The organism is Eubacterium sp. 3_1_31 (assembly GCF_964249515.1).
Taxonomy (GTDB): Bacteria; Bacillota_I; Bacilli_A; order Erysipelotrichales; family Erysipelotrichaceae; genus Longicatena; species Longicatena caecimuris.
In genome coordinates, this window is sequence record NZ_CAXUBY010000011.1 from 1 (window position 1) to 57,671 (window position 57,671).

The following is a 57,671-nucleotide window of genomic DNA, read 5'->3' on the forward strand; positions in this document are numbered from 1 at the left end:
TTTAACTTTAGGGGTCTTAAATTCTTTGTTTGTTTCCTTCATCCCACTGAAGTTGCCCCCTAAATTTCTGGCGAAAAACCCTAAAAAATTTGATTACCCAATGAAAACACACCTAAGGAAGAAAAGCTCAGGTGTGTTTTTTATGTCAATCTTTACTATTCATTTTCTTTCTAACGTTTATAATTAAACGAAGAAAAATCCAATTTCATCAACCTCCCTTATTTATTATTCCATAAGGTAACTTTCTAAAACTCCTGCTTCCTGTGCAAAAGCTGATGCTGCTGATTAATAAGCATATACACCTTTTTATTAATGAGGATACCATATGCTGTAAATGAATCATTAAATGCTTCATAGGCTAATTTTTTTCATATTGTCAGCCTCCCAGAAAATGCTTAATTGTTATTTCAAGTCTTTATGTAATCTTATTTCATTTTTAATTTTCTTTTCTTAACAAAAATTAAGGACATGGCAATTATGGATGTAGAAACAAATACCAAATATAGTGAAACATTTGTAAAATCTCCTGTTTGTGGTGCCTTATTATTAGATGGAGTATACTCATCTTTTGGTTTTGTTGGCTCATCTGGTTTTTCAGGAGTGATTGGAGATTCTGGCACATGAGTATTTGTAATTATGAAATCACCATTCTTATCAATCTCGGTTTTACTTGTATAACCATCAGAAATTGTTACTTCTTTAATAGAATAATTTATTTCTTTTCCTGATTCAAACTTTGGAAGATCTTTCCAAGAAGCACTCCAATTATTTTTTTCATTCAGTGTGAGCACTTCCCCGAAGGCCTTTCCATTAGCTAAAAGTTGTACCTTTACTTCATTTGGTCGTATTCCATCTTGGTTATTACTATCATTCCAAATCTTCGCTACAGTTTTATGAATAAGTTTGACAGTATGTGTATTTGTTAAAATAAAGTTTCCATCCTTATCACTTTCTATCTTACTTTCATATCCAGAAATTGTATCTAGTTCTTTTATAGTATATTCAATTTCTTTTCCTGATTCATACTTTGGAAGATCTTTCCAAGAAGAACTCCAATTATTTTTTTCAATCAGTGTGAGCACTTCCCCGAAGGCCTTTCCATTAGCTAAAAGTTGTACCTTTACTTCATTTGGTCGTATTCCATCTTGGTTATTACTATCATTCCAAATCTTCGCTACAGTTTTATTAATAAGTTCGACAGCATGTGTATTTGTTAAAATAAAGTTTCCATCCTTATCAATCTCGGTTTTACTTGTATAACCATCAGAAATTGTTACTTCTTTTATAGAATAATTTATATCTTTTCCTGATTCAAACTTTGGAAGATCTTTCCAAGAAGCACTCCAATTACTTTTTTCATTCAGTGTGAGCACTTCCCCGAAGGCCTTTCCATTAGCTAAAAGTTGTACCTTTACTTCATTTGGTCGTATTCCATCTTGATTGTTACTATCATTCCAAATCTTCGCTACAGTTTTATTGATAAGTTCGACAGCATGTGTATTTGTTAAAATAAAGTTTCCATCCTTATCACTTTCTATCTTACTTTCATATCCAGAAATTGTATCTAGTTCTTTTATAGTATATTCAATTTCTTTTCCTGATTCATATTTTGGAAGATCTTTCCAAGTAGCACTCCAATTACTTTTTTCATTCATTGTGAGCACTTCACCAAAGGCCTTTCCGTTAGCTAAAAGTTGTACCTTTACTTCATTTGGTCGTATTCCATCTTGGTTATTACTATCATTCCAGACTTTTGTTACTTTTTTTTCGATGGTACTCTGTGTATTCTTAATAATTATAGATATTTCATTTTCGCTCACAACTTTCTCATATGTTGCTCTATATCCTTCCATTGCATGTTCTCCAACATCATAAGTATATTGCAACGGTAAATGGTTAAATGTTACCTTCCAATTATTCGTTTCATTTAATTCTACTGTATCAAGAATTGTTCTATTCCCATTTTGATCAATACGAATTAGGTCTACTTTTACTGTCGGTGTTTTTCCATCTATAGTTGCCCATTGTTTCTCTACATGAATGGTTTGATTATTCTCTTCTTCTCCAATAACGACACTTCCATTTGTTCCTATTCCACCACCTCTTACAGAAGTATTTCCTGAAATAATTAGCTTGGCTGCATCCTTTGCTATTTCTTTTGCATTCTGTGTCGTATCAACTTTCAAAGCATATGTTTCTTTACTATTACTAATATTTTTTATTGGTTCCCCAGGATTTGCAGGATCAAATCGAGAGACGGATGGATCTGGTTTTCCTAATACTCCTAATTCTAAAACCTTTCCATCTTCATAATATGTAACACTGCCTCCCCCTAGCATTCTCTCAGCAAGTGTTGTAATATACTTATCACTTCTTGGAACAGACACATAATCATCTCCTGCTGCATTTGTCAAGGCATTATTATCAAACAATGCCCCTCCATTATTCACATGAATTTGTACACTACCAGTAGGACAAGACCATATCCCTCCTCCTAATAAAGTTGCATCATTATCTGTAATCAAGGTATTATACATATGAAGTTCATAAGGAATACTTCCAACATATACACCACCACCTTGATCTTCTGCCTTATTATTAGTTATTTTGCCAGCATTCAATGTCACTTTATTCGAAGCGACATAAACACCACCACCTGTACCTTGTGTAGCATCTGCTTGAATGGCGTCATTTGTGCTATTCCCGGATATCACACCACCATTCATAGTGAATGCAGCAGGACAATTATACTTAGTGCCCCAATCATTTATATCAAAACCAGCATCACCTGCCCCCATCGCAACAAAAGCATCAAATGCTGAGACTCCGCCTCCCATAGGAGCTTGATTATTTATGATTTCCCCATTATTCATCTCAAATTCACCATTACATAAAATAAAAACTCCTCCACCACTGAATCTAGAAGTATTATTGGATATTTTACCACCATTCATTTGAAAGTTAGCAACTGTTATATAATCAGGATCTAACCAAGTACCAACAGTTACTCCTCCAGCTGTTCTATTACTATAATTATTGGAAATTTCTCCCCCATTCATAACGAAACTTGCAGCATCTTCATCTCGATTACTTCGACCACCACTAACATTAACAATTCCACTCATTAATCCATCGCATATATTATTTGTGATGTATCCATTATTTAATATAAACTTACTTCCATTTAATAAATAAATTCCATTTTCTTCCATATCTGACCAATTATCAAAGGAGTTTTTTGTGATTTCTCCCCCATCCATTATAAAGGTAGCATGATCTTCTATTAATAAACCAGAAGAAGCTTCGTTCTCAGTAATAATGCCTCCTTGCATATGAAATTCAGCATTTTTTCCCTGCATATGAATCACATAGCAGGTGTGTCGAGTAATTGTTCCAGATACTAATGTAAGTTTTCCTGATATTTCTATTGCAGTGGCAACTCTTTTCATGTTCATAAATCGATCACCAACATTATTACCATCAATAGTAATACCCTCTATATACACATTTCCTCCTTCTTCTATATTTATCATATGCAATGATTTATCAAGCTTTTCAGAACGGACCAGCCTGCCGACACCAGTAAAATGCACCGTTCTTCCATTCTGTATAAGGATTTCATCTTCTATTTCAATATCCTTTGTTATTTCTATAAAAATATTATCTTTATTTAGTAGTGCTGTCTCTAACTCTGCCCATGTAGAAACCTGTACTGAATCTTCAATTTTTGTTTCTTTTAACACATTTTCCTTATTTAACTTTTCTTGAGCAACTTTTTCTTGAGCAACTTTTTCTTGATCAACTTTACTCTTTTCAATATTTTCAGATGATTCTTTCTCTATTAATTTTTCAATATCATCCACATCTACTGTAATATCCACTGTCAAAATTTCATTTGTTTGATTTTTATCATTAATGACCTCAGAACTAGTGCCCTCTGTTTTTGTATAATACACAGTAAATACATATGTACCATTTTCTAACGCACGATAAGTGATGCTTGAATTTACTAAAGAAACTTCACTTTTATCCGGTAAAGTTACCTTCTGTATATTGATATTCTCTTTTGCTTCTATTTTAATATCAATTGCAACTGCTTGTTTATCTGATTCCATCGTTGTATGAACCACATAATTTGAAGCTTCATTCTCACCAAAAGCAATGTTGTCATTATTTGCAAACACTTTATTTTGGGGTATTGCAAACGTTATTAAACTAACTAAAAGTAATAATATTGGCATGACTCTAAATATTTTCTTCATAATTGCATCTCTCTTTCTCTCCTTATATAAAACATTGTTCTTTATTTTATGTGTTTTTTCTAATATATTCGTGATTCAGAATAAATAATGAACGGCATCAAAAAGATATTAGATTCTTTCTTAATTCTTTATTCATAAAGTACCCAATCTTCGAATTGGAAAAGCCCTTTTTCTCTTCTACTTTTTTCAAAATTCTCTAACTCTTCAACTTCCCGCATCTTGATTTCTTTTAGATTACTTAAAACACGAAATGCGTTTTTCCCAACTTTCTTCACCAACAGTAAGTCGACAACCTCTAGCACATTGGCTCTATAAAACTCTAATTCCTCTACCTCTTGTACATATGGTATTGTAATAGTTTTTAAAAAATTACCGTCTAAAACATTTTATTTCCTACTTTTAAAAGGGAAGGCATATTAACTATTTCAATTGGGGTTTCCATAAAGGTATTAGTTCCTAATCGGCTTTTTCAACCACTGTTACTTTGGGTAATGAAACTTCTTACAATTTACTAAACACATAAAACATTTGAACAGGTAAAGAAGTAATGTTTTCTAAATCTAAGGTATGAAAACGATTCTTAAAAAACATAAAATCATCTCTTGATTTGATTTCGTTACGTTTGGAAAGATTCTTTTCACTCTAGCCTAATCTCAGTTACCTGAAGGTCGATTTGAAAATGTATTCACATTAGTCATTATTACTGTTTCATATCCAGTTACAGCCAAATGTTCTACTTGTGTAATTAAATAGGTTATGCTACCATATGTCACACTATCTATTTACAATATTTTGGGATTACTAGATTGTGAAACAAATTTATCTATATCAGAGATACTAACTTTTCCTTCTTCTAATACTTCATAACGTACATCTGCTTCCCAGAACTGTGTATTAATTGGTAACGAAACTTTAATATCGCCATTCAATGATCCTTTTGTTTTCAGCTCTTTTTCTTCTAACCCTAACACAATAATTTCTAATTCTGACTCAGTCTCTCGCCATGTTTCTATTACAATTTCATCATTAATTATTCATATTTCCTCCATTCCCTCACTACATGTAAGCAAAAGTATTGTATGAAAATTGTTTCAAGTCTATTAAATTGCTATATTTTTGATTTTCTTTCACACTTATTCTCTCCTTATTTACATATAATGAACCATTTCAAATTATCTGTTTTTGTTTTCCTGATTGTATGCCAAAATGGCTTAGCAACACAAACACTAAATTTAGTTACTTCCTATTCATTAATAGCATTCACTTCTTTAATGTCAATGAATACTTCATACAGCACATCGTTTCCAAATTCAGATAGTGTTATCCCACCTGACAGAGCTATAGGCATAATTTCTTTTTTCAATTTCCTTTCAATTATTCTTTTCCATACCTTCAAGAAATGGCTTAAAATATTTCTCTTCGCCTTTTTTCTTGCTTTTTCTGCTTCATCAATTGTTGCATATGTTCCAAGAAAATATCACTTTCCCTGAAATGTGATTTAGCAATCCATTTACCATTTCGAGTAGGGGACATTCCTCTTACACCACTTGTATTACTTTTCGAGAGTTTTCAACTCGGATTAGACATAAATTCGTACCCTCAATCAGATTCGGATTTTCTCTTGTATAACCACAGCTTTTTGTCCCACCACTTTAGAAGATTACTAGTGAAAATTTCTTTTTGCTTTCCACACTTGCATTGACAAATACATTTCCAATATCCCTTTTTATTTCGATAAGAAGAAAGGACTATTAAAATTCCAAATTGTCTCCCATGGTAACAATCTGTCTGTATTTCCATTTTTCTATATAACAACCTCCTTTCCCTTTTTTTCACTAATATATTTCTAGCGATAAATTACTATTTAGACATATTAGGAATTTTACTGAAAACTTTTTTAAGTAAAATTATAAGTATCGAATTTGTAGATGGTAAAGAAAGCACACTTTTCGTTTCAAGGATGATAAAATGGAAATATGACATAAGGATGGGAATTTTAGGAATTATTAGTTATAAAAAAAGATGGAACTAAATGTGTAATTTTTATTCCAAAAAATCTAAAATTTAACTATTTAGGGTTTGTCACGAAAAGTGTGCACCATAAAAAAATAATTAAACATCTATTAGGCTTGTCGATAACAATGTGTAAAATTTAAAATTAAGGAAGGTAGCAGGTTTGTCAAGAAAAGTGTGTAAGTAAAATATAATCACTTTAGATATTTCTCAATGCGAGAGCTAAACTTGTCATTGATCATGAGTTGATTTAATACTTGTGACCAACTGCGGATGGTACCATTCTCCCATTTATTTTCAAGTTCTGTACAACGTAAATATAGTAATTTGTATAAGGCGTTCTCGTTTGGAAAGGCGCCTTTTATCGTCACTTTGCGGAAACTGGAATTGATTGCCTCGATCGCATTCGTCGTATACATTACTTTTCTTACGGCACTCCCATAATCGAACAGTTGTTTCATAACTAAAATTACGCCGCCATACGTCCACTGCTCCTGGATATTGTGATCATGCATGTTGGAATTTTTCAAACTCTGCTTGACAAGTTTTAAGGCTTGGCACTCCATATACTTTCTTAAGATGGGAAGTATATGTTTTAAAATCTTTACTTGGTACATACTTTATTGAGTTTCGTATCAAGTGGACGATGCTCGCTGTACGATCACATCCGAAGTTGGCTTTTGCGCCATCCTTAAGTACACTAACCCCATCCATCTACATAAAGAAAACATCTTCTAATCCTCGTGCTTTCATTCATCAAATATCTGCATCCAATAATTCTTACTCTTACTTTCACTAAGCCATAATCCAAGGATATCTTTATATCCATTCAAATCGTAGCCTAATATCGTGTATACAACGCATTCTTTCGCCTCATAGCCATTACGCAATGTTACATACATACCATCTATAAACAAGAAGGCATAGCACTTCTTCAAGGGTCTATTTCGCCTTTCTTCTAGTTCTGGTAGTATGACATCTGTAATATCGGATACCATTTCATGAGAAATTGAAAATCCATAGATATCTTCTATTGTTTTTGATATATCACGTTGACTCATTCCTCATGTACAACGCCAATACTTTATCTTTTATTCCTGAAACATCTCTTTATCGTTTTGATATCATCTGTGCTTCAAAAGAGCCATCACGATCTCTTGGTGTAACGATCGTGATATCTCCCTTTGTAGTATGATCAGTTTTTTGACTATATCCATCTCTGCGATTCTGCCTTTGTTTATAATCTTTATCATCATTTTCGTATCCTAAATGATGATTCATTTCACCTTGGAACAATGATTCAAATATAGGATCAAAAAGTTCCTTGAGTGCTTCATCTGCATCCTCTATGGATTGTAAAAAACTGCGTATCATTAAGTCATACGATCTTATTTTACACTCTCACTATTTATTAAGTTTTTCTACTCGTTTCACCCAGCGACCGAATGTAACATGATTGGTATTAAGCAATCTTCCCGCTTCACGTTGACTTATCTGCTTGGCTTTCCATAAATTATATACTTCTGTAAATCTTTCCGGTAAATCATTTGCAGGTCTCCCAAATTGAATACCTTTTATTTTGGCTTCCTTGATACCTTCCATCTGACGTTGACGAATGTTTTCACGTTCAATCTGTGCCACATAAGAAAGAATTTGTAATACTAAATCTGCAATAAATTTCCCTGTAACGCCGTTGACCTGATTTCTTGTATCTAAAAGAGGGAAATCCAATACAATAATATCCACATCCTTTATTTTTGTCAGAAAACGCCATTGTTCAATGATTTCATCGTAGTCCCTACCTAATCGATCAATAGATTTGATATAAAGTTCATCACCCATTGTAAGCCGATTTACTAATTGCTTATATTTGGGGCGATTAAAATCTTTACCTGATAATTTATCAATAAATATTTTCTTTTTATCAATTCCTATTTCTAGCATAGCAGACATCTGTCTATCGATATTTTGATCTCTTGTAGAGACTCTTACATAACCATATTTTTTCATTAAATAATTCCTCCTATTCTGGTAATTCAATTTTTAATTATCTCACATCTTCATTATAGAGTCAGTGTTAATTATTTCCATATTTGAATTAGCTGAACTAAAAAAGCTACTACCCAAAATAGATAACAGTATGGTGTTTATAGAATAAATTTAAGCAGAATATTACAGATCAGAAATTATATGAGTTTTCTTAAACTATGTAGAATGAGCGAAAAAGTCTTCATTCATTTTTGATAGCTTCGTATCCATAAATAATTCTGCTATTAATTTTATAATTACTCATAGATGAAATTGCCTTTAATCGTATAAATAGTATTATTATCAACACGTTCCACGATTCCAACATGATCACTAACACCAGCATTTTCCCAATCGAAAAAGATGATATCACCTGGCAGAGGAATACTACCTCTTGGTTTCCTTTGTTGATGTTTCCAGAACGAGGCATAGAAAAAAGAGGTGTAATCTCATAGACTTGTCAATTCAGTCTATTTCGTTACAGCCTCTTTTCCCTATGTTTAATACGTTGTTACTTCGAGTAGTATTCTACTCGACACCAATTATAAACGAATATACCGGCTGCATGCCATTGTTGAGTTCTACCTCAACATCGTATTTATCTTCAATATAACTAGCAATCTCATTTGCTTCTTCTTCGTTGACATCCTCGCCATAAACAAGCGTCACGATTTCACTTTCTCCATCAATCATCATATCCAGTAACTGTCGTGTTACTTCCATTTTATCTGGTAATGATACAACAATGTCTTTTTCTTTTAAGCCCATGTAATCGCCAGCTTTGATATCTAATCCTTCAAATGTCGTATCCTTGATGGCATACGTAACTTGACCGGTTTTTACCATACTGATGGCATCATTCATTTCAGCCAGGTTCATATCGAAATCCACATCAGGATTAAACATGATACATGCACTTAATCCTTGAGGAATGGATTTTGATGGAATGACTTCCACATTCAGATCCTCACAGACACTTGCGGCCTGTTGTGCTGCTAAAATAATATTGCTGTTATTTGGCAATAAGAAGATATTTTCTGCGTTCACTTGATGAATGGCTTGTACAAAATCTTCGGTAGAAGGATTCATCGTCTGCCCACCACTGATAACATAATCAGCACGCAGTTCTTTAAACATATCTTTCAAACCATCCCCTGCTGCAACCGTAATAATTGCATACTTCTGTTTTGGTTTTTCTTCTTTTGGTTTCTCTTCTACCGTTGCATTCATCATGATATTTTCATGCTGCTCCTGCATGTTTTCTACCTTAAGTTTTGCAAATTCACCATAACGCTGTCCCATATTTAAGGCATCTCCAGGAGTCAAGGTATGTACATGTACTTTAACGATATCATCATCACGCACGCATACAATAGAATTACCAATTCGTGCAAGTGAATCACGTAATGCTTCTTCTTGGAAATTTCTAGCGCCATGCTCTGATAAACGAATGATGAATTCTGTACAGTAGCCGAATTCTTCGCTCTCCATACCAGCACCGGCAACTTCTTTACTTTCCTGTGCTTCTTGGCGTTCAATAACTTCACCTTTCAGTGCAGAAACAAACCCTTCAAAAATCGTAACAAGTCCAGCACCGCCACTATCAACGACACCAACTTCTTTTAATACCGGCAAAAGATCAGGCGTTCTCTCTAAAGACTCCTTCGCCTCCTCCAGCATTTTTTCCATAACTTGTAAGCAAGTCACATCTTGCGTTGAGGTTGCATATGCATATGTGTAATCAGCAGCTTCACGTACTACAGTTAAAATAGTTCCTTCTACAGGTCGCATGACCGCTTTATAGGCAACACGAGAACCCATAACCAGCGCATTTGCTAATTGGAAACCGTTGATTTCCTTCATGCCATCTACACCCTGATATAAACCGCGGAAAATCTGCGAAGTAATAACTCCGGAATTTCCTCTTGCTCCCATTAATAACCCTTTTGATAATACTTTTGCAATATCGCACACATCATCGCTAGTGCATGCTAAAGCATCCTTTACGCCCGCATTAAACGTCAGCGACATGTTCGTTCCTGTATCACCATCAGGCACAGGGAACACATTTAATGCATCGATTTCCGTAAACTTATTTGACAAATTATTGGCACCGCTTGCCAACATGTCTTTCAACAATTTTCCATTGATCATTTCCATAGTTCTCTACCTACTTTATAACCTTGACATCTTGCACATAGACATTAACTTTCTTAAAGTCTAATTCCAGATTTTTTTCCAACATGTATTTCACACGCATCTGCACCTCATGAACGATTTCACTAATCTTCACGCCGTAAGATACGATGATATATAAATCCAATTCCAAGTCATTGTTATCCAGCTGACGAACAACAACACCTTTGGCATAATTATCCTTCTTTAGTAATTCTGCGATTCCATCCTTCACAAATTTTTGGGATGCCATACCGACTACGCCATAGCATTCGGTTACAACACCACCGGCAAGTGAGGCGATTGCGTCGATGGAAACATTGATATTTCCGTACTGTGTACTTTTAGAGATTGACATAAAATTCCTCCTTATATCCTCATTATTATATCAAAATCCCCTTGGAAATCCAAGAAAGATTCTCAAATACCTTAAAATTCTTACTTAAAGGCTTTACAGTCTTCCGTTATGTAGGTTTCCGTATTCGCATCCATGACAAAGCAGACATGATCTTTTTTCAAATTTTTTAAAGTCTGTTTATAAGAATTAAGGATAAATACGGAATCATAGGAGGTATAGATCGTATTGCCATCCTGCATCACGATTTTCACCATATGCTTATCGTAACTTTCAGCATGCGGTGTAATCTCAGAAATCATAGATACGATATCCTGACTAACCTCTTTTTTATTTTTAGCAAATGCAGCAGCTAAGTTTTTCCTTTCTTTGTTGGAAAAACCATCAATCAATGGGTAGTTGACTATGGTGTCAAGGTTTTCACTGGTTATTTCCTTCTGTGAGCCATCTTTCAATAAAACATAATTCTTTTCACCTTCGACAAAGTAACCAATGACCAGTTTTTCTTTGATTTCAATAGCAATCACGCCATCCATGCTTTTCTCAATTTCCACATCTTCAATGAAATCGTCTTTTTTCAATTTCCAAGAAAGGTAGCATTTCGGTGTGATCATATATCGTGTTTCATAGGAAAGATGCGCTTTTTTCAAGACATCTTCTTTCGTATAAAAGCGATTACCTTTTACTTCTAATGATTTCACCTTAGAAATATCACTCATAAAATACAAGGATGCCACTAAAAGTATAGCACCAGCAATCACAAGTCGCCGTTTTCTGCGCCGCTTTTTACGTTTTTTCTTTTTATTTTGCAGAGCCAGGTATTTCGCTTCGACATCATCGTAAAGCAGCTCATCTAATTGTTCCAATTGAATTTCTCTACTTCCGTAATTAAATCAATGTCGAAACGTTCCTTGACTTCTTTTTGAATTTCTTCTACCAATGCCGCCACATCATTGGCTTTGGCATTATCTTCATTCACGATAAAGTTTGCGTGTTTTTCAGAAACCATAGCTCCACCGATGCGTTTTCCTCGCATGCCGATACTCTCAATCAACTGCCAAGCCTGATGGCTTTCAGGATTACGGAACACACTGCCAGCACATGGCTTATTTAAAGGTTGTGAATCCATACGACGTTTTCGCCGTGAATCCATAACATCACGAATCTCCTTTTGATCGCCTTCCTGTAATTGCAAACGGCATCCTAAGATCAACCAGTCTCGATGCTGTTGAAAAATAGAATGACGATAGGCATAGTCTAATTCATCCTTACGCATAATGCAGATCGTATGTTCTTTCAGTACATAAACCTCTTGGACAATGCCTGCCATATCACTCTTATAAGCACCGGCATTCATAAACAAAGCGCCGCCAATCGTTCCGGGGATGCCACTGGCAAATTCCAAACCGCTTAAAGAACGCTTCATAGCCTCATGTGCCAACAAGATGATGCTCGTACCTGCTTGCACCAAACAACTGCCATCCTCTTCAAAATAAAAATCCGTAAAATAGCGATCCAGACAGAGAATCACGCCATCATAGTCATCATCGCTGCATAAAATATTGCTACCTTTGCCAAAAATCTTTATCGGCATTTCTTCATCCTTTAAGATGTCCATAACTCTTAACAGGCAAAGCTCATTTTTGGGGTATATAAAATAACTGCAGTTCCCACCAATGCGAAAGGTTGTACGTGTTTTTAAAGACACATTGACTTCCACATCCGCATAGGGCTGTAATTTTTCTTTCAATGTCATGTTATATTTCACCTTTTCATTTCATCGCACCAGTCTAAAATATCACTGCTGGCATTGGGCTTACCGAGCGCCAACGCATGCTGATGCATCTCTTCCTTTATTGCCGGATGATCCATAATCAATTTGATTTTTTCATCCAATACTGTTGCATTCAAATCTTTTTCTTCTATCATATATGCTGCTTTTTTTTCAACCAGCACACTGGCATTATAAAATTGGTGATTGTGTGCTACGTAAGGGCTTGGAATTAATATGCTTGGTGTTCCCAATGCTGTGATTTCAGCAGCCGTCGTTGCTCCAGCACGACATATGATCAGATCCACCTTAGCAATGATATCCAATTGTTTTACATAGTCTACAACCTTAATGTTATCCTGTGGAAAAACGCTCTTCATTTCTTCATAATTGTTTTTTCCGCTGACAAACAAGATTTGATATTTGTTGTCGATCTTAGGTAAGACATCTTTCATAATGGCATTGATGGAAGAAGAACCTAAAGATCCCATAACCACCAAAATCAGCGGCTTATCCATTGACAGACCTAAAGAACGATAATATGCCTCATCAAATTTAACCTGGACAGCATTGGTTGCCCGTGGATTTCCTAACAATCTTGTTTTTTCTCTGCCAAATTCTTCAAAGCATTTTTCATAACAGATTACGATGGCATCCATATAATTTGCCACCATTTTATTCGATACACCAACAATGGAATTTTGCTCATGTATCATCGTTTTTACATGCTTTTTATGTGCAGCCAGCATTACCGGTGCACTTACATAACCACCAAAACCAATGGCAATGTCAGGTTTAAAATCTTCTATGATACGGAGTGCCTTGCGATAGGCCTTTGCCATCAGCAATAATGCCTTCATCTTATTGACAATACCACCTGTTAAACCGCTTGCATGCAGACCTTTAAATTGATAGCCGTGTGCAGGTACTTCTTTCGCCTCCATACGATCATCATTTCCAACAAACAAAATGTCAATATCGTCATAGCGTTTTTTTGCCGCATCTGCCAGCGCAATGGCCGGATATATGTGACCTCCCGTTCCACCGGTTGCTATCAGTAATCTCATGTCATCACTCCCTGTGATTTATTATACCATGTTCATACCGTATTTTTAAATAAAATTCGCTTTTTTCAACTTTCCTTTGCGATACTCATAAGCAGTCCCATACTCCCCATCATAACCATTAAAGAACTGCCTCCATAGGAGATAAAAGGAAGCGTAATCCCAGTTACTGGAAACAACCCGACAACTACACCAAGATTGATCATGACCTGAATAGCAAACAGGGAGGTAAGACCAATAGCAATATAGCATAAATATGGATCTGTACAATTTTTAGCAATTTTAACTCCCTGATAAATAACAGCTATAAATAAGCCAATTAGTAAGACGCTGCCGATAAAGCCAAATTCTTCCGCATAGATAGCAAAGATGAAATCTGTTTGCGGTTCGGGCAAATAAAAATGCTTCTGCATGCTATTATCAAAACCAACACCTAAAATCCCCCCAGGTGCAATAGCGAAAAGGGATTGTATAATCTGAAAACCAGCTCCTAAAGGATCTTTCCAAGGATCAATAAACGATGTAATTCGTGCCAATCGATAAGGTGCGCTTAAAATCAAGCCACCCAAACCTCCGGCGCCTAAAATACCTACGCGTACGAAATAAGATAAAGGAGAATCGGCCGCTAACACCATGATAACAATTGAGCAGACCATAACCAAGCCACTGCCAAAATCAGGTTGCAATAAGATCAAGCCAAAACCAATCATTACCAGAAAAGCGGGAAAAAACAAGTCTTTACGAAAGCTTTTGATACGATAGCGCTTTGCCAGATAATCTGCTACATAAATGATAATGGCAATCTTAAAAAACTCTGAAGGCTGGATAAGAAAAGAACCAACACCGAACCAACTACGACTACCATTACGCAAGACACCCACACCTGGAATCAATACCAATATTAATGCGACAACACATAAAAGAAATAAGCGTTTGGCATAGCGGCGCACATGCACTAATGATATGCGGCTGGCAACATACATCACAAATAGACCAAGCAAGGCAAATACCGCCTGACGACTCATGAAATATGTTGCGTCCTGGAACTTCGCGGCTGCCCAAACTCTCGAACTGCTGCCAACCATAACAATGCCTATGATAAGTAAGACCATGATTTCCAAAGTCAATAGTCTGCATTTTTTAGAAAACATAGCGCCACCACCTTCCCTTCATTGTATGCACAAAGGAAAAGAAAAAGTAGCAACGCTACTTTTTGCTTATCATTTTCTAATTATCATCTATGTAAAAACAGCTTCATTACTTTTTAATCTCTTTTTGCTATTTGATGAAGCAGTTAGCATCTACTTCCCTTTTTTCACCTTATAGCTGCCATCCCATTTAACCAGTTTAGCATGAAGAAGATAACGCAGATCTGTGGAATTTCCCTCTTCATAGGAACATGTTGATAAAGTCACGATATGATCTTGAGTATTTAGCTTTACATTCCGTTTAAAATCGGATAATCCTTCAACCATATTTAAATATTGTTGCCAGCTTTCCTTTGTCGGATAGTTTAGATCATACGATGCCGAAAGATCTTTGGCTGAATGGATACTGAAAATTTCACATCGATAATTTTGCTGAGGTGTAAAAATATATAAATACGGATGTTTATCAAAAAATGCTTTTTCTTTGAATTTTTCAATATCTGTAAACATCGTCTTATGCCACATATTATGTCCATAGATAATGGTATTACGATCTTTAAATTTCCCATCTGCCTGATAATCCATGAAAATGGCACCAGCATAGTTCGCTTTCTTTTCAAACGAATGTGTCAGATAAAAGGAATTATCACTTCCTTTTACGATAGGGTAATTGATATTGGTATCCGGTATGAGTATCCAGGCTAATATTTCATCATTTTTCTTTTTTAAAGCCTTCCAATTCACCGTAAAATCTTTTTCTAGATCATCTGGTATATTACTCAATTGTTGTAGCTCTATTTTCTCTTTTTCTTCCGCATGATTTTGAGAGTATATATGAAAGAGCTGATACCCGGAATAGATAAAGACGCCCAAGGCAATTAAAAATAAAATATCGTATAGGATCTTCTGCCATTTTTTTAATGGTTTCTTTGGCTTTTTCTTACGCATGCAGTATCACTCCTTATTGCTTTTTCATTTTATCATATTTCATAATGCTTTACTAGAAATTCTACCATAGGAACTATCGTAGTACCAGTTGCTGATTACTTAAGTACGATGATTTCACAGCCCTTTTAGGAAAACGTTTTGCCTTGTTTGTTTTACATCGATTCTTTGATCTGCTGCATCTTACTGACGCGGCCATTAAAAAGATACCATATTTACCAAAAAAAGCCTCATCAATCCTTTTGCATCATTACTTAAATCATTTGACATTAGTATGGAGCTAGCTTATACTACATTTAGATAGATTTCAAAATGAAAGAGGGTATGTTAGGTGCAAGTTCAGGAAGCATTTAAAGCTTTAAGTGACCCAACCAGAAGAGCAATTATCCTTCTAGTTAAGGATCATAAAAAAAGTGCAGGTGAAATTGTCTCACAGTTTTCCAGCACCAATGCCACGATTTCTCATCATCTTGCAGTTTTAAAAGAAGCTGATCTCATCCTAGATGAACGTGATGGTAAATTTATCTATTATGAATTAAATAGCAAAACCGTAAATGACCTCATTGATTGGCTAAAAGCTTTAAAACGTACGAAATGAAATTCGTATCGGTAATTGCTTACCCCTTAGTGTATATGCATTGTATTCTAATGTATATCGTAAATAAGGTGAATCGCTTCTTTCGAAGATAGTATGCTGATAGCAGCCAATATCATCATTGTTTATTTGCTTAACTTTGATGATCAGTTTAATGATGTCCCTAATCTAAACGCATTGCCAACGGCAATAGAAAGGAAAAAGATCATGATTGAAATTAAACATGTTACAAAAGTTTACGGAGGTACACACAAAGCTGTTGATAACATCTCCCTTACCATACCGACGGGAGAAATCATAGGCTTTATCGGGCCAAATGGCGCTGGTAAGACAACAACCATTAAAATGATAACAGGCGTTTTAAATCCCGATGAAGGAGAAATTCTCATTAATGGAAAAAATATTGTCACACAACCTTTAGAAGCTAAAAAGGAATTTGGTATTGTTCCAGATAATGCGGATATCTTCTTGCGGCTAAAAGGAATTGAATATCTAAACTTTATGGCTGATATTTATGAAATTGATTCAGCAACCAGAAAACTACGGATTGCGCAATTAGCTAAAACCTTTGAAATGGAAAATGCATTAAATGATAAAATTTTATCGTATTCTCATGGTATGCGACAAAAAATTGTCATTATGGGTGTTTTGATTAGCGATCCTAATGTATGGATTTTAGATGAACCTATGACGGGCTTAGATCCGCAATCTAGCTACTCACTAAAGCAGATGATGAAAGAACATGCGGCAAAAGGCAATACGGTTTTCTTTTCAACACATGTCTTAGAAGTTGCTGAAAAGTTATGTGATAAAGTTGCCATCATTAATGCAGGAAGTATCATTTTCTTTGGTACGTTAGAGGAATTGCAACATAACCATCCAAATTGTGATTCTCTAGAATCCTTATTCTTGGAGGTTATATCTCATGCGTAAGTATTTCTCACTTACCCGCACATTATTTAAAAATGCAGCAGGTATGGTTGCGGATGGGAAAACAAAGAAAATGCGGGTTTACCTGTTATATGGTTTTTTAGCTATATGTTTCATCCCTTTGCTATTCATGCTGTATTATATGTTTCAAGAAGCTTTTAAAACGATGGCTCCCCTGCAACAAAGCGGCAGTATTTTAGCAGCCGGTTTTCATATGACAAATTTAGTAACGTTTCTATTCTCTATTTTCTTGATTCCCGGCGTTTTTTACTTCAGTAAAGACAGCGAAATCTTATTATCCCTCCCCTTAAAGCCCCAAACGATTTTAGCAAGTAAATTTAGTGTTTGTTTATTATATGAATATGTGTTTACGCTCATCGTTTTTCTTCCTTTAATAGCGGGATATTTGCAGAATGAATCAGTTAGTATACTATTTTATGTATTCGTGGTCATCATCGCTTTAACCTTACCGATTTATCCTCTCGTTCTTTCCAGCATTATTTCCATGCTGGTAATGCGCTTTGTGCCCTTTTTTAAAAATCGCGATCGCTTCAATATGATTGGTGGTATCTTAAGTGTTGCTTTCGCATTGAGTTTCTCTTATTTTATGAATTCTAGCGGAATGCAGCAAGAAGATCCTTCCGCCCTAGTGAATTTATTAATTGAAGGTAATAATTCTTTGATTTCCATGTTTGCCTATTTGTTCCCTGCAGTACCTTTTGCATCCCATGCCTTAATCAGCCAGGACATCTTGCAGCTAGGCCTTTACTTGCTGATTTTAATCGCAGCACTTGCTGTTTTCCTTATCATGGGAAAATATTTCTATTTCAAAGGGGCAATTGGATTCGATGAAACAAAGAGCACTCGTAAAGTATTAAATGATGTTGAAATGAAAAAAGCATTAACACAGAAATCAAAAGTATTTACGTATACGCAAAAAGAACTGCGATTGCTTTTACGTACACCAGTTTATTTTTTGAATTGTATTGGTACTTGCTTTATTTTCCCGATTGTCATTGTCATTTCCATCATGTCACAAGGTGAAAGTTTGAATTTAGCAGCCCTTAATCAAATAGATTTTAGTGGATATGCTTATTATGCCATCTTACCTGGATTAGCTATGGGCATGTTGATTGGTTGTATTAATATGATCAGTGCAACAGCCATATCACGAGAAGGCAGTAATGTCATGTTCATGAAGTACATTCCTATGCCTTTAGGAAAACAAATAATAGCTAAGATGAATGCCGGAATCATTGTCAGCGTTCTCACTATTCTCCTTTTATTCATTATTGCTTATATCCTCTTTCCAATGCTTCCTATCCTTTATTATATCATCGCTTTTATCAGTGCAATTATAGCTATTTTCTTGGGTAACGAGCTTTGCATTCTGCTTGATATGGCACATCCTAAGCTAGTATGGGAACAAGAGGCTGCTGCAGTTAAACAGAATATGTCCGGTATGATTGCCATGTTTGGGGGAATGCTAATAGCTGGCTTATTGATTGCAGCCTTATTCCTGCTTCCAAATGATCTTATCATGCCAATCTCCATAGGCATATGTATTGCCATCCTACTAATATCTGTAGTAATCTATAGCAAGATGGATACCATCGCTTGCAAATTATTTAAAAAGATATAAGGAGTGTTTATGAAAAAAATTCTGCTATATTTCGGTGATTATCAAGAGAAAAAGCCGATTCTTGAAACTATTCTTTCGGATATGCAGATTGCGTATCGTATCTTAACAGATACAGACTTGCAGCAACCAATTGGTTATCTGCTAGGCATACAGGATAAAGCCCAACAAGAAGTAACGCAAACTATGCATATGCACATTGATTTGATGTTTCTTGATGGGTTTAGTGATGAAAAAATTCAAGAACTGAATGCCCGCATGAAAGCGCAAGGAGTTAGTATGCCGCGCAAAGCCATGCGTACAAAACATAATGAAACATGGCGGTTAATTGATCTTTTAGAAGAAATCGAAAAAGAGCACGCATATTTTCAAACATTAGAAGAAATTCAGAAATTATTAATGGCAAGCAGTGAATTGCAAATGGATATATACACACCGGATAGTTGGAAAGCCTATGAATCCGCCTTTATCCAAGCATACGAGGTCTTGCAAAACCAAAGCGAACCAGATGTAGCCAAGGCTGCCTTAACAACCCTTACACAGGCAAAAGCGGCATTGCAAAAACGTTAAATAAAATAGCAAAAGCAGGTCTTATGCGTTCCTCCTGACAAAGGGCTTCTATCACGCATAGCACCTGCTTTTTTATGTGTAACCATCAGATTCTTCGAAAGCCTATGAAATTTTTATTAAATAAAGGTCCATTTTCTCCCATATAATAAACATTTTCACGGATTCCATCTTTCGTATTCATCGCTTCAATCACACGCACTTCATAACCATTGGAAATTTTCTTTTTACTGATTACCAAAGCAAAATGGTTTTTATAATGAACAATATCCCCCATTTTAATAGTTGCTGTCTTTTTGCCAATACTATGTCCGGCATAAGCCAACGCTCTAGGTACCTTATAGCCATTTTGACGATAAGCATAATAAATCAACCCAGAACAATCAAAGTTTTTAGGGCCACTGCCACCCCATTTATATGGCTTTTTTTTCTGTGCTATGGCCGTATCCACAACATCATATTTCGTATGGGATTTGCAGGTTGTAATACTTAGCGTACCTGTGTACTTGCCATCATAATGCTTTTTATTTCCAGCAGTAACATAGGTTTTTATCTTAAAATAATATTTCTTACCCGCCTGTAAACCGGTATTCTTATAAGATGTAGTCGCACAGTTTGTAATTGTTTTTATTAGACTATATTTGCCATGATAGCTAGTGCTGCGATAAAGCTTATATCGGGCATTATTGATCTTTTTCCAGTTGATGATCACCTTCCCTTTTCCCGGTGATGAAATGGAAGTGATTTTTGTTGTTGGTATTTGTGTCATAGCCATGGTTACATTACTATTACTTCCAACAAACTTCCATTGATAATATTTGCGAATCGGTTTTATCTTATAGTAATAGGTTTTTTTAGGGATAAGTGATGATGAGGCATCCGTATACGTAGTTGTATTTGCCGTTGTGGCAATTTTCACAAAGCCTTTTGTCTTACTGGTGGATCGATAAATTTCATAATTTGTAGCTCGTGTCGCTTTTTTCCATGTTATCTTTATTTGATTCGCATTAACGGCGCTTGCCTTAGCAGACGTTGAAGCGGGATTTCCTATACTGATAAAAGCGGAAACCGTATTAGAAATTGAACTTTTCACACCACTTGCTTCATTCTTGGCGATGATACGATAATAATATCGTTGATTTGGTTTGATTTTATCACCTTTTTGTACATAGCGATTGTCAGAAACACAAGCAATGGCTTTAAAACCTGTTGTACTTTGCGTAGAACGATAAATAGTATATATACTGGCATCCGGCACTTCCTTCCATGATAACGTAATTTGTGGACCACCACTTGCTTTCATGGATGGCTTTGCCAAGTGCATATTGCCACTGACAACCTTACTGAATGCTCCATAATTTGCCTTATTGTTAATGGTTCGTCTAGCTCTGACTTTATAATAATATGTTTGATTTGGTTTACAAGCGTTATTGACGCGATTTGTATAAAAAGTATAATAATTTTCAATTACCGCGATTCTTGTAAATCCCATCGTCGGTGAAGTTGAGCGATAAATTTCATAATATTTGGCTTTTTGTATACTATCCCATGACAAATGAAGATAGGAAGTATTTGCTTCCATTTTCACATTTGGAGTTGCTAACGGCTCCAGCGTTTCCGTTATTGTATTGCTATAAAGTGCTTCGTTTGTTCGTAGGGCTTTGATCTTGTACGTATAGGACTGATTTAAGGCAAGATCTGAATCCATATAGTTAAAGCTGAACACTTTATCTGAATGAGCTATGGTTGCTATTTTTACATAAGCTTTCGTCTTAGCCGTATATCGATATACTTCATAAGAAGTACTGCCTTCTACCGGATCCCAGTTTAATTGTACATATGGATCTATGCCAGAATAATCTATGACATAGGCACTCAGCATGGGAGCTGTCATCGATTGCAGACGATGATTAGTTAATGTGCTTGTAGCGATGAGCCGTGTTCCTGTATATGCCTCGATACGATAATAATACGTTGTATTCCCCTTATTCACCACCCTATCAGTATATTCTAAGTTCCCAACACTGCCTATATAGGTAAAATGTTCTGCATCACCTTCACTGCGATAAATTTTATAAACATCTGCTTCTGGCACCCATTGCCAAGTTAAAGTAATGGATGTCACATTTGATGTGCTGCTGACAGAAAACGGCAGCTGTTTTGCCATTTTATATTCTTGTGCATCAATTCTTTGCATACATACAATAAAAAAGAGAATTACTATTAAACTTCCCTTTATCCAATGTTTAAGACTTTGTATCCTCATCTCATCATCCCCTTGCTATGGTTTATTATAACGCATAGTCCTTCATCTCTCAAGTTTTTATATCATCAGGGTTTCCCAAATAAGAAAACCAGCAAACGATCTTATTCTGCTGGTTTTCATTCTATCTTGATAGTTAAGATTCTTCAAATTGTGAATTATACAGCTGTGTATAGAAGCCATTCTTGGCCATTAATTCTTGATGATCTCCGACTTCCACAATATCGCCATCCTTCATAACCAGAATCAAATCGGCATCACGAATCGTGCTTAATCGATGCGCAATGACAAAGCATGTACGATTTTCCATTAATTTTTCCATGCCCTTTTGAATCAGAACTTCCGTTCTGGTATCTACACTGGAAGTAGCTTCATCCAAAATTAAAATCTTTGGATCTGCTAAGAACGCACGTGCGATGGTTAACAACTGCTTCTGTCCTTGTGAGATGTTGCTGCTTTCTTCATCAATCATCGTATCATATCCATGATCTAAAGTACGAATAAAGTGATCAACATATGCAGCATCGGCTGCAGCCATGACTTCTTCATCTGTTGCATCTAATCTGCCATAACGCAGATTTTCCATAATCGTTCCATTAAACAACCATGCATCTTGTAACACCATGCCAAATAAAGAACGTAAATCACTGCGGCTAAACTGACGTATATCACAGCCATCCACATAAATCGTACCACTGTTTAATTCATAGAAACGCATCAACAGTTTTACGATCGTTGTTTTACCGGCACCAGTAGGTCCAACGATGGCAACACGTTTTCCGGCATTGATATACATCGAGAAATCATTGATGATAATTTTATCTGGTGTATATCCAAAATGAACATTTTCAAACGTCACCATACCGTCAATTAACGATTTTCCATCAGGTGCCGCAATCGGTTGCGGTGTCTTGGTCTCCGCTACTTCTTCCTCTTCGGCCAAAAACTCAAATACACGCTCTGCTGCGGCAGCCGTTGACTGCATGACATTCATTGTCTGCGCCAGTTGGGCAATTGGCTGATTAAAGCTACGAACATATTGAATAAAGGCAGTAATATCACCAATTTCAATAATACCATTCATGGCCAAATAACCACCTAAAATACATACACCGACATAGCCCAGATTACCTACAAACATACTGATTGGCTGCATCAATCCGCTTAGAAATTGTGATTTCCATGCAGAATTATAAAGTTCATCATTAAAAGTCTCAAACTGGGCAATACTTTTTTCTTCCCCATTAAAGGCTTTCATCACCATATGTCCGCTATACATCTCTTCAATATGACCATTGACATTACCTAAAGATGCTTGTTGACGGGCAAAGTATTTTTGTGAATGCTTTACAACCGTTGTTACCAAAATCAAAGATAATGGAATAACAATAAGAGCCATCAATGTCATTTGCCAACTGATGGTCAGCATCATGATTAAAAAACCAAATAGCTGTACAATTGAAGATAATAGTTGTGATAAAGATTGACTTAGTGTCTGCTGAATCGTATCAACATCATTAGAGAATCTTGACAATACTTCACCATGTGATTGTTTATCAAAATATGCGAATGGCAGTTTATTGATTTTTTCTGACATAGATGTTCGCAGATTATAAGATACTTTCTGTGACACGCCTGCCATCATCCAGCCTTGCACGAAATTACAGAAGGTTGAAATCAGATATAAACCAATTAAAAATAGTAATATTTCCGAAATGCGATCAAAATTAATTGCGCCACTTCCTCGTACTTTCGCAATAAAGCCAGTGCTTAATTCGGTTATAGCCTTTCCGCTGATTTTAGGACCTACAACCATAAAAATCGTTGAAAAGATGGCGAATATGAAAGAAATAATAATTTTTACATAATAAGGTTTCATGTAGCTAATTAACTGCTTCATCGTACCTTTAAAGTTTTTAGCCTTTTCAACCGGGCGTCCAGGACCGCGATGTCCTCCCATCGGCCCTTTACGCATTGGTGCAGAAGGACGGTTTGTTTTACTCATTTCCCAATTCCTCCTTTGACAATTGACTATAGGCGATTTCCTGATATACCTCACAGGATTTCATCAATTCTTCATGATTACCGATACCCACAACTTCACCCTTATCCAACACGACGATACGTTCGGCATGCATGATACTGGAAATACGCTGTGCTACCAATAATACCGTGCTTTTTGTTTCTTGACATAAAATATTTAACGCCTTGCGCAGTTTAGCATCTGTTTTAAAATCTAGAGCTGAGAAGGTATCATCGAAAATATAAATTTCCGGTTTTTTCACTAAAGCTCTGGCAATCGATAAACGTTGACGCTGTCCTCCAGATACGTTAGTTCCACCTTGTGTAATCGCTGTTTCATAACGTTCCGGTTTTTCTTCGATAAATTCTAAAGCCTGCGCAATTTCAGCGGCCTTCGCTAATTCTTCCTCAGTAGCATCTTCTTTAGCATAACGTAAATTGCTTTCGATCGTACCCGTAAATAACGTACCCTTTTGCGGCACATAGCCAATATGATCACGCAATTCATGCTGCGTCACATCTTTGACATTCACCCCATCTACATAGATCGCACCCTGCGTCACATCATAGAAACGAGGCACCAAATTAATAATCGTTGATTTCCCTGAACCTGTACTTCCAATAAAGGCCGTCGTCTGTCCTGGTTCCGCAGTAAAGGTGATATTTTTTAAGACATCCTCTTCTGCACCTGGATAACGGAAGGATACATTACGGAATTCAATGCGACCACGCTGATCATCTGCCAAGTGTTTTGGTGCTTGTGGATCTTCGATACTTGGTTTCGTATGCAAAATTTCCGAAACACGTCCAGCCGCTACACTGGCACGTGGAATCATGATAGAAATCATTGTAATCATCATGAAGGCCATAATAATCTGCATGGAATATTGCATGAACGCCATCATATCACCAACTTGCAAGCTGCCAGAATCAATCTGATGACCACCAACCCAAACAATCAGAATGGTTGCACTGTTCATAACCAGCATGATCAATGGCATCAAGGTAGACATTGCACGTGCTGTAAACATGTTTGTCTTCATAATCTTACTGTTAGCTTCTTCAAATTTTTCTTCTTCCTTTTTCTGATTATTAAAAGCACGAATGACTGGCATACCATCTAGCATTTCACGAACGACTGAATTTAAGCCATCCATTAATTTCTGCAAAATCTTGAATTTAGGCATAACAGTCGTAAAAGCCACCATCATGATACTTAAAATAACCACAATAACCAAAGCAATGATCCACGTCATATTGGCATTGGACTGAATTACTTTAATAATCGCACCAATACCAATGATCGGCGCATAAATAACAATACGCAAGATCATAACCAGTACCATCTGAATTTGCTGGATATCATTTGTCGTACGCGTAATTAAGGTATTGGTTGAAAATTTATTAAATTCTGCACTGGAGAAATGCTCTACCTTATGGAAAACATCCTTACGCAAATCACGGGAGAAGCCTGCTGCCACACGCGCTGCTAAAAAGCCAACCGCAACCGCTGCTACCGCAGAGCCTAATGCTACAAACAACATCAATCCGCCTTTCACAAACAAATATTGATATTGTATCGCATCCACATCCATACCCATGGCTTTATATTCATTTCGAACATATTGCGCATTAGCAGTATCTGCTGTGCTTTCCCCCATTGCCTTCATTACTTTATTCATATCTTTCTTCATTTCCTGCAGTTTTTCATGCGGCATCATCTGCATGGCCATGAAGACATCCACACCTTTTGGAAGTTTCTGGATCATCTCCATCATTTCCTTTTGTTCTTTACTAACTTCTTTGCTATCCATTGCATCTTTATCTTTTATCTTATCTACCGCTTGTTCAATGCCCATCACGATTGTTTCTGAGCCAGATAATGCATGCTTGATTGCTGTTCTGGTATCAGCATCAATGTCTTGCAACAGATAAACGTTTTCCTTTTTTAATGCAGGGTAATCATCCTTTGCTTCCTGCTTTGCGGATGCCGGTGTCATGAGGGTATAGTGTTTTTCAAAGAGCTTTTGCTCTTTTTCTTCCATAAACACCTTTAACTTTTGATATTCACTTTCGCGTATCGCTTCTGGAACACCGTCTTCTATACCACCGGCATTAATTCCGATATTTACAATATCAGACATATAATCCGGCATTGCCAGTTCACACATCGCCTGTCCAAATAACAATGCGACGATTATGAGGATCGACATCAGAAACGGTTTCGTATAGCGTCTTAATTTCAGCATTTCCCTGTCTCCTTTCCTTCTTCTTTCTTGCGTTCACATTTGAAAAACGTAAAACCTTTTTCCAAAATACGTACAAATGCTTCTGCATCATCTTCACCAAGTTCAGCGATGAATGCAATGAGTTGCTGTTTCATATGCTCTTCCATTTCCTGCACCATCTGCTTTGCTTCATCACTGACACGAACATACACACTTCGACGATCTGATTCAAGAACGGTACGTTCCACCCAGCCCTTCTTTTCAAAGTTTTTGATGCATTGTGAAACAGCCGCCGGAGTTATCTGAAAATATGCACTGATATCACTCATTTTAACCAAATCGCCCATTTTAATAATGGCATCCAGCATCATGATATCTCGATGTTTCACATTTGGCTGTTTTTGCCCCGTAAAGGCAGCATCACGGCGATGTGTATACACAAGATGTGTTATTTTCCGGACAATATCCATTTCATCCATCGTATCCCTCCTAAAATAGTTAAGTAGCTTAATAGTTAACTACCTTAACTATTATAGTGATATCTTTCAGACAGTCAACCATTTTGCATGACTTCACATAGTTTTCACATCATTATTAGAAAACGAATGCTTACATCATCGAAACATTTTTTCGTTTTCTCGTAAACTATGTAAAGATAAGATCGTATGTAGATGAAAAAAACAGGAACTTTTTACAAAGTTTCCTGTTCACTATAAGCTTCTTCATTCGCTTTTTCTAAAGCGAGAATCGTTTCCATAAAAGAATCCGCTTTTTCCTTAAAATACATGCGGTTGCCATGTTGCTGCACATATTGGAAATGAATTTGGGCTTCCCGCATATCCTGTTCAACAAAAGAAATCAAGCCTAAATAATAGTGAGAATCTACCAATTGAAATGGCATCGCTTGCGCTTGCAATCCTTGCATATAATAAGTTCTCGCCTTACGGAAATCCTGTTTCATCAGATCCAATTTATTTTGAATGCTTGCCAATGCCTGCTGGGCAAACATGTTCATAGGACCTGCCATATTGCCTTTTTTACTTTTCTCACATTCCTGCAAGTGATGTTTTACCATACTTTCATCACCAAGTTGATAATAAGCATATGCCATCAACGTATGATAAGGATATACAAACCCATTACGAGATGGATTGCTGGTAACCAAAACATCAATGGCCAGATGAGGGTCATTGAGATAGATCATGCACTGTGCCAATTGCTGTGTCAATGGGAAATTCTTTTTCTTATGTGCTTTTTTTGCTAACGCAAAGATGGCACTGGCACATGCCTGAGGATCACATTTATCATACAATAGTGCGATAATCGGCTGTAAAGCCTTATTTTTATACTTCGTAAGCTGAAAAAACAGCATCATGTACAACAGACCAGCCGCCATAACAATAAATAAATCTTCTACATACATCAATACAAGAAATAAAGCTAAGATTCCACTGAAATATAAGATATTCACACGAAGCATAATATTCCATGCATTTTTACCATAAATCTCGCAGGTTTCATCATAATGATGATGCAGGCGATATACACGCTCTACCTCTTGTACACTGGTTACGGTATTTTTATCTAGCATGCGCTTTTTACCACGATTCGGCACGGTTAGCCAGCCATAGATACATACGACAAATGCCGGTAACAGTAATACCATGCCTGCTAAAATAATTAGCTCACTTGCCAAAAAGAAAATCATCATAAAGATAAAATAATTAATATTAAAGCGCTGCATCAGCTGAAACATTAACATTAAACCATTCACCAATCCACCAATTGCCAATGCTCCCATAAGGTAAGGAGTCATTGGATCCTGTAAGATTGCTTTATCGCTTGTCACCATTTCTAAAGTGGCAAGTAAACCTTCTCTTTGCCAACCTAATGCCCCAAATACGAGCGCGCCGATGATAACGCCTGTTGTCATATACAGTAAATGTCGTTTACATTCATATTTCCACATAATAGCCTACCTCTTTTACTTCACTGTACCATACTATATCATAAAACCGCCAAAAGCAAAAGAAAAACTCCCTGGACCAGCGGAATTTTCAATCTTTTTACATCTTCATCTACATCTGGAATCAATACCTGTATGCTTAATCACTACTGAGTTCATTTCCATTCATCATATTACGACAACCATATAGGATAATACCGGAAAGCACAAAATTAATGAGCAGATTGTAGATCGTTATGCTATTCATCATTGCTATTGTCAATGTATTTTGTGATATCATATAAATCAGTACCCCGGTAGATGGAATCGCTGCTAAGATCATTAAAAGCATGCGCAACATATTTTCCATCATTACATTGTTACGACTTTTTAAAATACGTAAAGATAAAACGGTCGTGGCAAGAAATAAGAAAGCATAACCACTCAACATAACAAAATATTGCAATGCCTCTTTGAAATCCGGCTGCAAAAGGATATAAGCACTTACGATAGCGATTAACAAGACAAGGAAGGTCTTAATGATAGTAGGAAGCATGACATACCATAGTTTCTTTAATGGGGCATCCGGAATCAGATATATCTGATAATTTTTCATATCCCGCATAAAATCACTATTTTGAATCATGGAAAACATCCAAAAGATCAACATATAGCAATAAAAGCTAAAGCCTAGGCCCATGATGAGCGTTATAACTAAATAAATACCCACAAACATGACATCCTGCATACGAATAAAATCATTCGTTTTCCGCATTAACAACATATTTTTTGAAAAAATAGCTTTCGCCCCTTCTTGAAAAGCAAATTGGACGTCTTTAACCTTACGATCCGCAAAAGAATCCGTCTTGCCTTCTTTTATGGCTTTATAACGCTTGCTGAAAGCCTGAGCATCCGCCATAACATCTTCGACAAAATCCTTGCGATAACAAGACATGCATAAGAAAATCACGATACATGCACCTATCAACAATACGCTGCCAATCAGCATCTTGTAAAAATCATGGGCAACATAGGAAACTAAAATCAGTTTTACCCAGCCAAATACAGGTACCAAATGAAATGGTGTACCCGCGACAAATTCCATACCACTTTTTGTAACATCAAAATCATTTGCTACTAAAACAACAAGGAATATTATGGCAACTAAGAATAGACATGCTAGCGGAATGATACGTATCAGCTTTTTCATTTTTGCATTTTCTAATCCTCTTAAATACAAGTAATATTGGGTGGTCAGAAAAAAGAAATATAAAAGTGATTGCGTCAAAAAGACCAAAAGCAGAAAGCCGCCATCAAATGCAATGTGACTTCCCAACATCACGATCATAAAAAGATTAATCGCGCCAAATAATAATGCTGAAACTACTACACTAACCATCAAATACTGCATGACGGCACTGCGTTTAAATGGTGCAGTAAATAAGTAAAAAGCATCATCTTCCGTGAATAGAGCCATTTTTTTCTGCATCATCATCGTTGTTACCATCAAGGCACTAAATCCGATATTTACCAAAATTACCATAGAAACATCCTGGAGATTTCCCACAGACATCGCAATTTCCGGATGTGATAATGCCATTACAATCAAGGCACCATAAAGCAAAATCATTATAATCGTAAAGATTGCGCTGGAAGGTTTTGAAAAAATATTTCGTATCGTACCTTTTAATTTTAATAAATACAACTTTCCTAATACTTTCATGACGCCTCCCCCACTTCATGCTGCGTAGAAGTAAAAAACAATTCTTTTAAGGTTTGCTCCTGTAACCCTTCCTTACGTACATGGGCGACAATATGCCCCTTATTCATGATATAGGCTTCATCCCATATGGCATCGATGACATCTATGATATGCGTAGATATTAAGATAGCAACCCCTTCTTCTTTAAGTTGTTGGAATAACTGCAAAGTTTCCTCTATACTGGCAGGATCTAAACCAACCATTGGCTCATCCACTAATAACGCCTTGGGCGCAATCAATAAAGCCAGCAGCATACTTACCTTTTGACGCATGCCCTTACTTAGTTCCTTTACCAACTTTTTACGTTTTGATGATAAATCAAACATCGTGATGTAGTGTTCTGCTCTTTCTTGATAATGCTCACAACGATAAGCCTTTCCAATAAACTCTACATGTTCATCTATCGTTAATAGATCATAAAGTACCGGCGTTTCCGGAATATAACCGAAAATGCGTTTTGCCTCTAGCATATCATTGGCATATCCGCCAATCTTAATTTCACCTTGATAACGTAATAAATTTGCAATACTTTTGATCGTGGTAGATTTCCCAGCTCCATTAGGACCTAACAGTACCGTTATCTCACCATCTTTTGCCAATAAACTAATATCATCGACAGCCTTAAACTTCCCATACGTTTTTGTTAAATGTTTTACTTCGATCATAATTTTCTCCTTTTTTCATTTTCCTTTTTCTTATTTCTTAAACAAATATTGTTCCTTGTGATCGCGATACAACGGATATCGCCAATACATAGAAAACAAGGTGGCGATGAAAAGCATCCATGCTCCAAGGCGAAGAAAGCGCCATAGGATATGCAAAGAGGGAACGATATCTGATAGGAACGGCATACTAAGCATAATGAACAGACTGCCTAAACAATAACACATACTGCGTTGAAAGCTCCACATCGTAATGCATAACTTTCGCTTATGTTTGCGAAACTGCGTACCGATCAAAAGCATGAATAAACCTCCTATACATCCACAGCCAAAAGCAAATAGATACATAAATATGGCAGCCTGTTTAATCAAGAAAAAGCTAAACAAGCTAACAAACGCTAATACCAACAATAGATATTTTGCAGTTTTACCGGTACCGGTATATTCTTCACTCAATGTCGCATGATCACTGTGTAAGGGAGGCGTTCCTTGCTTTGCCATAAAAAACCATGTACTAGAGGAGTTACAGGTAATTTGTTCCCATCCTGCTGCCGCAAAAAGATCTAGATATTCTTGCGCGTCTTCTTTCTTTACCTTATTTAGATCATAGCTGAAAATAAGATCTTGTGGTTCTTCTTTATATAAAACATAAGATAAACCACTGAACTTTCTAAAAATCCAGCCATCCAGGGCATATGCATGCAGCATTTCCATCTCTTCTTCTCCACAAAAGGCTAAACCTCCGCATAATATTTGTTTCGTTTTTCTTTTTTCCTTCATACAATCCCCTTCTTTAAAGCCTTATTAGCATCTTCCACCATACGCTCACGCCGTTTCACTTCTTGGCATAAAATACGTTTTCCTTCTTGTGTAATGAGGTAAGTCTTGGTGCGGCTATCACTTGTAAGCTGCTGGATCCATTGCAATTTCGTCAGTTTTTTCAACAGCGTATATAATGTTCCCGGCCCCATCTGCATCATGCCATCACTTAATTCTTCAATATATTTCATGATGACATAACCATAACGCTCCTCTAACAAAGCCAATAATATATAAAACATTGCATCTGTCAGCTGTTCATTTTCCTGCGTTGCCTGTTTTGACACACATATCAACTCCTATTATATCGCAAATGGATATATCCATTACAGATATAGTTTAACAGAACATAGATACTATGTCAAGCAGTCTTACCGCAATAGAAAACCATCTTTTAAATCATCATGCAATGAAAACACGATACTGAAGCAAAATATTAAAGCAAAATGCAGAAACAAAATACAATTACCAGAAACAAGGGTTTATCAGTTCATAATAAAAAAAGAAATCTCTTTATTTGCTTAAGGCAAATGAGGGATTCCTTTTCTAAGATGCTTTTACGATAACACTTATATTTATTCGATAAAGCCTTCCGGCGTACACCTGTGCTTTTGTCGTTTATCTTTTGCGGCTAACCCGATAAAAGTTGTTTCCGCTGGAACATCCGTAATGACCACGGCGTTTGCACCGACTTTCGCATGATCACCAATCGTAATGTTTCCTAAACATTTTGCCCCTGCTCCAATCATAACATGATTCCCCAATGTAGGATGTCGCTTAGCATGCTCTTTCCCCGTACCACCTAAGGTGACACCATGATAAATATGGCAATCATCACCAATTATGGCAGTTTCTCCAATGACTACACCAATTCCATGATCGATCAGTAAACCACGACCAATTGTTGCCCCCGGATGAATCTCAATACCGGTCCAAAAACGGGCAATGTTGGAATTAAAGCGAGCAAGGAAAAACAGATGATGCCGATATAGAAAATGCGATACCCGATGAAATGCCAAGGCTTTGATATGCGGGTATAACAACAGCACCTCTAATTTAGAATGAGCAGCCGGATCATTCTCCAATGAGCGATTTAAGTTATGATTGATATCCTTTAATACGCGAAACATTAGTCAAAATCCAATACGGAAAGATATTTCTCTCCGCCATCCGGTGCGATCGTAACAATCTTTTTATTTGGATAATAGGCAGCTAATCGTTTTGCTAAAGCAATATTGCCACCACTGCTGATACCAACGAGTATACCAGTGGTACGCGCAAAGTTTTTGGTTTCTTCAATTGCTTCTTCATTGCTGATCAACATCACATCATCTGCTAATTCTTTATCGAAATTAGCAGGGATAAAATTTGCGCCAATTCCTTGAATTTTATGAGGTCCTGGCTGATGCCCACTGATGATAGCACTGTCTTTGGGTTCTCCGGCTACACAGCGAATATTTGGATTAGCTTCCTTTAAACGACGAGCAACTCCTGTAAACGTGCCGCCGGTTCCAATGCCGGCCACAAAAATATCCACATCCGGTAATTGCTCCAGGATTTCCTTGCCCGTAGTTTCATAATGAAACTGGGGATTATCCGGATTATCAAACTGTGATAAAGTGATGTAGTTAGGATGTTCTTTCTGTAAGCTTGCCAATGCATCTAATGATCCCTGCATTCCTTTTGCACCTTCGGTTAAAATCAATTCCGCTCCATATGCCTGAATGAGTTTACGTCGTTCCATACTCATAGTTTCTGGCATAATGATAATGACTGGCAAATGATAAATTGCTCCTAACATGGCTAAAGCAATCCCGGTATTGCCACTGGTAGCTTCAATCAAAACACTGTCTTTTTTTATCGTGCCTTTTTCCATAGCCTTTTTCAACATTCCTAAGACAGCACGATCTTTAATACTTCCAGCAGCGTTAAACTTCTCTAATTTTACATAAATATTGGTATTTTCTATACGATATAATGGCGTATTGCCAATTAATTTCAGCGTTTCTTTCATAAACGTTATTTTCCTCCTATTGTTTTACGATATGTTTTTCTTATGCATCTCTTTCGCAACAACATCGTTTCTGAAGCAGGTCATCTGTACATCGCAATCCAACCCTTTCCATACTATATTCTATAAGCTGATGAAACATACAAGTACCTCCTTCTCTACAATAGTATATGCATTCATACAAAGAAAGTCAGTTTTGACGCTCTTTGTTTTTTTATTATGACACATTTCACCAAAAAAAGAAACTGATTTACCATCAGTTTCTGAAAATCAATGTAAATTATTGGAAATATAAGAAATCACTTGCTGGTTATATGAGTGATATTCTTTAACTGGATGGATATGGTTCCATCGGGCTGATTTTTGAATTCGACAAATTCCTTCGTATTCATATAGTCCACAGGTATGATAATTTCAATTCCTTTATCTGTTTTAATCTTCTGTACTTTATCTGAGCGAGTCGGCTTTACATATTCCACCTCAATGGCAGTCGGCACCCCCTGTTTCTTCAACGCTTCTTTAAACTCTGCTTTAGCAAGTGGTTTTTCTGCAAATAATTCTTCTGCTATTTCATCAATTTGAATCGGCTTACTATTTTCGATGTTATCTACCAACATGCTCTTCATTTTCGGAACAATATCAACTTCATCCATTTCATACTTATCACTCATTTCTTCTGTTAACTTGGTGATGCTTTTCACACTTTCTTTATACGAAGGCATTGTCGTACTTTGTAAAATGACCTCCGCATAAAAATTTACCTTTTCACCTTCAATCTCTACCTTATTTTCCACACAACACAGACTTTCATCGGATAGTTCTATAAGAAATGCGCGATCTTTTGCTGTTAACGTAGAACTGATCAATGCTTTGTAAGGTATTATTTCTGTAATTATGGAATCTTCCTCATTTTGAACCGTATGAGTAATACCTTGCGTACAGGCATTATCGAGCACCAATACATAACGACGTTCATCCTTTAATAATAAAGCCACAATAAAATCGCTAACATAGTATTGGGCATGCTCCATCTTTTTATCAAATACATACTGTGCCAATTTCTGCGAAAAGGTTTCAAATGTGATACTATGATCTTTTAATTTCACAAGCAGCTCTTTCACATAACTCGTTTCGCGAAAAACGCCCCTTTTACGAGAGGCACTATGGAATACTTTTTCTGCCTTGCTACTCAACATCTTTGCTATCACATCGTCTTCTTTTTTCATACATCCTTCTGATAGGATACACGTATTGTGTTCACAATCCAAAACATGGACAATTTTCTTTTCAAATTCTAACATCATGCTTCCTCTTTTCCATTTTCTCTGCTATTCATCATACCTTATTTTCATTATTTTGCCTATAGGATGAATTCACAAATTTCTCACATGATTTTTTACACAGAATATGATACATTGATTATATATCAGAAAAAAGGTGGTAATGGCATGCAGAAAGCAATATTTTCCAGAGTAGATCTAACAAGCGATAACGACTTACTGGCAAAAGAATTTGTCAGTTGTATACAAGATTTAATTGAGGTTGACGATGTACAGGAATTAAAAGCCTTTTCTCAGCATATGGATACTTCACGATTTCAACATTCTCTGAATGTTTCTTATTATTCTTTCTTATTCGCACGAAAATTTCGTTTAGACACCTACAGTATCGCACGTGCCGGCTTACTACATGATTTATATTTTTATGACTGGCGAACTAAGAACAATCGTCCCATGGAAGGCAGACATTGTGCAATTCATCCTTTAATTGCTTTAGAAAATGCTAAGAAAACCTGCACAATCAATCCTGTGATAGAAGATGCCATTGTTCATCATATGTGGCCAATGACCCTTCATATGCCTAAAACAAAAGAAGGATGGCTTCTGCAAGCTGTTGATAAGTATTGTGCACTATCTGAAATCATTTTACAAGGTAGCCGCAAAGTTCGTTATTCTAGAGCAGCTGTTTCTTTTTTAACTATTTGCTCTTTCGCAACTCAGATATGGAAATAATACTGTTTATGCATACTGCTGTGAAATATTTTGATATGTGTACTATAATAGGTTCTATATGATGGCATATAGAACCCTTTTTTTATGTTTCCAGCATCCCTTTTTCTTTCAATTTGCCTATCAGGAAATCGCGAAAGCTGAATTCTTCACTATCCTGCATTCCCACAAAATACACGAATTCTACATCTTCGTGTTGAAATAAAAATAGCTCATGTGGATTTAAAATACCTTCCGGATAGTAACATGCCGCATAATCATAAATTTTTTTCGTGGTGGCTTCCTCTTGGATACGACCGCATATCATGATTTTTTTCGTCCCCTTTTTTAAAGTGACGATACTGCCCAAAGGCAGTAATTCCTGTAGATTCGTTTTATTCATATGTACTCCTTTATTGCCTTATCGATCAGTAATTTACTTTTACACGGAAACCCAGACCAGCTAACAAACTGCCTTTTGCTCCAAATGAAAATTCTCCTTTTTTACTGGAAAACTCAGCTCCTGCTCCGATAGCACCTAATTCACCAGTGCCAGTTGCTGTTATGCTCACGCCCAAAATCGTTATGCTGCCTTTTACTTCACCTTGTACTGCTGCTGCACCAACTTCACCCTTTAAAGTAAGCTCTTCTTTATTTAAGACAGCTGTCCCTTCCGCCTTAACAACACCAACTCCCACACTTGCTTCACCATCCGCGTACACATAAGAATTACCTAAATGAATATCGGCAACTGCCTGTGCCAAGGCTGCTTTTGCCACCAAGCTGACGGTTAGTGAAGGAGAGAAACCTTGATTATCATACAACGAAAACTTAGCATCCCCACTGACACTGGCACTTCCAACACTCGTTGATAAATTTCCTTGCGCATACGTTTCATGAAATCCCACAGAAAATTTCACAACATCCAGTCCAGCATAAATCCCTGCACAGACACCATTTTGCAAATAACTAAACAAGGATTTATCTTTGCGAAAAGACGTATGCCAGCGCATAGAATGATCCATCGTGTATGTTTGATATTGCAAATGATCACTTATCGCCTTTGCTTTGCTGCTCAATGACGATTCCATATTTTCATAAGCTGTTGCACTCGTTTTTAAGTGTGTACAAAGTTGTTGCTGTTTTGTTTGTAAAAGTGAAAGTGATCGTGATAACTGTGACAACACATGAGGTTGAATAACATCACTAGTTACCTTTTGCAGTTTTTGTAAATCCTGATACAGTTGTGACAAAGGAAGTGTCTGCAGCAATAGCTCAGCATCTTTCAGCCTTCCAGTATTAATACATGTCAATGCATGTTAAATGGCAAATATTTTACTATTTTTTATATCTGCAGCCACCTTCTTTGCTGTTGCAGTTCTTTTAACATAGAACGAATCACTTGCAATAAAAGCGAATTTTCATTATTATCTTCAACTGTCTGCAAAATGACAGTCACCTGATTCAGCAGTTGTTCACATTGCGTCAAATGTAATTCATAAGCATAGCTGTATGCATTCATTTAACGAAATTGATCTGCTCCGGCCTGTAGCTGCTGTTCCAGTGTATGATAGGTATCTACCGTCTGATCGAGAAAACGGGCATAAGATTCTACAACACTTCGATAGTTATCAAAAACGGGGAGTAAACTGTGAAATCTTGTTCGCAAAGTTTCTGACGCCGGACTCTGCCAATAAGCAGCCAACTGATTCATTGTCATACTAATATCTTGCAAACAATGATTCAATTTCTGATTTTGAGTACGGATGGCAGCGGCACAGCCTTGAACTTGTGCCAGCGTGATCGTTAAAGTATCCATGTATACGCCCTCCTAATTTATTAGATGCCGTGCTTGTTGTGCACGTTCATTCTGTGTATTGCGATATGCCCTAGCCGATGCTTTTAAAAATTCTGCATACTCCTTCATCAAATTTCGCATTGAGGCAAAGTCTTTCACAAAGCCATTAATTTGCTGAACAAATGCCTGATTATCCTTTCCTTGCCAATTATTTCCCATCGTTTGAACATCTTGAAACAAACGACGATATTCACGTTCATAATTCATATACATCTGTTCTATGTGAGAAGCGCTTGCCTCTAGTCGTGCTGGATCTACATTGATTTTTACACTCATGATAAACTACCTCCTAAAATAAATATATACAATCACCGCTTTGGACCCTTGCCTCTTTTATTGTGCTATCCTTTCTAAGCACACAGTTATTGCTAGCGTTATACAACAAGATTGGCTTTGGTATCCATACTCCTTTCTCTACCTGTTGCATCGCTGCTTCATATAAAAGCTGCATCGCCTGTTGAATCGTCAAAGAAGATGCCAGACCTGCATCAAAACGCATTTGCACGACTGGTAGGCACGTCTCCACCAAAATTCTTTCATCCATGTTGATCGTCCTCCCATACACGTATCCATCGTATTTCCCCCTTTCGATACCATAAAGCTTCGTGCTCCTGTAATTCTTTATCCATACATGCCATAGGCAGTTTCAATATTGATGCTGCTTCCTGCAATCCTTTTCCAATCCACAAAATATCCCCTTCATACAAAGCCTGCACATACCATGGCAACAATTGCAGCTCGCTAAGTGTTGTAAGATTTTGTAGTAATACTGGTATGCGCTGGTTTTCTTGTTGCGGTAAGGAAGATGTACCTTGATACAGCGATAAGTGTTGGGCATAACTTGGGAAACGTTGTTTCCATTCATTAAGATAAGCGATAAACGCATTTGCATATTGAAAAGCCTGACATATGAAAAGATAGGAACATGAATCGAGCATTAACCAACAATCTTCTTTACTTTCTATATCTTTTCCTAAAAACAAAGCATCACTACGGTATTGCGTTGATATATGTTTGGGAAGGATAGGAACAGCATATACACTTTGTCCCTGTGTTTGGGCAAGCAGCAATTGTTCTTGTATACTGTTTGCATATGGATAAATTTGAAATAGCATCACGCGCTGTTGCCTGATAAAAAGACCACTGCCTTTTTGTGCCATAGGCCGCAACGAAGTATCTTCTAATAAACAGGCATACTCACTTGAATCCGGCAGTTGCAAAACATAACGTTGCGCGAAATAAGTAAGAAGACGATAAGGTAATAAAGCGATTGCAGTAACACTCATGAAAATATGCACAAAAGGCGTTTTTAAAAATACGGAAGTTAATACATCATCCAGTTGCGGATAGCTTTCCTTCCATTGCTCATAGCCATGAATGATAAGCAATATATGCTTTGTATCATCCTGCCATAAGGTTTCATGTTGCAGCTGATAAAATAAACTTTCCACATATTCGTTATCTTTCATACACATCACATTCGCAACTATATCTAATTGTTGCAAAACCTTTAACTTGGTGGCAAAACCATCCAAAACATAAATTGCCGATAGCTCCCTGTACGCAATTCTCGCGCATTCCCATAAGAATTTCTCAATAAATATCGTTTTCCCACTCCCTTGCTTTCCCACAACCAATGCATGTGTCATGTTCACAATAGGAAATAGAAATGGAAATTGCTGACGCTTGCTGATATCATCCGCCATTCCCAAACAAGGCTCACTTTCTGTACATAAACATTCTTGTACCTTAAACGGTAATGGAGCATGCAAAAAGAACGGGCGCTGATCATCTGCTACTTCACTTTGTTGTTGTAGATAATGACAAATAACATCCAGCTGGGTATGCAAGGAAGCTTCCTGCTTTTTTAACTGTTGCTTATGGATGATTTCAAATTGATCGTTATATAAGCAAATATCCTGTGCTAAAGGTTTTTGATATGTTGTTTCCGGATGATACGGGGCTTGCGTCCAACTGCTTATTCCTTGCAAATATAGCTCATCATTTCCCACCTGCATATAAAATTCACCAGCCTGTTGAAGATTACATGCATCCTCTTTTTTTAACATATCCATACTATCGCTTTTATCCTGCACCTTTAAACATATATGAAAACGCGCATTGCTCCATATTTGATCATCGATGATGCCATATGGCTTCTGTGTAGCCAATACCAAATGAATGCCTAAACTTCGACCAATGCGCGCTGCTTGTTTTAATTGTTCCATGAATTGTGGCTGTTGAGTTTTCAATTCAGCAAATTCATCAGCAATCAGAAACAGATGTGCCAAAGGTTTTTTTACAAGAGCTTCACGATAATAGTGTTGATAAGCATCCATATCTACCGTAGCCACATCAAGCTGTCTTTTAGTATCTTGAAACAACTGCTGACGATATTTCAATTCCGCATCTAGCGCCTGCATAAAGCGATACATATTCCCTTCTTCTAGATTCGTCATACAATATGCGATATGTGGGACATTGGCAAATGCGTTTGCCATCATGCCACCTTTGTAATCTATCAATACAAAACTCACTTCTTCGCAGCTATAACAAACACATAATGACAATATATATGTCATTAAAAATTCACTTTTTCCTGATCCCGTCATGCCGGCAATCAAACCATGTGGTCCATGGCGGCTTTCATGGGCGTCTAAATACACCATTTCACCATGTTGATCTTTTCCCACAATGACAGCTAAAGAACGTTTTTGCTTTCTTTGTTTCCAACGATGTAATACATCTAGTTGCGATACATTCCCACAATGATACATAGACAGAAACGACAGTTTCGTACTTGTTACACAAGACATTTTGGTATAGCTGTCGATAACTTGAAAATTATTTTTTATGACATCATCTGCACATGGAAAAGGCTGAAATGATATGCTTTCACCAGCTTGCTGAAGATATGCCAAATCACGCCGAGGCACATAACAAAGTGTTTCCATTGCCGATGCTAAAAAAGTTTTTTCCTTTGCTTGTTGTAAAACATGTAGAAATGCATATTGCTTTATGTATTCATCAATGGGAAGATAGGACATCTTAGAAGATGTAAAATAAACCAAAAGGCATGTAATATTCTGTTGTTGTAACTTTTGCAGGCTATTTAATAAATAGGATACCGACTGGCGATCAGTTATAAGTAAACGTTGTTGATCTAAGAAAACATGAGGTAAAAAACGTAAATGCCACGCTCGTGTCAGATATTCATCGCCAATTAAAAAAAGTTTTAATTGTTTTGGTGAGTGCGTCAGACATAGTTGCAATACCAATTGCAAGCTCATCCATAAACTCTCTTCACCCCAAATGGCTAGACTACGGTGCTCACCAAAAGAATGCGTAATCGTCTGTTGAAGCTGTAACGTAGCTTGCTCAATAAAACGGGAAAACGCTTTTGTTATAGATGTCTCATACAGCGACAACTCTTGTTGTTGATAGTTCAAAGGCACTTGCAAGCTCATCCTAGTTTCCCCTAACAAGACATCTAAAAAGCCGTTCGCTTGCTTTGTTAGAAACCATATTGGATGCGCCTGCTCTTGCAGCTTTTCATTTCCTAATAACCAAAGCTGTTTTTGCTTTATCATATAAGCAATTTTAGCACTGACCTGATCCTCTATACTCTTTTGTTTTTTTTCTAAATAGGACAAATACACGGTTTCATATTGTCGTTGTTTTTGAAGTTGTTGTCGTTTTTCAAAGGAACGACTTATGATTGGCCACAATATGGTTGAAAGCGCCATACTGGCAGCCATGACCAAAGAAGGCATACTTTGCCATATAGATTGTTTCAGTATGATTGCTTGCATCCATGCTGATATCCCCATCACAATTGATGAAATGCCCATCGTTAAGGAAGGCCCTAGGGAAAGCCATAAGGGAAGCTGATTTTGTGGCACTTTGTCATTCGGTGGTTCTATGGTAATTGGCTCTATCGAAAATTTTGGAAAATGGACACTACTTTCCTTTAAACAGAATTGCTGTGGAGATAACGCTTGTTCAGTAGGCAATTGATAATATGAGAGATTTCGCACGCGGACACCTTCTAACATCTGCACCATAAAAAAATCATGACCAAATACCAGCTGCAACCCCATGATATGAATAACATCGCCACATTGTAGCTTTATTTCTTTCACACGTTGCTGATTCACATACACACCATTACGACTTTGCAGATCACTAAGCACCCATTGTGTTTGCTCACAACGCAATAAAGCATGATGAAATGATACATAAGGTTGTTCATACTGAATTTCACAATCTTTTCCACGACCAATGAGAATTTGCTTATATGATAAAGCGTAATAACGAAATTGGGGCATAGTATCATATTGCTGTAATAATAAACGTAAACTTGGCTGTCCATAAAATTGATGAATATGTGCTCTTTTCAAAAAGCCTTCACAAAGCTGCTTCGCATCATAAAACTGTTGATTACCATACCAATGCCAGCCTAGCTTACTATCCCAGCTTACCTCCATCACAGGTATGCGTTCATCTTTTGATTCTAAATACAGCCAATACTTGGCACGCTCTTTTATAAGTAATTCAATTTGGGTAACATTTTCTTTGGTATATAAACAAAATGAGCTATGTAAACACAATAACTCTGCTGCTTGCCTATTCATGAAGAAACCTTGCTATGATAATAAAAGCACTGATTCGCAAAAGCGATTTTATCACCATCCTGTAGCCTTTGTTCATGAATCTTTTCCCCATTCACAAAGGTTCCATTAGAGGAATGCAAATCTTTTAAAAGGTTTTGCGAACTTTCCATCGCCGCATGATACGCTGATACTTCCAACGCCTGTAAACAAAGATCATTATCCGGGCTTCTTCCTATCGTAAAAGGTTCTTTGATTAAGATAATTCGCTCATGACTATCCACATTTTCCAAATAAGGTATTGTTTCTTCAAATAAAACCACAGTTTGCGCATAGCTGTCCTCTCTCTTGTCTATTGTCGAATATGCTTCTTCTTTCACTTGATGATTATGCGCAAACTCATTTGGAAAGCTTGGAATATCCACTTTATCCAATCTTCTGTTACTTTGATCTTCTGCCTTTTCTATTACCTTTTCTTTATCCTCCATAGCTGCTCGTATAGCATCACTATTTGAATTTTGATCTTTCTTTCCCTGTCTGCGTTTCCTCTTTTTTATTTTAACCTTATTCGAAGCTTTGTCAGATGTATCTTCTTCTTTCATCTTTTGTTGTGTCCCACAGTACAGCCTTTCTTCCTGAATGGAAATTTCCGGCAGAATACTGGGATAAACTTGTACATTAGGTAGATCTCTTACATAATAAGCCTCCTTCTCTTTATGCCATATGCGCTGCCACCAAGTTAACTTTGCCATCGTTTGTTCCTGTAATGCATGCAATTGTTGTAACAAGACAGGCAATGTGAATTCTTTTTGTTTTAATATTTGAACCAATAATCCAGCTGTTTCATAATCTTCATTCGTATGTACCGCACTCAACAACTGTTTAACAAAGGCTTTTACTTCCTCTTTTTGAAATAACCAACCATCTTCTTGTAATGGCAAAACAAGAAATTTTAAATGCTTTCCATCAGCTGATAAAAAAATATATTCTACATCTAAACAGATGGGTTTGCTGGCATTGACACGAACCATATCTTCTAAAATGAAAAGCAAAAAAGCAAGAAATTCTCCCTTTTCAAAAGCATGTTGCTGTAAATAAGAACGTAATGTGAGATGTCCCTTTAGATCATAATACAAACGGCTTTTACTTCGGTAATCACGTATACAAAGTAAACAGCTTGCATCCTCATGCATTTTCTGAAACAGATAGTCATCAAAATCAGCCAGACGTTTCAACTGAACTTCTAAAAAACCATCTTCACGTTTTTCCATCTTTTTCAGCTTATCATTCATTGCTCTATCCCCCTTCACCTTGTATATACGTTTTAAAATCAAAAAAACGTAATTTTTAATGATTTATTTCATTTTTTTATTTTAGGTTCATAAAAACTGATAACAAATACGGTCAAATCATCATCCATGTCATAATGAATGATCTCTTTTTATCTACTTGTTTTTTGTGTATAATAATGACATTAGAAAAGGAGAGTTGCCATGAAGGATAGGAATCAATTCATACAGTACATTGCCATTGTTTTGATTTGTATAATAAATCTGGGAACCTTATGGTACTGTGCTCCCCTAACAGAAAACTTATCTTACCTTGGAAATACATTACATCATCCTGTATATTTAATAATATGGGCAAGCAGCGCTGCCGCCTATTTTTTCTGGTATACAATGAAACTCATGCAAGCGTTACGCTATACATCATCTTTGGGTAAGTTTTGCTTAGGTGTTGTCTGTATCATCATGATCATATCTGTCTGTCTTCCCTATGATCCTATGCAATATCCTCAATTATCCAAATGGCATACACGGCTTGCTATGTGGTCAACCATTGGCTATGTCCTGTTATTCTTTCATTTTCTTTTCGATACATTTAAAAAAGATTATCGCTTCTTTAGGAAAGCTTTTCCTAAATATTTTACCCTTGTTGTATTTGACAGTTTGCTTTTTTTATTAAATGGAGGCGTTTCTACTTTATTAGAAATATCTTTTACGATTGGCATGAGTCTGTTCCTGTCGTATTTACTACATGAAAATGTACCATCTAAATAGCCTAAGCTATTTTCGTCTAGTCCACTACATCCATCACATAACAAAAAAACGTATATCCTCATTCCTAATGAATGATTCTATACGTCATTATTATGCTAAAACAGTTATTTTTTCGCCTTATTCATAACGAAATTCCTCACGGAATAATTCATCTATCGACTTGTTGCTTTCCTGACGAATTTCTTCTACTTCTTTATTCAAAACAATTTTACCTTTCTTAATGAAAATAACATTACTGAAAATTCGTTCAATATCAGCAATCAAATGTGTGGCAATTAAAATGGTCTGCTCAGGTGAATAATTTTCCAATATCGTATCTAAGATCACTTCACGTGCCGCAGGATCAACACCACCAATTGGTTCATCTAAGATAATCAGCTTAGCTTTGCGGCTCATGACCAAAGCCAGTTGAAACTTCTCTTTTGTTCCTTTCGACATCGTTTTAATCCGCACATTTTCCTCAATCTGGAACTTTTTCATAATTTCCAGACATTTCGCATAATCAAAATCAGCATACATATCCATAAAAATTGATAATGCATCCTTAACCTTCATCCAATCTGAGAAATAAGGTTCATCAGGTAAATAAGATACGATTGCTTTCGTTTCCGTGCCAATCGCTTTTCCATTGATTTTTACAACACCGCTATAATCCTTTAACAATCCCGTCAATATTTTGATCAGAGTTGTTTTACCACTGCCATTTGGTCCTAACAAACCAACAATCTGTCCGGGCTGTAAAAATATATCTATATCATGTAATGTCGGCTTATTACCATATGCTTTATTTAATCCGCAAATCTCAACAAGATTTTCCATTTTGTAATCGCTCCCTTATCGTTTCCATCAATTCCTCTTCATCAAATCCATATTCATGTATTTCTCTTAGAAATTGATCTGTTTTCTCTTTCATCATTGTTACTCTTAATTTTTGTATACGTTCAATATCATCACATATAAAACGCCCACTCGTTCGTTCGCTTGCCACGAGTCCTTCGCGTTCAAGTTCACTTAACGCTCTTTGTACCGTATTTGGATTTACACCATAATCAATTGCCAATTCACGTACAGAAGGAATTTTTTGTGATGGTTTATAAGTTCCTGTTATGATCAATCGTTTTATTTCGGTCATAATTTGTAAATAAATTGGTAGATTTGTATCAAAGTCCATCAAGATCACTCCTTTTTAGTACTCACCATTTTTCATACGTTTTACTGTATGCAGACATGCTGCTATAATAATCAGCAAAATGAGGATACCAATCAGATAAAATGGCCATCCGATCGTAAAATAATCAAAGACCAGATATCCGGTATACAAATACCAAAAGGAAAATAGCAGAATCAACGCAATAATAAGTACTTTTTCCTTAAGATCCTTCATCATTCTACCTCTATTTTATGATCTATCAAATACTTACCTGAGAAGAAATACAAACAAACTAACAATAATTCCCAGCCACATAAAATGAGTAATTTCGTCATATCTGTTAACAATGTCGTATTTATATTTTGTCCTATCATTGCATTGCTTGTGACCATTTGTAATAAAGAACCTTGTCCGGGATTGATGAACATGTTCATAATCTCCGATGATACCCAAGAAATAATTAAAAACAGCACAATAGCAATAGGGACACGGAAACGTTGGATATGTGTCGTATGAGTAATATCAATTACAAGATATAATAAGGTAATACTTTCCACAACACCTAGCACAGTGTATACCGCATATAAGATTGCTCCCCATGAAATATGGATATGCGAAAATGCCTTAAAAAGGAGCTGTAGATCGAAATTGTCGACAGATAAACCAATGACAATAATGGAGGCAAGGATAACACCATAGGATAGTGCAAACCAAATAAGCCCTACCAAAATTTTTACAATTAACAGCTTTGTCGTAGATACCGGTAGTGTATGGGTTAAATATGCCGGTTTGGCAAACATGGATGTATGATAATTTTTAATGATGACATACATCGACATGATTAGGATAACACATAGCAGCAATCCATAAATCAATGTTAATGTTACCACAAACATTGAATCTATACTTGGATTGATCATCACCGCCAATAATAATGTGATTGCATATAAAATAAGAAAACCTCGATATGAACATTTCAATTCATGTTTACATAATTTCCAAAACACTTTTATTCCCTCCTTGTTTCTTACTAGATGTATTATTGTATTAATCATCTAATACAATAATACATTGATCTGCCAGTTGTGTCAACCATTATTTCACTTGATATGTGTTATGGAAAATAAAGATCACTAACGTTATGGATAACGTATGAATTGTTTCTCCTTTTTATATAGCGTCGCAATTCCCAAAGATTATCTTAATTTCATAACTATTGTTTCATATCTCTGTAGGTTATCTTGTAAAAAAACCTCATGACATTAACATCATAAGGTTATTAGATTACCAATCAATGAGAAATTATATAAGATGTTTCTTATTTTTCTGATGAATAAGTAATAAACATATACCACAGCCAAGAAACCAAACCAATACATATAGCCATAATCGTAAAATCGTTATACTGCCAAATTGGAAAAACAATTGTGATGTATACCCCAAATTATCAAATATCCGCATTAACAGATAGGATGGAAACCAGACATTGAGATTGGTACTTTGCAACGTAAAGATATTATAGATGGGTAATATCGTCAGCATTAAAACACTGACCCCTGCAATATACGTATTTTTTACATAACGTGATATTGTTAAACATGTTAATGTCAATGCTGTATAGCCAACCAACAATGCAAAACACACGATTATTAAAAGTTCCCCATTCGTAAAAATATAAGGTACGATGCTATTGGCAGATACATCACCGATGCCATAATAAAACATCTGTAAGTCAAAACCACCATACCGTAGATAATTAACCAAACTGGAGATAATTGGTATCAGCATAGGAATCAATACGCCAATAGTCAAAGCGACAATGAGTTTAGCGATAGATACTTTTTTCCATCCAGCCTTGCTTGTACAAAGATATATCATTGTTTGTTCACTTGATTCTTTGCTGTAAATATTGCCTAACAAAATACTGATGAGCAATAGAACAAGAAAATTCACTCGCATGATTTCATCAAAATATTTATTAGCTAGGATGGTGGGATGATAGGTCTTTGACGCATTCAGAAAGCGGGTATTTAACGTATCGTAGTACATCGCATTAAAACCATTACACTCTTTCAAAAAACACTGTGTGGAACCTTGCTCAGCTTTTTCTTTGGTATAAAGATAATCTTGACGGTTCGTTAATATCACCGTATCTGGAAACATTGCCTTAAGATCGGATACCTCTCTTTCATCAGTATAAAGATAATGTATCGTAAAATCTTCCAGTCTTACAATCGACTGTTGCTGGGTATCATCTTGACTCATAACGTTCCAATCATTCAACATTTCTTGCGTCAAAGTGTGCTCTTCATATGCCTTTACAAGTTCTTTCCAGTGTGTACCATACGTTACCTTCATATAATTTTCATCCAAAGAACGACTAGAATTATAATGCTCTTGATCAATCTCATTGTAATGGATGGCGCCCATCTGTTTCTGTAACTCTTCAAAGCTTTTGTTCGCAAAGTTTTGTTGTTCTTTCACCACATCGAGATGTTCATCGGATACGAAATAATAGTCTTTTATATCCGTTGTTACATTCGTTTTAATCTGGTAAGCACAGGCCGCTAACAACACCACGAACAGCAATAAATTGGAACGGCTTTTCGCTAACTTTTTCCATTCATAACAAATTAGTTTCCACATATTCAGCCTCCTCATGAAAATAAGATAAATATACATCATCTAATGTTGGTTCTACAACAATTGAGCGCTTATCTTTCATATCGTCACTTAACAAACGAAACAGGATACCTTCACTTACTCTTTTACAATTCACTACTGTGTAATTTTTTTCAATAATTTCTCGCTCATTTTCTGCTGTTAATAATTCATAAACGTGTCCTTTTAATTCTTGCAATGTATCTGTTACTGTCTTTTGGAAGAGAATATGCCCTTCTTTCATTAGCAAAATATCATCTGCTATATTTTCTATGTCACTGACGATATGAGTTGAAAGAATCACAATAGTATCTTTTGCTAAACGCGATAATAGCTGCCGCAAGGCAATACGCTCTTTAGGATCTAAGCCACTGCTTGGCTCATCCAATATCAATAGCTTAGGATGGTTTAACAGGCTCTGTGCAATACCGACACGCTGTAGCATACCACCAGATAATTGACGCAATTTCTTTTTGGACTGTTCTTTTAGATGTAATAACTCCAATAGCTCATCAATTTTCCGTTTTGCATAATCAGCTTCCAGACACTTTAATACGGCAATATATTGGAGAAATTCAATTACTGTGAAATTCATATAAAATCCTGCATTTTGCGGTAAATAGCCCAAATGAAGAATGTATTCTTCATAATTTTCCATAATATTTTTAGCATTAAAGGTAACTATACCTTCACTTGGTTTTAAAATACCACACAACATCCGCATAAGTGTTGTCTTCCCGCTTCCATTTGCTCCTAATAAAGCATGAATACCTTCTTGCAAAACAAGATTCACATCGGCAACCGCTGCCTTTTCTTTTGTATAAAATTTGCTGAGATGATGTGTCTTAAGCTCCATAATGAATCCTCCTTTGTAATTTTAAGCCATATCGATATGCGGCAATCAGAAATAATACGGTAGAGAACAATGACACAATAAGTGTTTGGATCCAACCTAACTGCAGTGCACTACTGTTAATCAAGATTGGATGAAAGAAATTGCTAAAGAACAAAAATAATATTATATAGCTGATGAAAGCTGTATAAAGTCGTTTGATTCTGTTTAAGAAAAACAACATACAACCATGTGCCAGGAATAAAGGTATTAAGGCTAATTGCATGATTTCTAACATGGAGATGTCCATACGTAGATAGCCAACTATTGAAAAGCTTAGAAAACTAATGAGGTGTATAATAAGAAACGTACACATATGCAAGATAAAGCGTTTACCTTCATGAATTGGAAGTGCCTGCATTAATTCTTCCATATCATTATTTTTAAATTCATATAATTGATAGAGAAAATAGGACCCTAGTAACAGATAATACAGCAACACGATTCCGATTTTCATTTGTTCTGAAAAAAGTAAAAAATATAGTAAACAGAGTAAAAAGAAGCCATATACTACACTTATACGTTTAATTTCTAATTTCGCAAATTGACGATAGGCTGTTTTTTTACTGACGAACCAATTTTCTTTGTGTTTCATTAGTGTTTGGCATTGCGCTATCGTTTTTTCCATTGCCTTTTCATCATATTGCCGCAATTCTTTCCAATGTATTCTCATAGCCATTCCTCCTTTTTCATATACGTTTTAAGTTTTTTTAAGCCCAAACGAACACGCGTTTTTACCGTAGATTCACTAATGTTTAGTAATGTTGCAATCTCTTTACTTTTTAATTGTTCAAAGTATTTTAACAATAATACATCTTTTTGTTCATCCGGCAATTTGTTAAGATAAAAAATCAATCGTTGTCGATCGTATGTATCTTCTGTTTTTTCATCAGCAATTTCCAAATCATCCGGCAATGCTATTTCTTTGTATTTCGCATACCAACTATTGCACTGATTGATGGCAATTCTTAGTAAATATTGTTTGGTTTTTCCTTGAAAGGTGTAGGAGTCAATATGTTGTGTGAAACGGATAAAGACTTCTTGTGTAATATCTGCTGCAATATCACGATGTTTGACACGTGCATAGACATAGGAATATATCTGTGGATAATATTGACGGATCAACGTATCGAGTGCATTCACATCGCCATGTCGTATGTGTTCTATGATTGTATGTTCTTTCATAGCAGCCTCCTCATATAGTTAACTGATAAATCAGAAAAAAAGTTTTCTTTTAATCGTTTTTTTTATGCGTGTCGTAGTAACGCCTATTTTGAAATACAATAAGGTGTGTACGATTATGGATGTGCGTTTGACTACCCTGTTAGGAACGAAGTGCACTTGACGAGATCAATTGAGCATAAAATTGCGTTCATCCTGTCATCCATACGGGTAAGCAAGGTCGCGGGAACGTTATGAAAATAGCCCCCGCCACGTCATACCCAAGTAACATGTTCATGATTGGAAAACCGGTAGGTTTATTTCTCCGCCATTGTACAGGCAGAGCAGCCCTCACGTGCATGTTGCATCCTTCCCCCGCCACTTTTTCGAATAGACGTTAATGAGGAATGTAAGCAACGGACATATCCGAATGTTCAATTCCACACAAAAAAAACCGCCTCATCTAGAGACGGCCAGTTATTCAAATGGTGGTCCCGGTCGGAATTGAACCAACGACACACGGATTTTCAGTCCGTTGCTCTACCGACTGAGCTACGGGACCATTTGGTTGCGGGGGAAGGATTTGAACCAACGACCTCCGGGTTATGAGCCCGACGAGCTACCAGGCTGCTCTACCCCGCGATGTTTAATGAGCGATTCGGTTTTCACATATTTGAATAACGTAATGGCGGAGGAACTGGGATTCGAACCCAGGCGCCAGTTTCCCGACCTACCGGTTTTCAAGACCGGACCCTTCAACCACTTGGGTATTCCTCCAAAATATAGTTTTATTTTGGTGGACCCTGTAGGACTCGAACCTACGACCGACCGGTTATGAGCCGGCTGCTCTAACCAACTGAGCTAAGGGTCCATTTAGCCAAATTGGTGGCGGGGGCGAGACTCGAACTCGCGACCTTCCGGGTATGAACCGGATGCTCTAGCCAACTAAGCTACCCAGCCAAATAATGGTCGGGATGACAGGATTTGAACCTGCGACCCCTTGATCCCAAATCAAGTGCACTACCAAGCTGTGCTACATCCCGATATAAATGGCGCGCCCAGTAGGAATCGAACCCGCAACCTTTTGATCCGTAGTCAAACGCTCTATCCAGTTGAGCTATGGGCGCATTTATGAAACCATTTTTTCTTTTGCACTTCATCAGTGCCCTAATATAATAACAAATAATTCCTACTTATGCAAGTGTTTTTTTCAATTTTTTAAAAACTTTTTTGAATCTTTTTACGGCTCTTTTAAAACCCTTTATTTAAAGCATTTTAACATCATCAGGAACAGCTACAAAGGCCGTTCCTGACTACTTTTTTTATCTTTCGTTGCTTTAATAACCTTCTGTCGAGAAAACTCTTCGCGCTCTTTTTCCTCTAACGCATCACTAATGAATTTAATATTTCCTTCAAAATCCGGTATCACGATATTCTTCAACGCATTTGCTCGCTTTTGCGCCTTGCGAATAGCATTTGCCAAGCGATAAACACTATTCTCAACCTCCGCCAAAACAACGGTCAGCTCCTTCACACGATAAAAGCAGCGATACGCATAATCCAATTTAGAATTCGCATGTTCTAAACCATAACTCAAAGTATAATCCGGCTTATCATAAGAAATCTTAGGAATTTCAACACCCATGACACTGCGATAACTCACATGTATACCATTATCGATAGGAACTGCTTCAACCAGATCACTGATAACACCCAACGTCATATTCGCTTGCTGTAAAGCCGCATATGCACGTTGATAAGTCTCAGTTATTTCATCACGTAACATTTTGACATCATCCAGTAAACCCATCATTTCACGCGTTAAAATATTCCGTTTACGATCCATAAGCTCATATCCCATATGAGCCAGCGCATTCGACTTTTTCGTCGCAATCAGATTTCCCTTCGTAGGAAATACCTGTTTATTTGCCATGACTACTCACCCTCATTCGCCAGTTCACGGATAATTGGTTCCTCTTTGATGTTGAAACGTTTCACAGCACGTTTGTGATCATAAAACTTCTCCAACACCTCGTTATCTACACGATCTAGTTCCGCTTTAGGTAAGACAGAAATCAGATCCCAACCTAAATCCAAGGTTGTTTCAATACTTCGATTATCCTCAAAACCTTGATTCAAGAAATACTGTTCAAATAGATTTCCAAATACCATATACTGTTTATCTGCATCACTTAACTCATCCTCACCGATAACGGATGCCAGACTACGCGCATCCTGTACCTTGGCATATGCTGCAAACAACTGATTTGATACATCAGAATGATCTTTACGCGTATAACCCTCACCTATGCCATCCTTCATCAAACGGCTTAAAGACGGTAAGACACCTACTGGTGGATATACTCCCATTTGATTCAGATTACGATCTAACACGATTTGCCCTTCTGTAATATAACCAGTCAAATCGGGAATTGGATGCGTAATATCATCATTGGGCATCGTCAGAATAGGAATCTGTGTCACAGAACCTTTTGCATCCTTAATGATTCCTGCTCTTTCATATAAGGAAGCCAAGTCAGAATACAGATAACCCGGATAACCTTTCCGTCCTGGGATTTCACCCTTACTGCTAGAGAACTCACGCAGTGCCTCACAATACGATGTGATATCCGTTAAGATAACCAATACCTGCATGTCATGCTCATACGCCAAATACTCTGCGGCAGTTAACGCGCAACGTGGTGTTAACGTACGTTCTATGATTGGGTCGTTTGCTAGATTGACAAACATGACAACCTTTTCCATGACACCAGCCTCTTCAAACGAACGCTTAAAGTAATCTGCCACATCATTTTTTACCCCCATGGCCGCAAACACGATACAGAAATTTTTACCATCTCCATCTGATATCTTTGCTTGTTTTACAAGTTGTACTGCCAATTCGTTATGTGGCATACCGGAGCCGGAGAAGATTGGCAGTTTTTGCCCACGAATCAAGGTCATCAAGGCATCAATACTGCTGATACCGGTATTTATATAATTTCGCGGATATACTCGAGATACTGGATTCAATGGCTGTCCATTGATATCCATACTCTTTTCCGCATAAATTTCACCCAAGCCATCAATTGGCTGTCCACTACCATTGAACGTTCGGCCAAGTATTTCTTTTGATAAGGCTAGTTCCATTGGCCGCCCTGTGAATTTCGTTCGTGTATTTTTTAGTGATAAACCATTTGTACCTTCAAATACCTGAATTGCTGCCTTGTCGCCCTCAAGCTGAACGACCTTACCTAAACGCGTTGTTCCATCACTGCACTTGATTTCTACCATTTCCTCATAGCTGGCATCTAACACATGATCCAGAAAAATCAGAGGTCCATTGACTTCATGCAATCCTACATATTGTAGACTCATTGTACATTTACCTCCTTCACGCTATGGTGCTGATGGCAGAATCAATCATCGTCGGATACTCATCCAACAATGCTATATTGTCATTCGGCACATCATATTTCATCTTTGTAACTTTATCAAATAAACCAAGCTGCATTACCAGACGCAGTGGTTTACCGGTCGTAATTACCTCTTTACAACGACGATATAAATACAAGATTGTATCCATCATCTTTAACTGTTTTTCTAAAGGCACATACGTATCATCTTGATGAAAGGCATTCTGTTGTAGATAGCCAACTCGAATAACCTTACAGATTTCAATTACCAGTTTTTGATCTTCTGGTAAAACATCGCTACCAATCAGCTTAACGATTTCCATTAATTTTGTTTCCTCTGCTAATAACGACATGATTTCCTGACGGTCACGTAAGAAACGCGGATCAACATTTTTATTGTACCAGCGTGACAAATCTGTTACATATTCAGAATAGCTTTCATTCCAGTTAATAGCAAAATAGTGACGCGCATATGCTAAAGATTTATCCAAAGCCCAGAAACAACGAACAAATCGCTTGGTATTCTGGGTTACCGGTTCACTAAAGTCATTACCCTGAGGAGATACTGCCCCAATGATAGACACACTACCGGTCGCATCATTCAAAGTTTCCATATAGCCCGCACGTTCATAGAACTGCGAAATACGAGATGGCAGATAAGCTGGGAAACCTTCTTCAGCCGGCATTTCTTCCAAACGTCCACTGATTTCACGCAATGCCTCTGCCCATCGTGAAGTAGAGTCGGCCATAATAGCAACATGATATCCCATATCACGATAATATTCTGCCAAAGTCAAACCCGTATAAATGCTAGCTTCACGTGCAGCGACTGGCATATTAGACGTATTGGCAATCAAGACGGTACGATCGGTCAGCGGACGATTAGATTTTGGATCAATCAGTTCCGAGAATTCCTCTAAAACCTGCGTCATCTCATTACCACGTTCTCCACAGCCGACATACACAATGATATCCGCATCACACCATTTTGCCAATTGATGCTGTGTCATCGTTTTTCCGGTACCGAAACCGCCTGGAATTGCGGCTGTTCCTCCTTTGGCGATTGGAAATAGGGTATCAAAAATACGTTGACCGGTAATCAACGGTACGCTGATTGGCAAACGTCGTTTCACTGGACGTGCCGTTTTGATAGGCCATTTCTGACATAAGGTCAGCTCATGTACCTCTCCTTGTGCATCTGCCACTTTGGCAATACATGTCAAAATGTTATATTGACCATTCGAAACTGTTTCAATAACCTCACCTTCCAGTGTTGGCGGAATCATACAGCGATGTTCGATCAATGGCGTTTCTGGCACCGTCGCAAAAATCTGTCCGCCTATGACATGATCACCGACCTTTACCTTCATGGTAACATCCCACAAAACTTCTTCATCTAAGCTAGCCACATCACTTCCGGTTGCGATAAAGGCACCCGATTGTTTGGCAATTTCCTTTAATGGACGTTCAATTCCATCAAAGATATTTCTTAAAATTCCCGGTCCCAGTGTTACTGAAATCGGACTTCCGGTAGGTTCTACCGGCTCTCCTGGTTTCAATCCAGTCGTTGATTCATATACCTGAATGACCGTAGCCTCACGGCTGATGGATATTACTTCTCCCATCAGACGCTGATGACCGACGAACACCTTCTCCATCATAGAGAAATCGGTTGAATCTTTCACCTTTACAACTGGCCCGTTGATGGAATAGATTACATTTTCACTCACATTATCACCTCGATCATGCGAAATTTACATTCACATGTTATTTTATAAATAATCCTGAATTTGTATAGAACCAGCTGCGTTGTTCCTCAATTGCCGTATCAAATGTTTCATCAATGACAATGCCGCTATCTTCACAAGCAAGCAAGAATCCACCAATGCTGATACTGGCATCCACTTCACCGACACACCCATGACCATATCGTTCACATAACATTTTCAGATAACGTTCATCTTTTTTCGCCATATGCAAAACCGCATGCTCCTGTGCATGTTCTGCCAGTTTATCAAGCTTATCCAACAGCATTGTTTTATATGCTTCACTTTCACAATAAGCAAGCATACGTTGTTTTACCTCATCAAAAACAGCCTCATTCAGCTCTTTACGCTTTGCCATCAGCTTACGGTTAGTATCTTCATGCAAACGGCTTAAAGCAATGGCATGCTCACTTTGCTTTTCACGCAATTCTGTTTCTCTCAGCATACCGGCCTCAGTTTGGGCACTTTGTTCCAAAGAGGCGATTGTCTTTTTGCGAATTTGTTCGATTTCACGTTCAATACCGCTGATCTGGATGTCGCTGACTCGTTGTATCTCTTCTTTAAAATATTCTTCCAGTTTCATTTTTTCATCAAGCATCACTCAACACCTCATAGTTTCACACCGATTGCCTCGGATACATAGCCATCAATTGTTTCGCCAATTTTGGCGGAGCCATGACGATCCGGTATCTCAACAATCAGCGGTTTCTTTTGTTTTAGTTTCAACTCAGAGATTACTTCGGGACATGTCTGAATCAGTTTGGTTGTCATTAAAACAATGGCCACATCTTCCATATGCATGGCTGTTTCCAAAGCCTGTAGCACCTCATGGCGCTCATGTACAACAACACCCTCAATACCAGCCAGACGCAATCCCATCTGTGTATCAATATTATCACTGAGCAAGTAAAATTTCATAGGAAAGCTCCTTTCCTTACAGCTGTTTATTACTTTCTATACGACCTACATCAACAATACAAGTAGTCTCATCCTATATGGTACAAGATGAAATCATCTTCCTTTTATATATGAAAAGGCATTGTGAAGGCAGTATAAATAAGTTTAGAATATCATCATGATTTAGAATTTCTTCATGTATAGAATTTCACCATGATTTAGAACTTCATTATGATTTAGAACTTCATTATGATTTAGAACTTCATTATGATTTAGAACTTCATTATGATTTAGAACTTCATCAAGATTTATAATTTATCAAGATTTATAATTTATCAAGATTTAGAATTTCATCATGATTTATAATTTCATCAAGATTTATAATTTCATGAAGATCATAATAATAGAAATCAACAAACCATAGATAGCAACACCTTCACCCATGGCAACAAAGATCATTGATTTACCAAAGTTCTTTTCATTTTCTGAGAAAGCACCAATGGCAGCTGGTGCTGCAGCAGCTACGGCGATACCAGCCCCTAATGCTGAAAGTCCGGTAGATAAAGCAGCTGCCATAAAGCCCAGACCCTGACCGATGGAGCCAGCCATCTTCAATGCAATATCATCCTGTGTCGCAGCATATGCCTTAGAAGCAGCAAAGAATACTGTTCCAAGCAGAATGGCAAAGAAGAAACATACATGCGTAATCATGCGGCGTTTGGCCACTGATGCGCTCTTTTTTCCACGAAATACATTCACCAAAGGTAAAGAGATCAATACGATCAAAATCAGTGGCAACAATAATTCAAATGCGTTTAACATAATAAATTTCCTCCTAATCGTTCAGTGTTTTAAACACGATTCCATTTCCCGTAAAGTAACGGGAGAACATTTCATAAAATTCTAATCGCAGTACCTGGATACCGACAATCAGTCCTTCCAAACACATAACTAGAATATTCCCAAAAATACCAACAGCTAATCCGCCGATACCGCCAGCCATTTCCATGATCATGGTAACTGCCATCATCATGCCCGCGTGGGATAAGACGAATCCACCAACACGTAAATAGGAAATGGTATTGGTAATATAAGATAAACAAATTTCAAACAATTCAAAGAATCCTTCCATAAAGAAAGCCCCAAAGCTTTCCGGGAACATGCTTTTACCATCCAGTTTGCGCATGAGTGGTTCTTTTAAAAAGATTAATAGAAGTGGCACAACGATCAGCAGCAGGATATACAGTGGTGAAAATACGCTGATACCAACAGCTGTAAAGCCGGCACCAATTACTAAAGCACCATAGAAGACAAGCCCTGCCACTCCGTTTTGAGAAAACAGGCATTCCCCTTTATTATCATCTTTGGCATGCGTAATGATATTTAAAACGATTGAGAACATATTCAAGAAAGCTCCAATGCCAACCGCTACGATCAATAAAGGCAAAATGAATTCACTTGACATAACTTCTATAGGCTTCTCAGTAAGTCCTAAGATTGCATGATAGAGAGGGTTCAACATGGTTTCATTACCGAAGACGGAACCAAAGACGAAGCCAAAGATGGTAGAAAAGATACCGATACGAATCATGACATCTCCTAACTGCATCTTTTTATATTTATACATCCACCATCCAACAAGGATAACACAAAGTCCCTGACCGACATCTCCAAACATCATACCAAATAATAATGAATAGGTAATAGCGACGATTGGTGTTGGGTCAAAGCCTTCATACTCCGGCGTGCCATACATTTCTATAAACATCGAGAACGGCCTGGCAAACCACCCATTCTTTAATTTGGTCGGAGGCGAGAGTCGCTTGTCGCTATGGGCAGGTCTGACTTCGATTTCCACCTCCTTCAATTCTGAGAATGATGCTTTCAGTTTTGGTACATCATCTTCTGCAATAAAACCTGTTATGGAGAAACGTTCTCCTAATCCAACGACATATTTACGTGCTTCAAAGGTATGATTCAAAAAAGCTAATTCGCTTACGATTTTAGC

The 57,671-nt window shown here is 37.0% G+C and carries 52 protein-coding genes, 7 tRNA genes and 2 pseudogenes (1 of these 61 running past the window's edge); 7 read left to right on the plus strand and 54 right to left on the minus strand.

The window, feature by feature from the left end; all coding sequences use genetic code 11:
* A partial coding sequence (locus ACESSZ_RS06215) for a hypothetical protein (protein ID WP_499842714.1) occupies positions 1 to 187 on the plus strand: 187 nt, incomplete at its 5' end.
* Positions 188 to 425: 238 nt separating this feature from the next.
* On the opposite strand, the gene ACESSZ_RS06220 is transcribed toward ACESSZ_RS06215, so the two are convergent.
* The 12 genes and pseudogenes from ACESSZ_RS06220 to srtB all read right to left on the minus strand — a co-directional run bounded on the left by ACESSZ_RS06220 (position 426) and on the right by srtB (position 15,764).
* Positions 426 to 4,262 (minus strand): Cna B-type domain-containing protein, encoded by a 3,837-nt coding sequence (locus ACESSZ_RS06220; RefSeq protein ID WP_499842715.1) that lies wholly within the window; start codon positions 4,260 to 4,262, stop codon positions 426 to 428.
* Between the two features lie 782 nt (positions 4,263 to 5,044).
* Complete coding sequence (locus tag ACESSZ_RS06225) at positions 5,045 to 5,233, minus strand: hypothetical protein (RefSeq protein WP_128125176.1); 189 nt, start codon at positions 5,231 to 5,233, stop codon at positions 5,045 to 5,047.
* Positions 5,234 to 6,469: 1,236 nt separating this feature from the next.
* Positions 6,470 to 7,631, minus strand: a pseudogene (locus ACESSZ_RS06230) (IS256 family transposase); the annotation flags it as partial.
* Between the two features lie 48 nt (positions 7,632 to 7,679).
* The gene (locus ACESSZ_RS06235) at positions 7,680 to 8,285 is read right to left on the minus strand and encodes a recombinase family protein (protein ID WP_008687771.1); all 606 of its coding nucleotides are present in this window, start codon (positions 8,283 to 8,285) and stop codon (positions 7,680 to 7,682) included.
* A 275-nt stretch (positions 8,286 to 8,560) separates the two neighbouring features.
* A pseudogene (locus ACESSZ_RS06240) lies at positions 8,561 to 8,716 on the minus strand (CHAP domain-containing protein); the annotation flags it as partial.
* Between the two features lie 115 nt (positions 8,717 to 8,831).
* Positions 8,832 to 10,463, minus strand: a complete 1,632-nt coding sequence (locus ACESSZ_RS06245) for a DAK2 domain-containing protein (protein WP_008687770.1) — start codon at positions 10,461 to 10,463, stop codon at positions 8,832 to 8,834.
* Between the two features lie 10 nt (positions 10,464 to 10,473).
* Positions 10,474 to 10,836 carry an Asp23/Gls24 family envelope stress response protein gene (locus tag ACESSZ_RS06250; RefSeq protein ID WP_008687768.1) on the minus strand — a complete coding sequence of 121 codons (363 nt, stop codon included), beginning with the start codon at positions 10,834 to 10,836 and terminating at the stop codon, positions 10,474 to 10,476.
* 80 nt (positions 10,837 to 10,916) lie between these two features.
* Entirely contained in the window at positions 10,917 to 11,699 is a 783-nt protein-coding gene (locus ACESSZ_RS06255; protein ID WP_132224521.1) for a cell division protein FtsQ/DivIB, read from the minus strand.
* Positions 11,687 to 12,589, minus strand: a complete 903-nt coding sequence (gene murB, locus ACESSZ_RS06260; protein ID WP_008687764.1) for a UDP-N-acetylmuramate dehydrogenase — start codon at positions 12,587 to 12,589, stop codon at positions 11,687 to 11,689. The genes ACESSZ_RS06255 and murB overlap by 13 nt, the downstream gene beginning before the upstream one ends.
* A gap of 8 nt (positions 12,590 to 12,597) precedes the next feature.
* Positions 12,598 to 13,671, minus strand: coding sequence for an undecaprenyldiphospho-muramoylpentapeptide beta-N-acetylglucosaminyltransferase (murG, locus tag ACESSZ_RS06265; RefSeq protein ID WP_008687762.1), 1,074 nt, complete (start codon positions 13,669 to 13,671; stop codon positions 12,598 to 12,600).
* Between the two features lie 65 nt (positions 13,672 to 13,736).
* A complete protein-coding gene (gene ftsW, locus ACESSZ_RS06270) occupies positions 13,737 to 14,819 on the minus strand; it encodes a putative lipid II flippase FtsW (RefSeq protein WP_008687760.1) in 1,083 nt (360 codons plus the stop codon).
* A 150-nt stretch (positions 14,820 to 14,969) separates the two neighbouring features.
* Positions 14,970 to 15,764, minus strand: a complete 795-nt coding sequence (gene srtB, locus ACESSZ_RS06275) for a class B sortase (RefSeq protein WP_008687758.1) — start codon at positions 15,762 to 15,764, stop codon at positions 14,970 to 14,972.
* Between the two features lie 328 nt (positions 15,765 to 16,092).
* On the opposite strand from srtB, the gene ACESSZ_RS06280 reads away from it, so the two are divergent.
* From ACESSZ_RS06280 to ACESSZ_RS06295, 4 genes are all read left to right on the plus strand, one after another.
* Positions 16,093 to 16,359 (plus strand): autorepressor SdpR family transcription factor, encoded by a 267-nt coding sequence (locus tag ACESSZ_RS06280; RefSeq protein ID WP_008687756.1) that lies wholly within the window; start codon positions 16,093 to 16,095, stop codon positions 16,357 to 16,359.
* 204 nt (positions 16,360 to 16,563) lie between these two features.
* Positions 16,564 to 17,289 (plus strand): ABC transporter ATP-binding protein, encoded by a 726-nt coding sequence (locus ACESSZ_RS06285; RefSeq protein ID WP_026006731.1) that lies wholly within the window; start codon positions 16,564 to 16,566, stop codon positions 17,287 to 17,289.
* Positions 17,282 to 18,928: a putative ABC transporter permease subunit gene (locus tag ACESSZ_RS06290; protein ID WP_008687753.1), complete on the plus strand. Its 1,647-nt coding sequence runs from the start codon at positions 17,282 to 17,284 to the stop codon at positions 18,926 to 18,928. Before ACESSZ_RS06285 ends, ACESSZ_RS06290 begins: the two co-directional genes overlap by 8 nt.
* 9 nt (positions 18,929 to 18,937) lie before the next feature.
* The gene (locus ACESSZ_RS06295) at positions 18,938 to 19,495 is read left to right on the plus strand and encodes a DUF3783 domain-containing protein (protein WP_499842716.1); all 558 of its coding nucleotides are present in this window, start codon (positions 18,938 to 18,940) and stop codon (positions 19,493 to 19,495) included.
* An 85-nt stretch (positions 19,496 to 19,580) separates the two neighbouring features.
* Here the strand turns inward: ACESSZ_RS06295 and ACESSZ_RS06300 are convergent, their stop codons facing one another.
* The 12 genes from ACESSZ_RS06300 to ACESSZ_RS06355 all read right to left on the minus strand — a co-directional run bounded on the left by ACESSZ_RS06300 (position 19,581) and on the right by ACESSZ_RS06355 (position 34,505).
* Positions 19,581 to 21,659 (minus strand): NlpC/P60 family protein, encoded by a 2,079-nt coding sequence (locus ACESSZ_RS06300; RefSeq protein WP_226896973.1) that lies wholly within the window; start codon positions 21,657 to 21,659, stop codon positions 19,581 to 19,583.
* A gap of 232 nt (positions 21,660 to 21,891) precedes the next feature.
* On the minus strand, positions 21,892 to 23,760 hold the full coding sequence (locus tag ACESSZ_RS06305) for an ABC transporter ATP-binding protein (RefSeq protein ID WP_008687747.1): 1,869 nt from the start codon (positions 23,758 to 23,760) through the stop codon (positions 21,892 to 21,894).
* Positions 23,753 to 26,026 (minus strand): ABC transporter ATP-binding protein, encoded by a 2,274-nt coding sequence (locus ACESSZ_RS06310; RefSeq protein ID WP_008687744.1) that lies wholly within the window; start codon positions 26,024 to 26,026, stop codon positions 23,753 to 23,755. The genes ACESSZ_RS06305 and ACESSZ_RS06310 overlap by 8 nt, the downstream gene beginning before the upstream one ends.
* Positions 26,020 to 26,484, minus strand: coding sequence for a MarR family winged helix-turn-helix transcriptional regulator (locus ACESSZ_RS06315; RefSeq protein WP_008687742.1), 465 nt, complete (start codon positions 26,482 to 26,484; stop codon positions 26,020 to 26,022). Before ACESSZ_RS06315 ends, ACESSZ_RS06310 begins: the two co-directional genes overlap by 7 nt.
* 212 nt (positions 26,485 to 26,696) lie before the next feature.
* Positions 26,697 to 27,974: a hypothetical protein gene (locus tag ACESSZ_RS06320; protein WP_008687740.1), complete on the minus strand. Its 1,278-nt coding sequence runs from the start codon at positions 27,972 to 27,974 to the stop codon at positions 26,697 to 26,699.
* Between the two features lie 136 nt (positions 27,975 to 28,110).
* Entirely contained in the window at positions 28,111 to 29,673 is a 1,563-nt protein-coding gene (locus ACESSZ_RS06325) for a putative ABC exporter domain-containing protein (protein ID WP_008687738.1), read from the minus strand.
* On the minus strand, positions 29,670 to 30,377 hold the full coding sequence (locus tag ACESSZ_RS06330; RefSeq protein WP_008687736.1) for an ABC transporter ATP-binding protein: 708 nt from the start codon (positions 30,375 to 30,377) through the stop codon (positions 29,670 to 29,672). The genes ACESSZ_RS06325 and ACESSZ_RS06330 overlap by 4 nt, the downstream gene beginning before the upstream one ends.
* Positions 30,378 to 30,407: 30 nt before the next feature.
* Complete coding sequence (locus ACESSZ_RS06335; RefSeq protein WP_008687734.1) at positions 30,408 to 31,154, minus strand: DUF2812 domain-containing protein; 747 nt, start codon at positions 31,152 to 31,154, stop codon at positions 30,408 to 30,410.
* Positions 31,151 to 31,480, minus strand: coding sequence for a PadR family transcriptional regulator (locus tag ACESSZ_RS06340; RefSeq protein ID WP_008687732.1), 330 nt, complete (start codon positions 31,478 to 31,480; stop codon positions 31,151 to 31,153). The genes ACESSZ_RS06335 and ACESSZ_RS06340 overlap by 4 nt, the downstream gene beginning before the upstream one ends.
* A gap of 288 nt (positions 31,481 to 31,768) precedes the next feature.
* The gene (epsC, locus tag ACESSZ_RS06345) at positions 31,769 to 32,323 is read right to left on the minus strand and encodes a serine O-acetyltransferase EpsC (protein ID WP_008687730.1); all 555 of its coding nucleotides are present in this window, start codon (positions 32,321 to 32,323) and stop codon (positions 31,769 to 31,771) included.
* Positions 32,323 to 33,207: a cysteine synthase A gene (cysK, locus tag ACESSZ_RS06350; RefSeq protein ID WP_008687729.1), complete on the minus strand. Its 885-nt coding sequence runs from the start codon at positions 33,205 to 33,207 to the stop codon at positions 32,323 to 32,325. Before cysK ends, epsC begins: the two co-directional genes overlap by 1 nt.
* Positions 33,208 to 33,503: 296 nt before the next feature.
* Positions 33,504 to 34,505 carry a nucleoid-associated protein gene (locus tag ACESSZ_RS06355; RefSeq protein WP_008687727.1) on the minus strand — a complete coding sequence of 334 codons (1,002 nt, stop codon included), beginning with the start codon at positions 34,503 to 34,505 and terminating at the stop codon, positions 33,504 to 33,506.
* Between the two features lie 147 nt (positions 34,506 to 34,652).
* Here ACESSZ_RS06355 and ACESSZ_RS06360 point away from each other — a divergent pair, with 147 nt between their 5' ends.
* Positions 34,653 to 35,216, plus strand: a complete 564-nt coding sequence (locus ACESSZ_RS06360; protein WP_008687724.1) for an HD domain-containing protein — start codon at positions 34,653 to 34,655, stop codon at positions 35,214 to 35,216.
* A gap of 82 nt (positions 35,217 to 35,298) precedes the next feature.
* Here the strand turns inward: ACESSZ_RS06360 and ACESSZ_RS06365 are convergent, their stop codons facing one another.
* The 8 genes from ACESSZ_RS06365 to ACESSZ_RS06400 form a co-directional block, all read right to left on the minus strand.
* A complete protein-coding gene (locus ACESSZ_RS06365; RefSeq protein ID WP_008687722.1) occupies positions 35,299 to 35,595 on the minus strand; it encodes a DUF4176 domain-containing protein in 297 nt (98 codons plus the stop codon).
* Positions 35,596 to 35,620: 25 nt separating this feature from the next.
* Entirely contained in the window at positions 35,621 to 36,463 is an 843-nt protein-coding gene (locus ACESSZ_RS06370; RefSeq protein WP_017144684.1) for a hypothetical protein, read from the minus strand.
* A gap of 74 nt (positions 36,464 to 36,537) precedes the next feature.
* Positions 36,538 to 36,714, minus strand: a complete 177-nt coding sequence (locus ACESSZ_RS06375; RefSeq protein ID WP_008978628.1) for a hypothetical protein — start codon at positions 36,712 to 36,714, stop codon at positions 36,538 to 36,540.
* Entirely contained in the window at positions 36,715 to 37,011 is a 297-nt protein-coding gene (locus ACESSZ_RS06380; protein ID WP_008687718.1) for a pore-forming ESAT-6 family protein, read from the minus strand. It abuts the gene before it with no gap.
* 12 nt (positions 37,012 to 37,023) lie between these two features.
* Positions 37,024 to 37,326, minus strand: a complete 303-nt coding sequence (locus ACESSZ_RS06385) for a WXG100 family type VII secretion target (RefSeq protein ID WP_008687713.1) — start codon at positions 37,324 to 37,326, stop codon at positions 37,024 to 37,026.
* Between the two features lie 13 nt (positions 37,327 to 37,339).
* A complete protein-coding gene (locus tag ACESSZ_RS06390) occupies positions 37,340 to 37,594 on the minus strand; it encodes a hypothetical protein (protein ID WP_008687711.1) in 255 nt (84 codons plus the stop codon).
* Positions 37,587 to 41,684, minus strand: a complete 4,098-nt coding sequence (locus ACESSZ_RS06395) for a type VII secretion EssC family protein (RefSeq protein ID WP_008687708.1) — start codon at positions 41,682 to 41,684, stop codon at positions 37,587 to 37,589. The genes ACESSZ_RS06390 and ACESSZ_RS06395 overlap by 8 nt, the downstream gene beginning before the upstream one ends.
* Positions 41,681 to 42,952 (minus strand): FHA domain-containing protein, encoded by a 1,272-nt coding sequence (locus tag ACESSZ_RS06400; protein ID WP_008687706.1) that lies wholly within the window; start codon positions 42,950 to 42,952, stop codon positions 41,681 to 41,683. Before ACESSZ_RS06400 ends, ACESSZ_RS06395 begins: the two co-directional genes overlap by 4 nt.
* A 201-nt stretch (positions 42,953 to 43,153) precedes the next feature.
* Between ACESSZ_RS06400 and ACESSZ_RS06405 the strand changes: the two genes are divergently transcribed.
* Positions 43,154 to 43,720: a hypothetical protein gene (locus ACESSZ_RS06405; protein WP_008687703.1), complete on the plus strand. Its 567-nt coding sequence runs from the start codon at positions 43,154 to 43,156 to the stop codon at positions 43,718 to 43,720.
* Between the two features lie 117 nt (positions 43,721 to 43,837).
* On the opposite strand, the gene ACESSZ_RS06410 is transcribed toward ACESSZ_RS06405, so the two are convergent.
* The 22 genes from ACESSZ_RS06410 to ACESSZ_RS06515 all read right to left on the minus strand — a co-directional run.
* Positions 43,838 to 44,539 carry an ABC transporter ATP-binding protein gene (locus tag ACESSZ_RS06410; RefSeq protein WP_008687702.1) on the minus strand — a complete coding sequence of 234 codons (702 nt, stop codon included), beginning with the start codon at positions 44,537 to 44,539 and terminating at the stop codon, positions 43,838 to 43,840.
* Positions 44,523 to 44,891, minus strand: a complete 369-nt coding sequence (locus ACESSZ_RS06415) for a GntR family transcriptional regulator (RefSeq protein ID WP_008687700.1) — start codon at positions 44,889 to 44,891, stop codon at positions 44,523 to 44,525. Before ACESSZ_RS06415 ends, ACESSZ_RS06410 begins: the two co-directional genes overlap by 17 nt.
* A 15-nt stretch (positions 44,892 to 44,906) precedes the next feature.
* Entirely contained in the window at positions 44,907 to 45,104 is a 198-nt protein-coding gene (locus ACESSZ_RS06420) for a hypothetical protein (RefSeq protein WP_008687699.1), read from the minus strand.
* Entirely contained in the window at positions 45,104 to 45,877 is a 774-nt protein-coding gene (locus ACESSZ_RS06425; RefSeq protein WP_008687696.1) for a hypothetical protein, read from the minus strand. Before ACESSZ_RS06425 ends, ACESSZ_RS06420 begins: the two co-directional genes overlap by 1 nt.
* Positions 45,878 to 46,172: 295 nt before the next feature.
* Positions 46,173 to 47,516 carry an ABC transporter permease gene (locus ACESSZ_RS06430; protein WP_008687693.1) on the minus strand — a complete coding sequence of 448 codons (1,344 nt, stop codon included), beginning with the start codon at positions 47,514 to 47,516 and terminating at the stop codon, positions 46,173 to 46,175.
* Positions 47,494 to 48,387, minus strand: coding sequence for an ATP-binding cassette domain-containing protein (locus tag ACESSZ_RS06435; protein WP_008687691.1), 894 nt, complete (start codon positions 48,385 to 48,387; stop codon positions 47,494 to 47,496). The genes ACESSZ_RS06430 and ACESSZ_RS06435 overlap by 23 nt, the downstream gene beginning before the upstream one ends.
* Entirely contained in the window at positions 48,377 to 49,096 is a 720-nt protein-coding gene (locus ACESSZ_RS06440; RefSeq protein WP_008687689.1) for a hypothetical protein, read from the minus strand. Before ACESSZ_RS06440 ends, ACESSZ_RS06435 begins: the two co-directional genes overlap by 11 nt.
* The gene (locus tag ACESSZ_RS06445) at positions 49,093 to 49,608 is read right to left on the minus strand and encodes an RNA polymerase sigma factor (RefSeq protein ID WP_008687687.1); all 516 of its coding nucleotides are present in this window, start codon (positions 49,606 to 49,608) and stop codon (positions 49,093 to 49,095) included. The genes ACESSZ_RS06440 and ACESSZ_RS06445 overlap by 4 nt, the downstream gene beginning before the upstream one ends.
* Before the next feature lie 462 nt (positions 49,609 to 50,070).
* Positions 50,071 to 50,146: transfer RNA gene (locus ACESSZ_RS06450), tRNA-Phe, on the minus strand.
* A 3-nt stretch (positions 50,147 to 50,149) separates the two neighbouring features.
* A tRNA-Met gene (locus ACESSZ_RS06455) sits at positions 50,150 to 50,226 on the minus strand.
* Positions 50,227 to 50,270: 44 nt separating this feature from the next.
* Positions 50,271 to 50,361 (minus strand) — tRNA-Ser (locus tag ACESSZ_RS06460).
* Positions 50,362 to 50,378: 17 nt separating this feature from the next.
* A tRNA-Ile gene (locus ACESSZ_RS06465) sits at positions 50,379 to 50,455 on the minus strand.
* Positions 50,456 to 50,467: 12 nt separating this feature from the next.
* Positions 50,468 to 50,544: transfer RNA gene (locus tag ACESSZ_RS06470), tRNA-Met, on the minus strand.
* Positions 50,545 to 50,550: 6 nt separating this feature from the next.
* A tRNA-Pro gene (locus ACESSZ_RS06475) sits at positions 50,551 to 50,627 on the minus strand.
* 7 nt (positions 50,628 to 50,634) lie between these two features.
* A tRNA-Arg gene (locus ACESSZ_RS06480) sits at positions 50,635 to 50,711 on the minus strand.
* Between the two features lie 167 nt (positions 50,712 to 50,878).
* Positions 50,879 to 51,517: a V-type ATP synthase subunit D gene (locus tag ACESSZ_RS06485; RefSeq protein WP_008687685.1), complete on the minus strand. Its 639-nt coding sequence runs from the start codon at positions 51,515 to 51,517 to the stop codon at positions 50,879 to 50,881.
* 2 nt (positions 51,518 to 51,519) lie between these two features.
* The gene (locus tag ACESSZ_RS06490) at positions 51,520 to 52,962 is read right to left on the minus strand and encodes a V-type ATP synthase subunit B (protein ID WP_008687681.1); all 1,443 of its coding nucleotides are present in this window, start codon (positions 52,960 to 52,962) and stop codon (positions 51,520 to 51,522) included.
* A gap of 16 nt (positions 52,963 to 52,978) precedes the next feature.
* On the minus strand, positions 52,979 to 54,730 hold the full coding sequence (locus ACESSZ_RS06495; protein WP_008687679.1) for a V-type ATP synthase subunit A: 1,752 nt from the start codon (positions 54,728 to 54,730) through the stop codon (positions 52,979 to 52,981).
* Positions 54,731 to 54,767: 37 nt separating this feature from the next.
* On the minus strand, positions 54,768 to 55,364 hold the full coding sequence (locus ACESSZ_RS06500) for a V-type ATP synthase subunit E (protein ID WP_008687677.1): 597 nt from the start codon (positions 55,362 to 55,364) through the stop codon (positions 54,768 to 54,770).
* Positions 55,365 to 55,375: 11 nt separating this feature from the next.
* Positions 55,376 to 55,684: a V-type ATP synthase subunit F gene (locus ACESSZ_RS06505; protein WP_008687674.1), complete on the minus strand. Its 309-nt coding sequence runs from the start codon at positions 55,682 to 55,684 to the stop codon at positions 55,376 to 55,378.
* Between the two features lie 357 nt (positions 55,685 to 56,041).
* Positions 56,042 to 56,485, minus strand: a complete 444-nt coding sequence (locus tag ACESSZ_RS06510) for an ATP synthase subunit C (RefSeq protein ID WP_008687672.1) — start codon at positions 56,483 to 56,485, stop codon at positions 56,042 to 56,044.
* Positions 56,486 to 56,498: 13 nt separating this feature from the next.
* Positions 56,499 to 57,671 carry the 3' portion of a V-type ATP synthase subunit I gene (locus ACESSZ_RS06515; protein WP_008687670.1) on the minus strand. It continues 747 nt past the right edge of the window, so only the last 1,173 of its 1,920 coding nucleotides appear in the window; the start codon falls outside the window, past its right edge — the gene reads right to left on this strand; the stop codon is at positions 56,499 to 56,501.

Coding starts and splice junctions, on each gene's coding strand:
- ACESSZ_RS06220 (WP_499842715.1), bottom strand. CDS start 4,262: ATGAAGAAAATATTTAGAGTCATGCCAATATTATTACTTTTAGTTAGT.
- ACESSZ_RS06235 (WP_008687771.1), bottom strand. CDS start 8,285: ATGAAAAAATATGGTTATGTAAGAGTCTCTACAAGAGATCAAAATATC.
- ACESSZ_RS06245 (WP_008687770.1), bottom strand. CDS start 10,463: ATGGAAATGATCAATGGAAAATTGTTGAAAGACATGTTGGCAAGCGGT.
- ACESSZ_RS06250 (WP_008687768.1), bottom strand. CDS start 10,836: ATGTCAATCTCTAAAAGTACACAGTACGGAAATATCAATGTTTCCATC.
- murB (WP_008687764.1), bottom strand. CDS start 12,589: ATGACATTGAAAGAAAAATTACAGCCCTATGCGGATGTGGAAGTCAAT.
- murG (WP_008687762.1), bottom strand. CDS start 13,671: ATGAGATTACTGATAGCAACCGGTGGAACGGGAGGTCACATATATCCG.
- ftsW (WP_008687760.1), bottom strand. CDS start 14,819: ATGTTTTCTAAAAAATGCAGACTATTGACTTTGGAAATCATGGTCTTA.
- srtB (WP_008687758.1), bottom strand. CDS start 15,764: ATGCGTAAGAAAAAGCCAAAGAAACCATTAAAAAAATGGCAGAAGATC.
- ACESSZ_RS06285 (WP_026006731.1), top strand. CDS start 16,564: ATGATTGAAATTAAACATGTTACAAAAGTTTACGGAGGTACACACAAA.
- ACESSZ_RS06290 (WP_008687753.1), top strand. CDS start 17,282: ATGCGTAAGTATTTCTCACTTACCCGCACATTATTTAAAAATGCAGCA.
- ACESSZ_RS06295 (WP_499842716.1), top strand. CDS start 18,938: ATGAAAAAAATTCTGCTATATTTCGGTGATTATCAAGAGAAAAAGCCG.
- ACESSZ_RS06300 (WP_226896973.1), bottom strand. CDS start 21,659: ATGGCAAAACAGCTGCCGTTTTCTGTCAGCAGCACATCAAATGTGACA.
- ACESSZ_RS06305 (WP_008687747.1), bottom strand. CDS start 23,760: ATGAGTAAAACAAACCGTCCTTCTGCACCAATGCGTAAAGGGCCGATG.
- ACESSZ_RS06310 (WP_008687744.1), bottom strand. CDS start 26,026: ATGCTGAAATTAAGACGCTATACGAAACCGTTTCTGATGTCGATCCTC.
- ACESSZ_RS06315 (WP_008687742.1), bottom strand. CDS start 26,484: ATGGATGAAATGGATATTGTCCGGAAAATAACACATCTTGTGTATACA.
- ACESSZ_RS06320 (WP_008687740.1), bottom strand. CDS start 27,974: ATGTGGAAATATGAATGTAAACGACATTTACTGTATATGACAACAGGC.
- ACESSZ_RS06325 (WP_008687738.1), bottom strand. CDS start 29,673: ATGAAAGTATTAGGAAAGTTGTATTTATTAAAATTAAAAGGTACGATA.
- ACESSZ_RS06330 (WP_008687736.1), bottom strand. CDS start 30,377: ATGATCGAAGTAAAACATTTAACAAAAACGTATGGGAAGTTTAAGGCT.
- ACESSZ_RS06335 (WP_008687734.1), bottom strand. CDS start 31,154: ATGAAGGAAAAAAGAAAAACGAAACAAATATTATGCGGAGGTTTAGCC.
- epsC (WP_008687730.1), bottom strand. CDS start 32,323: ATGTTTCGCGTATTAAAGGATATCAATCATAACTTAAATCGCTCATTG.
- cysK (WP_008687729.1), bottom strand. CDS start 33,207: ATGAAAGAAACGCTGAAATTAATTGGCAATACGCCATTATATCGTATA.
- ACESSZ_RS06355 (WP_008687727.1), bottom strand. CDS start 34,505: ATGTTAGAATTTGAAAAGAAAATTGTCCATGTTTTGGATTGTGAACAC.
- ACESSZ_RS06360 (WP_008687724.1), top strand. CDS start 34,653: ATGCAGAAAGCAATATTTTCCAGAGTAGATCTAACAAGCGATAACGAC.
- ACESSZ_RS06365 (WP_008687722.1), bottom strand. CDS start 35,595: ATGAATAAAACGAATCTACAGGAATTACTGCCTTTGGGCAGTATCGTC.
- ACESSZ_RS06375 (WP_008978628.1), bottom strand. CDS start 36,714: ATGAATGCATACAGCTATGCTTATGAATTACATTTGACGCAATGTGAA.
- ACESSZ_RS06380 (WP_008687718.1), bottom strand. CDS start 37,011: ATGGATACTTTAACGATCACGCTGGCACAAGTTCAAGGCTGTGCCGCT.
- ACESSZ_RS06385 (WP_008687713.1), bottom strand. CDS start 37,326: ATGAGTGTAAAAATCAATGTAGATCCAGCACGACTAGAGGCAAGCGCT.
- ACESSZ_RS06390 (WP_008687711.1), bottom strand. CDS start 37,594: ATGGATGAAAGAATTTTGGTGGAGACGTGCCTACCAGTCGTGCAAATG.
- ACESSZ_RS06395 (WP_008687708.1), bottom strand. CDS start 41,684: ATGAATAGGCAAGCAGCAGAGTTATTGTGTTTACATAGCTCATTTTGT.
- ACESSZ_RS06400 (WP_008687706.1), bottom strand. CDS start 42,952: ATGAATGATAAGCTGAAAAAGATGGAAAAACGTGAAGATGGTTTTTTA.
- ACESSZ_RS06405 (WP_008687703.1), top strand. CDS start 43,154: ATGAAGGATAGGAATCAATTCATACAGTACATTGCCATTGTTTTGATT.
- ACESSZ_RS06410 (WP_008687702.1), bottom strand. CDS start 44,539: ATGGAAAATCTTGTTGAGATTTGCGGATTAAATAAAGCATATGGTAAT.
- ACESSZ_RS06415 (WP_008687700.1), bottom strand. CDS start 44,891: ATGGACTTTGATACAAATCTACCAATTTATTTACAAATTATGACCGAA.
- ACESSZ_RS06420 (WP_008687699.1), bottom strand. CDS start 45,104: ATGAAGGATCTTAAGGAAAAAGTACTTATTATTGCGTTGATTCTGCTA.
- ACESSZ_RS06430 (WP_008687693.1), bottom strand. CDS start 47,516: ATGTGGAAACTAATTTGTTATGAATGGAAAAAGTTAGCGAAAAGCCGT.
- ACESSZ_RS06435 (WP_008687691.1), bottom strand. CDS start 48,387: ATGGAGCTTAAGACACATCATCTCAGCAAATTTTATACAAAAGAAAAG.
- ACESSZ_RS06440 (WP_008687689.1), bottom strand. CDS start 49,096: ATGAGAATACATTGGAAAGAATTGCGGCAATATGATGAAAAGGCAATG.
- ACESSZ_RS06445 (WP_008687687.1), bottom strand. CDS start 49,608: ATGAAAGAACATACAATCATAGAACACATACGACATGGCGATGTGAAT.
- ACESSZ_RS06485 (WP_008687685.1), bottom strand. CDS start 51,517: ATGGCAAATAAACAGGTATTTCCTACGAAGGGAAATCTGATTGCGACG.
- ACESSZ_RS06490 (WP_008687681.1), bottom strand. CDS start 52,962: ATGAGTCTACAATATGTAGGATTGCATGAAGTCAATGGACCTCTGATT.
- ACESSZ_RS06500 (WP_008687677.1), bottom strand. CDS start 55,364: ATGCTTGATGAAAAAATGAAACTGGAAGAATATTTTAAAGAAGAGATA.
- ACESSZ_RS06505 (WP_008687674.1), bottom strand. CDS start 55,684: ATGAAATTTTACTTGCTCAGTGATAATATTGATACACAGATGGGATTG.
- ACESSZ_RS06510 (WP_008687672.1), bottom strand. CDS start 56,485: ATGTTAAACGCATTTGAATTATTGTTGCCACTGATTTTGATCGTATTG.